The sequence below is a fragment of the Wenjunlia vitaminophila DSM 41686 genome (genome assembly GCF_000380165.1).
GTDB classification, from domain to species: Bacteria; Actinomycetota; Actinomycetes; order Streptomycetales; family Streptomycetaceae; genus Wenjunlia; species Wenjunlia vitaminophila.
Genome location: NZ_KB904635.1, coordinates 57173 through 114843, shown reverse-complemented (window position 1 = coordinate 114843; position 57671 = coordinate 57173). Strand labels below are relative to the sequence as shown.

The 57671-nt window shown below is 71.1% G+C and carries 47 protein-coding genes (1 of these 47 cut by a window edge); 29 read left to right on the top strand and 18 right to left on the bottom strand.

Translation table 11 applies throughout. The features are described 5' to 3' along the window. From A3IG_RS34035 to A3IG_RS0101805, 4 genes are all read left to right on the top strand, one after another. A protein-coding gene (locus A3IG_RS34035) for a polysaccharide lyase family 8 super-sandwich domain-containing protein (RefSeq protein ID WP_018381836.1) crosses the window boundary here: on the top strand, positions 1-181 show its end. Its footprint begins 2738 nt before the window's first position; 181 of the gene's 2919 nt are visible here — the last part of the coding sequence; its start codon lies beyond the left edge, outside the window; the stop codon is at positions 179-181. A 62-nt stretch (positions 182-243) separates the two neighbouring features. Beyond that, positions 244-1332 (top strand): redox-regulated ATPase YchF, encoded by a 1089-nt coding sequence (gene ychF / locus A3IG_RS0101815; RefSeq protein WP_018381835.1) that lies wholly within the window; start codon positions 244-246, stop codon positions 1330-1332. A gap of 260 nt (positions 1333-1592) precedes the next feature. Continuing rightward, positions 1593-2141 carry an ArsR family transcriptional regulator gene (locus tag A3IG_RS0101810; protein WP_201787541.1) on the top strand — a complete coding sequence of 183 codons (549 nt, stop codon included), beginning with the start codon at positions 1593-1595 and terminating at the stop codon, positions 2139-2141. After that, positions 2141-2605, top strand: coding sequence for a hypothetical protein (locus A3IG_RS0101805; protein ID WP_018381833.1), 465 nt, complete (start codon positions 2141-2143; stop codon positions 2603-2605). The genes A3IG_RS0101810 and A3IG_RS0101805 overlap by 1 nt, the downstream gene beginning before the upstream one ends. 372 nt (positions 2606-2977) lie before the next feature. Here A3IG_RS0101805 and A3IG_RS0101800 read toward each other — a convergent pair whose 3' ends face one another. After that, on the bottom strand, positions 2978-3532 hold the full coding sequence (locus A3IG_RS0101800) for a TIGR03086 family metal-binding protein (protein WP_018381832.1): 555 nt from the start codon (positions 3530-3532) through the stop codon (positions 2978-2980). Positions 3533-4348: 816 nt separating this feature from the next. Between A3IG_RS0101800 and A3IG_RS0101795 the strand changes: the two genes are divergently transcribed. The 3 genes from A3IG_RS0101795 to A3IG_RS0101785 all read left to right on the top strand — a co-directional run bounded on the left by A3IG_RS0101795 (position 4349) and on the right by A3IG_RS0101785 (position 11142). Then, complete coding sequence (locus A3IG_RS0101795; protein ID WP_026219796.1) at positions 4349-5101, top strand: GntR family transcriptional regulator; 753 nt, start codon at positions 4349-4351, stop codon at positions 5099-5101. Positions 5102-5615: 514 nt separating this feature from the next. After that, positions 5616-8321 carry a SpoIIE family protein phosphatase gene (locus A3IG_RS28220; protein WP_078499914.1) on the top strand — a complete coding sequence of 902 codons (2706 nt, stop codon included), beginning with the start codon at positions 5616-5618 and terminating at the stop codon, positions 8319-8321. A gap of 220 nt (positions 8322-8541) precedes the next feature. Further along, a complete protein-coding gene (locus A3IG_RS0101785; RefSeq protein WP_018381829.1) occupies positions 8542-11142 on the top strand; it encodes a SpoIIE family protein phosphatase in 2601 nt (866 codons plus the stop codon). Here the strand turns inward: A3IG_RS0101785 and A3IG_RS0101780 are convergent. The 6 genes from A3IG_RS0101780 to A3IG_RS0101755 all read right to left on the bottom strand — a co-directional run bounded on the left by A3IG_RS0101780 (position 11129) and on the right by A3IG_RS0101755 (position 17031). Then, positions 11129-11821, bottom strand: a complete 693-nt coding sequence (locus A3IG_RS0101780; RefSeq protein ID WP_018381828.1) for a DJ-1/PfpI family protein — start codon at positions 11819-11821, stop codon at positions 11129-11131. The genes A3IG_RS0101785 and A3IG_RS0101780 overlap by 14 nt on opposite strands. An 11-nt stretch (positions 11822-11832) precedes the next feature. After that, positions 11833-12819, bottom strand: a complete 987-nt coding sequence (locus tag A3IG_RS0101775; RefSeq protein ID WP_018381827.1) for a GlxA family transcriptional regulator — start codon at positions 12817-12819, stop codon at positions 11833-11835. 102 nt (positions 12820-12921) lie between these two features. Further along, positions 12922-13695, bottom strand: a complete 774-nt coding sequence (locus A3IG_RS0101770; protein ID WP_018381826.1) for a succinate dehydrogenase/fumarate reductase iron-sulfur subunit — start codon at positions 13693-13695, stop codon at positions 12922-12924. A gap of 34 nt (positions 13696-13729) precedes the next feature. Beyond that, positions 13730-15631 (bottom strand): fumarate reductase/succinate dehydrogenase flavoprotein subunit, encoded by a 1902-nt coding sequence (locus A3IG_RS0101765; RefSeq protein ID WP_018381825.1) that lies wholly within the window; start codon positions 15629-15631, stop codon positions 13730-13732. Between the two features lie 72 nt (positions 15632-15703). Then, on the bottom strand, positions 15704-16459 hold the full coding sequence (locus A3IG_RS0101760; RefSeq protein WP_018381824.1) for a hypothetical protein: 756 nt from the start codon (positions 16457-16459) through the stop codon (positions 15704-15706). 278 nt (positions 16460-16737) lie between these two features. Continuing rightward, entirely contained in the window at positions 16738-17031 is a 294-nt protein-coding gene (locus A3IG_RS0101755; protein ID WP_018381823.1) for a hypothetical protein, read from the bottom strand. 282 nt (positions 17032-17313) lie between these two features. Here A3IG_RS0101755 and A3IG_RS28215 point away from each other — a divergent pair, with 282 nt between their 5' ends. The 10 genes from A3IG_RS28215 (at position 17314) to A3IG_RS0101705 (ending at position 31540) form a co-directional block, all read left to right on the top strand. Then, positions 17314-19296, top strand: coding sequence for an ABC transporter family substrate-binding protein (locus tag A3IG_RS28215; protein WP_018381822.1), 1983 nt, complete (start codon positions 17314-17316; stop codon positions 19294-19296). Between the two features lie 183 nt (positions 19297-19479). After that, the gene (typA, locus tag A3IG_RS0101745) at positions 19480-21342 is read left to right on the top strand and encodes a translational GTPase TypA (protein WP_018381821.1); all 1863 of its coding nucleotides are present in this window, start codon (positions 19480-19482) and stop codon (positions 21340-21342) included. A 458-nt stretch (positions 21343-21800) separates the two neighbouring features. After that, entirely contained in the window at positions 21801-23471 is a 1671-nt protein-coding gene (locus A3IG_RS0101740; RefSeq protein ID WP_040910678.1) for a peptide ABC transporter substrate-binding protein, read from the top strand. 131 nt (positions 23472-23602) lie between these two features. Further along, a complete protein-coding gene (locus tag A3IG_RS0101735) occupies positions 23603-24526 on the top strand; it encodes an ABC transporter permease (RefSeq protein WP_018381819.1) in 924 nt (307 codons plus the stop codon). Continuing rightward, positions 24519-25469: an ABC transporter permease gene (locus A3IG_RS0101730; protein WP_018381818.1), complete on the top strand. Its 951-nt coding sequence runs from the start codon at positions 24519-24521 to the stop codon at positions 25467-25469. Before A3IG_RS0101735 ends, A3IG_RS0101730 begins: the two co-directional genes overlap by 8 nt. Positions 25470-25488: 19 nt before the next feature. Continuing rightward, complete coding sequence (locus A3IG_RS0101725) at positions 25489-26544, top strand: ABC transporter ATP-binding protein (RefSeq protein WP_018381817.1); 1056 nt, start codon at positions 25489-25491, stop codon at positions 26542-26544. 70 nt (positions 26545-26614) lie between these two features. Then, positions 26615-27658 carry an ABC transporter ATP-binding protein gene (locus A3IG_RS0101720; RefSeq protein WP_201787548.1) on the top strand — a complete coding sequence of 348 codons (1044 nt, stop codon included), beginning with the start codon at positions 26615-26617 and terminating at the stop codon, positions 27656-27658. A gap of 227 nt (positions 27659-27885) precedes the next feature. Next, entirely contained in the window at positions 27886-29532 is a 1647-nt protein-coding gene (locus A3IG_RS0101715) for a peptide ABC transporter substrate-binding protein (RefSeq protein WP_018381815.1), read from the top strand. A gap of 12 nt (positions 29533-29544) precedes the next feature. Beyond that, entirely contained in the window at positions 29545-30468 is a 924-nt protein-coding gene (locus A3IG_RS0101710; RefSeq protein ID WP_018381814.1) for an ABC transporter permease, read from the top strand. Further along, the gene (locus tag A3IG_RS0101705) at positions 30461-31540 is read left to right on the top strand and encodes an ABC transporter permease (protein WP_018381813.1); all 1080 of its coding nucleotides are present in this window, start codon (positions 30461-30463) and stop codon (positions 31538-31540) included. Before A3IG_RS0101710 ends, A3IG_RS0101705 begins: the two co-directional genes overlap by 8 nt. A gap of 19 nt (positions 31541-31559) precedes the next feature. On the opposite strand, the gene A3IG_RS0101700 is transcribed toward A3IG_RS0101705, so the two are convergent. The 5 genes from A3IG_RS0101700 to A3IG_RS0101680 all read right to left on the bottom strand — a co-directional run bounded on the left by A3IG_RS0101700 (position 31560) and on the right by A3IG_RS0101680 (position 37994). After that, positions 31560-32771 carry an ABC transporter ATP-binding protein gene (locus A3IG_RS0101700; RefSeq protein WP_018381812.1) on the bottom strand — a complete coding sequence of 404 codons (1212 nt, stop codon included), beginning with the start codon at positions 32769-32771 and terminating at the stop codon, positions 31560-31562. 23 nt (positions 32772-32794) lie between these two features. Further along, entirely contained in the window at positions 32795-33856 is a 1062-nt protein-coding gene (locus tag A3IG_RS0101695; RefSeq protein WP_018381811.1) for an ABC transporter ATP-binding protein, read from the bottom strand. An 11-nt stretch (positions 33857-33867) separates the two neighbouring features. Further along, the gene (locus A3IG_RS0101690; protein ID WP_018381810.1) at positions 33868-34845 is read right to left on the bottom strand and encodes an ABC transporter permease; all 978 of its coding nucleotides are present in this window, start codon (positions 34843-34845) and stop codon (positions 33868-33870) included. Positions 34846-34937: 92 nt separating this feature from the next. Next, positions 34938-36740 (bottom strand): ABC transporter substrate-binding protein, encoded by a 1803-nt coding sequence (locus A3IG_RS0101685; protein ID WP_104530637.1) that lies wholly within the window; start codon positions 36738-36740, stop codon positions 34938-34940. Positions 36741-36947: 207 nt separating this feature from the next. Next, the gene (locus A3IG_RS0101680) at positions 36948-37994 is read right to left on the bottom strand and encodes an ABC transporter permease (RefSeq protein WP_169366202.1); all 1047 of its coding nucleotides are present in this window, start codon (positions 37992-37994) and stop codon (positions 36948-36950) included. 415 nt (positions 37995-38409) lie between these two features. On the opposite strand from A3IG_RS0101680, the gene A3IG_RS28210 reads away from it, so the two are divergent. Beyond that, a complete protein-coding gene (locus A3IG_RS28210) occupies positions 38410-39591 on the top strand; it encodes a hypothetical protein (protein WP_018381807.1) in 1182 nt (393 codons plus the stop codon). Between the two features lie 68 nt (positions 39592-39659). Here the strand turns inward: A3IG_RS28210 and A3IG_RS0101670 are convergent, their stop codons facing one another. Beyond that, positions 39660-42008 (bottom strand): S9 family peptidase, encoded by a 2349-nt coding sequence (locus tag A3IG_RS0101670; RefSeq protein ID WP_018381806.1) that lies wholly within the window; start codon positions 42006-42008, stop codon positions 39660-39662. Positions 42009-42173: 165 nt separating this feature from the next. Here A3IG_RS0101670 and A3IG_RS0101665 point away from each other — a divergent pair, with 165 nt between their 5' ends. The 5 genes from A3IG_RS0101665 (at position 42174) to A3IG_RS0101645 (ending at position 47856) form a co-directional block, all read left to right on the top strand. After that, the gene (locus A3IG_RS0101665; RefSeq protein ID WP_026219792.1) at positions 42174-42368 is read left to right on the top strand and encodes a hypothetical protein; all 195 of its coding nucleotides are present in this window, start codon (positions 42174-42176) and stop codon (positions 42366-42368) included. A gap of 29 nt (positions 42369-42397) precedes the next feature. Beyond that, complete coding sequence (mshB, locus tag A3IG_RS0101660) at positions 42398-43294, top strand: N-acetyl-1-D-myo-inositol-2-amino-2-deoxy-alpha-D-glucopyranoside deacetylase (protein ID WP_018381804.1); 897 nt, start codon at positions 42398-42400, stop codon at positions 43292-43294. A 5-nt stretch (positions 43295-43299) separates the two neighbouring features. After that, positions 43300-43707 carry a DUF6113 family protein gene (locus A3IG_RS0101655; RefSeq protein WP_236719276.1) on the top strand — a complete coding sequence of 136 codons (408 nt, stop codon included), beginning with the start codon at positions 43300-43302 and terminating at the stop codon, positions 43705-43707. A 260-nt stretch (positions 43708-43967) separates the two neighbouring features. Beyond that, positions 43968-46115 carry a peptidoglycan binding domain-containing protein gene (locus A3IG_RS0101650; RefSeq protein WP_026219791.1) on the top strand — a complete coding sequence of 716 codons (2148 nt, stop codon included), beginning with the start codon at positions 43968-43970 and terminating at the stop codon, positions 46113-46115. 505 nt (positions 46116-46620) lie between these two features. Beyond that, on the top strand, positions 46621-47856 hold the full coding sequence (locus A3IG_RS0101645) for a sensor histidine kinase (protein WP_018381800.1): 1236 nt from the start codon (positions 46621-46623) through the stop codon (positions 47854-47856). Between the two features lie 109 nt (positions 47857-47965). Here the strand turns inward: A3IG_RS0101645 and A3IG_RS0101640 are convergent, their stop codons facing one another. Then, positions 47966-49000 (bottom strand): GNAT family N-acetyltransferase, encoded by a 1035-nt coding sequence (locus A3IG_RS0101640; RefSeq protein ID WP_026219789.1) that lies wholly within the window; start codon positions 48998-49000, stop codon positions 47966-47968. Between the two features lie 108 nt (positions 49001-49108). Here A3IG_RS0101640 and fdxA point away from each other — a divergent pair, with 108 nt between their 5' ends. Both fdxA and dapC read left to right on the top strand, forming a co-directional pair. After that, positions 49109-49429 carry a ferredoxin gene (gene fdxA, locus A3IG_RS0101635; protein ID WP_018381798.1) on the top strand — a complete coding sequence of 107 codons (321 nt, stop codon included), beginning with the start codon at positions 49109-49111 and terminating at the stop codon, positions 49427-49429. 153 nt (positions 49430-49582) lie between these two features. Continuing rightward, positions 49583-50677 carry a succinyldiaminopimelate transaminase gene (gene dapC / locus A3IG_RS0101630; RefSeq protein ID WP_018381797.1) on the top strand — a complete coding sequence of 365 codons (1095 nt, stop codon included), beginning with the start codon at positions 49583-49585 and terminating at the stop codon, positions 50675-50677. A gap of 97 nt (positions 50678-50774) precedes the next feature. Here dapC and A3IG_RS34890 read toward each other — a convergent pair whose 3' ends face one another. Then, positions 50775-51308, bottom strand: coding sequence for a hypothetical protein (locus A3IG_RS34890; RefSeq protein ID WP_018381796.1), 534 nt, complete (start codon positions 51306-51308; stop codon positions 50775-50777). 288 nt (positions 51309-51596) lie between these two features. Continuing rightward, a complete protein-coding gene (locus tag A3IG_RS0101620; RefSeq protein WP_018381795.1) occupies positions 51597-52511 on the bottom strand; it encodes a hypothetical protein in 915 nt (304 codons plus the stop codon). Between the two features lie 258 nt (positions 52512-52769). On the opposite strand from A3IG_RS0101620, the gene dapE reads away from it, so the two are divergent. Continuing rightward, positions 52770-53837, top strand: coding sequence for a succinyl-diaminopimelate desuccinylase (dapE, locus tag A3IG_RS0101615; protein WP_018381794.1), 1068 nt, complete (start codon positions 52770-52772; stop codon positions 53835-53837). A 35-nt stretch (positions 53838-53872) separates the two neighbouring features. Beyond that, on the top strand, positions 53873-54661 hold the full coding sequence (locus A3IG_RS0101610) for an LOG family protein (RefSeq protein WP_018381793.1): 789 nt from the start codon (positions 53873-53875) through the stop codon (positions 54659-54661). A 19-nt stretch (positions 54662-54680) separates the two neighbouring features. On the opposite strand, the gene folP is transcribed toward A3IG_RS0101610, so the two are convergent. Next, positions 54681-55565, bottom strand: a complete 885-nt coding sequence (gene folP, locus A3IG_RS0101605; RefSeq protein WP_040910676.1) for a dihydropteroate synthase — start codon at positions 55563-55565, stop codon at positions 54681-54683. A gap of 56 nt (positions 55566-55621) precedes the next feature. On the opposite strand from folP, the gene A3IG_RS31665 reads away from it, so the two are divergent. Together A3IG_RS31665 and A3IG_RS0101595 are read left to right on the top strand one after the other, a co-directional pair. After that, a complete protein-coding gene (locus A3IG_RS31665; RefSeq protein ID WP_051087341.1) occupies positions 55622-56206 on the top strand; it encodes a DivIVA domain-containing protein in 585 nt (194 codons plus the stop codon). Next, positions 56203-56859: a DNA-3-methyladenine glycosylase I gene (locus A3IG_RS0101595; protein ID WP_018381790.1), complete on the top strand. Its 657-nt coding sequence runs from the start codon at positions 56203-56205 to the stop codon at positions 56857-56859. Before A3IG_RS31665 ends, A3IG_RS0101595 begins: the two co-directional genes overlap by 4 nt. Here the strand turns inward: A3IG_RS0101595 and A3IG_RS0101590 are convergent. Continuing rightward, on the bottom strand, positions 56844-57647 hold the full coding sequence (locus A3IG_RS0101590) for an enoyl-CoA hydratase/isomerase family protein (protein ID WP_018381789.1): 804 nt from the start codon (positions 57645-57647) through the stop codon (positions 56844-56846). The genes A3IG_RS0101595 and A3IG_RS0101590 overlap by 16 nt on opposite strands. Between the last annotated feature and the right edge of the window lie 24 nt (positions 57648-57671).

The following is a 57671-nucleotide window of genomic DNA, read 5'->3' as shown; positions in this document are numbered from 1 at the left end:
CACCGGGCAGGCCACCGTCTACCCGGACTGGATCGCCCTGGAGGTGACCGGGGCCGTCACCGCCCGGCCCGGGGACCGCCTGGACCTGGCCCTGGCCCAGCAGGACCCGGGCCACCGGGTGCTCCTGCACGGCCGGGAGAACCCCGTTCACCCCCCGCTGCTGGAACTGATCACCGACTGACCCGCTCCCGCCAAGCCGTAGACTCGCAAGGTCGTCCCCAGCACCGTGAGGTTACGTCTCCCATGTCGCTCAGCATCGGAATCGTCGGCCTGCCCAACGTCGGCAAGTCGACCCTGTTCAACGCCCTGACCAAGAACGAGGTGCTCGCGGCGAACTACCCGTTCGCCACCATCGAGCCCAACGTCGGGGTCGTGGGCGTGCCCGATCCGCGGCTGGACACCCTGGCCGAGATCTTCGGCTCCCAGCGCAAGATCCCGGCGACGGTGGACTTCGTGGACATCGCGGGCATCGTCCGGGGAGCGTCAGAGGGCCAGGGCCTGGGCAACAAGTTCCTGGCGAACATCCGCGAGTCCGACGCCATCTGCCAGGTCATCCGCGTCTTCACGGACCCCGACGTGGTCCATGTGGACGGCAAGGTCTCCCCGGGCGACGACATCGAGACGATCAACACCGAGCTGATCCTGGCCGACCTCCAGACCATCGACAGGGCCCTGCCCCGGCTCCAGAAGGAAGCCCGGCTCCAGAAGGAGAAGCAGGCGACCGTCGCCGCGGTGGAGGAGGCCAAGCAGGCGCTCGACCAGGGCACCACCCTCTTCGCCGCGGGCCTCACCGCCACCTCCGAGCGCGGTGCCCCGCTCCGGGAACTGCACCTGCTCACCGCGAAGCCGTTCCTGTACGTCTTCAACGTGGACGAGGACGAACTGCTCAACGAGGACCTGCGGAACGAACTGCGGGCACTGGTCGCCCCCGCTGAGGCGATCTTCCTCGACGCCAAGATCGAGTCGGAGCTGATCGAGCTGGACGACGCCGAGGCGCTGGAACTCCTCCAGTCCATGGGGCAGGACGAACCCGGCCTGGTCACCCTCAGCCGCGTCGGCTTCCAGACCCTGGGCCTGCAGACCTACCTCACCGCCGGCCCCAAGGAGGCCCGCGCCTGGACCATCAAGAGGGGCGCCACCGCCCCGGAGGCGGCCGGCGTCATCCACACCGACTTCCAGAAGGGCTTCATCAAGGCCGAGGTCATCTCCTTCGACGACCTCGTGGCCGCCGGCTCCGTCACCGAGGCCCGCGCCCAGGGCAAGGCCCGGATGGAGGGCAAGGACTACGTGATGCAGGACGGGGACGTGGTGGAGTTCCGCTTCAACGTGTGAAGTGCCACCACGTCGCTCAGGGCGGCGGACACGCACGTCAAAGGGGCCGGACGCTGACGAGTCCGGTCCCTTCGCCCATCCCGTGCCGGTTCTGTCGTTTCGGTGCCGACTTGGTCTGACCCTGGGCGTGGCTCGCGGGGAAGACCCATGTCGTCGCGGATGGTGAGCGATTGGATGTGCATTGTTACTTTCATTCGACGCTTGATATCCTGCGCCCAATGAAAGTGTCTCCGAGTCTGCTCCCCATCCTCCGATCCCGCATGCAAGGCGAACTCCTCGCGCTTGTACTCCTGCACCCGGAACGTGAGTACGGCATCACCGAGCTGGCCAATGACATCGGAGTGACGCCGACGACTGTCCTGCGTGAGGTTGACCGGTTGACCCGCGGCGGCATCCTGGCCGATCGCAGAGTGGGGCGCAGCCGCCTCGTCAAGGCGCGTACCGATACCCCGCTGTACCGTCCCCTGAGCGACCTCATGTCCGTCTCCTTTGGCCCCGTGCCCGTGCTCGCCGAGGCGTTGGCGAAACTCGAGGGGGTGCGGCGGGCCTATGTCTACGGCTCTTGGGCCGCCCGGTACAGCGGCGAGCCGGGGCCGCCGCCCGCTGATGTCGACGTCCTCGTTGTGGGTGATCCCGATGCCGACGCTCTTTTTGACCTTGCCGAGGTTGCGTCCCGCCGGCTCCGCCGCGAGGTCAACGTCCATAGGATCTCCGTCGAGGCGTGGGAGGCCCGGACGGACGATCCGTTCCTTACCAGCGTTCGCGAACGTCCACTGGTCGAGTTGCACCTTGGCCTGGGGACGATGTGATGCGCTGGAACCAAGGGCGGCCGACGGTCGACTCGCTTATCGGTAGCGGTGAGCTTGAGCGCGTACCCGCTTCCCAACAGGTCGCTGAAGCGGAACTGGTCCGGGCCCGTACGCATGTGGGCTCCGCACGGCAACTGTTGGCCACGGACCCTGAGGGTGCGTACACGCTCGCCTATGACGCCGCCCGCAGAGCGTTGGCCGCGGTGCTGCAGAACCAGGGGCTGCGCGCCACCAGCCGTGGTGGCCACACCGTCATCTACGAGGCCGTGCGAGCGCAGCTCGACCCACCGCTGGGGTCCATACTGCGCCCTTTCAACCGCATGCGAGTGCGGCGAAACGAGATTGAGTACCGGTCTTCGGAGGCTCCGGCCGTGACGCCGGAGGAGGTCGGGGCTGACTTGACGAAGGTTGAGGCGCTCATCGCGCTCGCAGAGAAGGCGATCCCCAACATGCCGCGCTATTGAGGCCGCTCCCGAGGGCTGCCGTGGACACATGGGCACGACACCCGGGCGGTCAGGTCGAGCTCGGCGAAGCTAGCGCCCAGGTCCCGACAGTAGGGAAAGCTGGCGATCAGCGCACCGGTGTCGTACGGGTGGGGTGTTCACGCGGCGGATGTCCCCGTGCTGCTGAGGTACTCGGCGTCGGCCATGTCGGCACGGGCGGCGGCGCGCTCCTCCGGGTGAAGGTTCCGGCCTCGCCCTGCTACTCCCGGATCACGGCCCGACCGGCCTGAAGCCGCAGCTCCAGCTCGGCCGCTCCGGCGACGAGTCGGGAGAGCGGTTCCTCTCCCCGGGAGCGGTGGCCGGGGGCGCCGGCCCGGACCGCGGGGCGGGGGCTCAGGACGGCTGGCGACCGGTGAGCTGGAGGACGCGGTGGAAGGGATCGGCGGCCGGCCCCGGGTCGGAGGACGACGCGAACGCGCCGGCCGAAGCGAACATGGGTGCGAGTGGTATCAGCCAGCCGAGAGCCGCCTCGCTGAGCTCCGGGTCGGGGCTGAACGTCGTGCCGGTGGCCACGGCCAGGTCCCAGGCGTGGACGGTGACGTCACCGAGGCGGACCAGTACCAGGGTGGAGCCCGGCAGCTCGCCGAGCTGCCTGTGGGTCACCGTGCGCTCCAGGGCGCCCGGCCGGGCCGTCGACTCCTCGACCGCAGCGGTCCAGCGGCGGTAGGCGGCGTCGAGGGCCTCGCCCGGCTCGACGGCCGGTCCGGTGGTGGCCGTCGGGTCGAACGCGGCGACCAGGGCGGCGTGGCCGCGGACGACGTGCTCCACCACGTCGCGCACCGACCACTGCTCGCAGGGCGTGGGGCGGTCCCAGTCCGCCTCGGTCAACCGGTCAAGGGCGGCGCTGAAGTAGCCGTTGGCGAGCTGAAGTGCCTGGAGGTGGTCCATTCGGCTCCTGACGGTCACGCGGCCGGAGTACCGCGGCACGGTGGGTTCACCGCGGATCGTATCCCTGTGCGGATGGCCTGGTGGGGCGAGGAGTCGGGGCCGACGGGGGAGCCGGTGGCACGGGCTCGACGCCGAAGCCAAAGCACGGGCGAGCACGCGGTGCGCCGGCGCCCGGTGCCCGCGTCGATATGCGGGAAACGCGCCGGCCCTGCTCCGGGGGGCGGGTATTCGTGTCGGCTTGTCCGACGATAGGTTCAATGGTTGTCCACAATTGGAGAAAGTGTGGTGGGCGGGTCCACTCCGCTTGACCAGGCGTTTCCGCGGGTGATTTTTCGGCCGTTCCGCCGCTCTTCAATTGCGTGGGGTTTCCCGGAATTTCGGGGTGTCCTCGGTTCCACGGGGTGGTTGCCCGCCGTGTCGGTGGGGCGTTCGCCGTCCCTCGTCCCGGTGGGCTGTGGGGGCACCCGGGCCCCCGGTGGGCCGATGGCCCGGGCGGGGCTGGCGCGTTGCCGCTCGGGCCCGGCGGGCTCTTGCGGCGTCGCGCCTTGGGGGCGGCTGTGAGCTGGGAGTTCGCCGCGTATCCCGGGAACGGGCAGGCGGATGGCGTCGGCCGGGAGAGGCCGCGGAAGGGGGTGGTCGTCGCCCCCGGTGCTGGTTCGAGTGGAGATCACTCGATGTGATGGGGACGGCCGAAAGCCGCTCTTGATTGCGGAACGAATCTGAGATCATACTCTCCGTAATCGCCCAGGGCTGGACCTCGCCGGGTTCGGTCTGGTGGCCAAGCGAAAAGCGCCGGTCAATTGTTGGAGGGGCCACGTGCCATTCGGCGAGCAGCCCGCGTACCTTCGGGTCGCGGCGGATCTGCGCAAGAAGATCCTTGACGGACATCTCGTTCCGGGGGCCCGACTTCCCTCGCAGAAGCAGATTCGTGAGGACTACGACGTCTCCGACACCGTGGCTCTCGAGGCCCGCAAAGTCCTCATTGTCGAAGGGTACGTTGAGGGCCGTTCGGGTTCGGGGACCTATGTGCGGGAGCGGGCGCGCCCGCGTCGGCTGGCGCGTTCCGGGTACCGGCCCTCCGGGCGCTCGTCGCTCTTCCGGCAGGAACAGGCGGATGAGAAGAGCTCGGGCGGATGGGAGGCCAAGAGCGCGGTCGAGGAGGCGTCCGAGGACGTCGCGCGGCGGTTGCGCATCCCTCTCGGGGACCGGGTGATGCGCACCCGCTACCTGTTCCACAGCGAGAACGAGCCACTGATGGTCTCCACCTCCTGGGAGCCGCTCACCATCACCGGGCGCACGCCGGTGATGTTGCCGGAGGAGGGCCCCCTCGGTGGTCGGGGGGTGGTCGAACGGATGGCGGCGCTGGACATCGTCGTGGACAACGTTCAGGAAGAGGTGATCGCTCGTCCCTGTCTGGCAGAGGAGGCAGCGGCCCTCGGGGGGGTGCCCGGCCATGTGGTCCTGCTGGTCAACCGCACCTTCTTCGCCTCCGACCGCCCGGTGGAAACGGCCGACCTGGTGGTGCCGGCGGATCGGTACCGACTGGCCTACCACCTCCCGGTGCGCTGAGGCGCCCGGCGGCCCTCCCGGCGGCCCGCCGCCGGTGTCAGCCGGCAGGGCGCGCGGGCGAGGGTGTACGGGTGAGGGGTGTACGGGTGAGGGTGCCCGTGCGGGAGCGGTGCCCGAGCGTGTCAGGGTCCCAGGGGCGGGCGTGCGTGGGAGCCACCCTCCTGGCCCCCACACACGCCCTTTTCCCCGGCGCCACCCGGTGGTCCCGTCAACGAGAGCGCGCCTCGTGACCCGGTGCGCCCGTGGCGTCGGCCGGACGTCTCCGACCGACCCAGGAAGTCCACGGTGGGTCGAGCCCACCATGCGTTCCGCGCCCTGAAGTCCGCTCGAGGACCGGCGGAGGCATGGCCAGAGCTCCGGTTCCACCCCCGGCCCGGGTCCGGGGGTGCCTGGCTGACCGGCAACGACGTCTGGGTGCGGCGCCGTTCGGGGGACGTGAGCCGGTGCCCGCGTGACGGGACTCGCGGCACCGATATGCCCGTGGAATATGGGGTAAGAGTGATCAGTCTTATTTGTGGCTGATCGTGGTCTGGGGGATGTGGTGGCCGATGCCGTCGGCGGACCCGGCGCGACCGGCGCGTCACCCGGGCCTGCCCGCCGCGACGAGTTGACGCCGGTCCACGGTGAGGCCTGGGCCGAGGCGACTCCGAGCACCCTGCTGGACGCCCTGCGACTGGCGTTCGTGGTGCTGGACACCGCCGGCAGGATCGTGATGTGGAGCGACCCCGCCGAAGAGATGCTGGGCTGGACGGGCGAGCACATCGTCGGTCGGCGGATCGGCTCCATCCGGGGTCAGGAGGTGTCATCGGGGGCGGTGGCCGACACCGCGTCCGAACGGGCCAGGGACACGCGGTCCTCGTCCCGCCCGCAGGACGGGACGGGCCAGGGAGGCCAACCGCCCGAGCCCCGCCGGCCGCCACCGCCGGCCGTCACGTCCTGGACCGACCAAAGGATCACGGACCATGTGCTCAGGCGCGGCTGGTGGAAGGGCATCCTGCCGCTGCGCCACCGCGACGGCCACCTGGTCCAGGTCGAGGTCCGGGCCAATCTGCTGACGGACGGGGACGGCAGGCCGTTCGTGCTCGCCTCGCTCGTGGAGACCCGGCGGGTGCGCGCCCTCGAACAGGACCTCGCCGTGCTGGACTCGCTGTTCCAGTCCTCCCCCCTGGGCATCGCCGTCTTCACCCGGGACCTGCGGCACGTGCGCGCCAACGAGGCGCTGGCCCGGATGAACAACCGTTCCGTCCAGGACCTCGTCGGCCGCACCATCGCCGAGGCCCTCGCCCCCTCCCAGGAGATCCCCCCGGACATCGAGGCGCTGATGGACCTGCAGCGACAGGTCCTGGACACGGGCACCCCGGTGGTCGACCTCACCCTGCGGGCGCCGATGGGCACCGGCTACCACTCGTTCTCCTGCAACCGGCTCCAGGACCGGGCCGGCCGGGTGCTCGGCATCAGCGCCACCGTCATCGACGTCACCGAACGGCAACTCGCCGCGACCCGGGTCGAGCACGCCAGGCAGCGCCTGGACCTGCTGAACAACATCGGCCGCTGCCTCGGTGAGCTGCTCGACGTGGAGCGGATCGGCCAGGAGCTGGCCCAGGCGGTGGTCCCCGAGTTCGGCCAGTTCTCCCTCGTCATGCTGCTGTCCGAGATCACCACGAGCGACGAGCTGCCCCGTCCCCCGTACCCCGGACGGGCCCGGCTGGTGTACTGCGGCCACGCGGCGGCCGAGATCGCGCCCGAGGTGGAACGGATGCTGCGGGTGGACCAACCGGTGGAGCTGGTCGAGGACTCGCCCTACGCGAAGGTGCTGCGCTCCGGGGTGTCCCAGTTGATCGACACCCCGCAGGACCTGCTGGTGACCGACCCGGCGAACCGGTGGCGCGCCGAGACCGCCCTGGCGGCAGGCGTGCACTCGGTGCTGGTGCTGCCGCTGCGCGCCCACGGCGCGGTGCTGGGGCTGCTCGTGGTCGGCCGGGCGGGTGAGCACGGCCCGTTCGACCGGGACGACCTGATGCTGGGCACGGAGATCGCCGACCGGGCCGGGGGCTTCCTGGACAACGCCCGGCTCTACGCCAGGGAGCGCGAGGGGGCCGTGATGCTCCAGCGCAGCCTGCTGCCGCAGCACGTGCCCGCCCCGCCCGGGGTGCGGGTGGCCTACCGTTACGTCCCGGCAAGCACCGGCACCGAGGTGGGCGGTGACTGGTTCGACGTCATCCCGCTCACCGGGGGGCGGGTGGCGCTCGTGGTCGGCGACGTGACCGGGCACGGGCTCCAGGCCGCCGCCACCATGGGCCGGCTGCGCACGGCCGTGCGCACGCTGTCCCAGCTCGAACTGCCCCCCGGCACCCTGCTGCGGCACATCAACGAGCTCACCGACGACTTCGGGCGGGGGCCGGAGGACTCGCTCCTGGCCACCTGCGTCTACGCGGTCTACGACCCGCTCGGGGGGAAGCTCTGCATGGCCACGGCCGGGCACCTGCCACCGCTGTTGCTGGTCCCGGGCGACCCGGGGAGCGGCGGGGGCTGCCAGGTCCGCAGGCTCGACCTGCCCAGCGGCGCCCCGCTCGGGGTGGTCGGGGTGGACGGGGAGGCCACCGCGGAGTTCGACTGCTTCGAGTTCGAGGTCCCCGAGGGGGCGGTGCTGGTCCTCTACACCGACGGCCTGGTCGAGACGCGCGACGAGGACATCACCGCGGGGATCGAACGGCTCGCCGGGCTCCTCCGACAGTGCCACGACGACCTCGAGCAGGCCTGCGACACGATCCTCGCCGCGCACAAGCCCGGGCCCGGGCCGGACGACATCGCGCTGCTGATGGCGAGTCTGCAGCCGTTGCCCGCGGACTCCACCGCCTCGTGGGTCTTCGCCGCGGAGCCCGGGTCGGCGAGGGCGGCGCGCGGGGAGGTGCGGGAGACGCTGAGGAGGTGGCAGCTCACCGGCCTCGAGGAGTCAGCCGTGCTGCTCGTCAGCGAGCTCGTCACCAACAGCCTTCGCCACGCGGGCGGTCCGATTGGCGTACGGTTGGTCCGCGGCCCCGCCCTGCTGGTGGAGGTCTCTGACCCGCTGCCCGACCCGCCCCGGGAGCGTCATGTCGATGACACCTCCGAGAGTGGCCGCGGCCTCCACCTGGTGGCCCGCACCGCCCGTCGCTGGGGCACCCGGTACAGCGCCGAAGGAAAGGTCGTGTGGTTCGAACTTCCCTTGCCGGGTAACTGATTTCGCAGCAATCGCAGTGGTTCGTCCGTTGGGGCGTGCGGAGAAATGATGCTGTGATCGTCAACATCGTGTGCCGTGCGTAGGAAATGCTGAATACTCGGATGCGGCCGGTCCGGGTGGTGAGGCTGGAGGGGTCGGGTACGTGAGCGACAAGCGGGCGAGGGCGGAATCCCGCAACCCAGGTGCGGACCGTCGGGGTGGCCCCCCCGGCGGCTCACAGGTGCGACATGCCGCTGCCGACCGAGACGAGTACGACGTCCGCCCCCGCGCCCAGGAGGAGGTCGTCTCCCCTCCGGTCTGGTCCGCGAGTCCGTCCGGAACCCTCTACGACTACCTGCGCTTCGCCTCGTTCTCCCTGGGGCCCGACGGTCGCATCGAACAGTGGAGCGATCGGGCCGCCGCGCTGCTCGGCACCTCGGCGCGGGACGCGATCGGCAAGGACCCGATCACCGCGTTCGTCCCCCGGGACCTGTGGCAGCAGGGCAGGGAACGACTCGAGGAGATCCTCGACGGCCGGGAGTGGATCGGCCTGGTCCCCTACCGGGACACGGCCGGGCAGGAGGGGCTGGCCGAGGTCTACGTGATGCCGTCCGACCTCGGCGGTGGGCGTCGCGGGGCCGTCTGCGCCGCTGTCGACCTGCGGATGCTCCGTGGCATCGAAACCGACCTCGCGGCCTCCCAGGCGGTGTTCGGCGAGTCCCCGATGGGGTTCTTCCTGTTCGACTCCGGGCTGCGGATGCTGCGGGTCAACGAGCGCTTCGCCGCCACGTTCGGCCGCACGGTCGGGGAGCTGCGCGGGACCACCGTGCACGACCTGCTGCCGAGAGTGGAGGCCGACCGGCTGTCCGCCTCGCTGCGCCAGGTGCTCGACTCCGGTGAGCCGGTGCTGGACATGCACGTCATCGGCACCGTGCCGACCGCGCCGGGACGGCGCCGCTGGGCGGTGTCGCTGTACCGGTTGCACAGCGGCAGCGGGCGGCCCATCGGCGTCGCCGGCCTCGCCGTGGACATCACCGGACGGCAGCGCGCCGAACGGGAGGCGGCCAACGCCCGCCGCAACCTGGCCCTGCTCAACGACGCCGGCGCGCGCATCGGCAACAGCCTGGACCTGGAGACCACCGCCAGGGAACTGCTCGACGTCACCGTCCCGCACTTCTGCGACCTGGCCTCGGTCGACCTCTACCAGGTGCTGCTCAGCGGCGACGACCTGCTGGAGACGGTGGGCGGCCACAGCACCGCGGACGGCAGCGGGGTGCTGCGCCGGGTGGCGTTCGCCAGCGCCGTGTCCGACGGACCGGTGCCGCTCGGCGACGCCGGCGGAGTGGACGGCACGGGACCGGTGGAGGTCGGCGGCACCCACCGCTACCCGTTCGCGTCCCCCTGCGCCCAGGCGCTGCGGACCGCGCAGACCCAGGCGCTCGGCGGAGACGCGGGAGGGCCCGAGCTGGGGAACATGGTGCACTCCACCCTGGTGGTGCCGATGGTGGCCCGGGACACCGTGCTCGGACTCGTGCAGTTCTCCCGGGCCAAGGGCAGCGAGCCGTTCGGCGAGCGGGACACCGCGCTGGCCGAGGAGCTGGCGGCCAGGGCGGCGGTCTGCATCGACAACGCCCGCCTCTACCGCAGGGAACACGAACGGGCCCTGATCCTCCAGCGCAGCCTGCTGCCGCCGGGGAACCCCGAGGCCGCCGGCCTGGACATCGCCTGCCGCTACCTGCCCGGCACCACCGAGGCCGAGGTCGGCGGCGACTGGTTCGACGTCATCGACCTGCCAGGACACCGCACCGCGCTGGTCGTCGGCGACGTGATGGGCCGCGGGTTGCGCGCCGCGGTGGCGATGGGCGAGCTGCGCACGGCGGTGCGCACCCTGGCGCTGCTCGACCTGGAGCCCGCCGAGGTGCTCTCCGCGCTGGACGAGACCGTCCGGGGCCTGGGCGAGCCCACCGGAGGCCGGAGCCGGCGCACCAAGGCCAAGGAGCGCAACGACACCGACCTGACCGAGGTGTACCTGGCGACCTGCGTGTACGCGGTTTACGACGCGGTCACCCGGCGCTGCACCTTCGCCAACGCCGGCCACCTCCCGCCGCTGCTGGTGCAGCCGGGACAGCGCCCGGTGATGCTCGACGTGCCCAGCGGGATGCCGTTGGGGGTGGGCGAGGACCCGTTCGAGGAGATGGAGGTCGAGCTGCCCGACGGCGCTCTCCTCGGTCTCTACACCGACGGCCTCGTGGAGACCAGGCACCAGCCGTTGGACGACGGGCTCACGGCCCTGCGCCACGCGCTCGGCGACCCCACCCGCCCGCTGGAGGACGTCTGCGACCACATCCTGACCACCATGGACACCCATCACGGCGAAGACGACATCGCGCTGCTGATGGCCAGGATTCGGGCGCTGCCCGACGACGCGGTCGGCGACTGGACGCTGCCGCCCGACCCCACGTCGGTGTCCCGCGCCCGGGAGCTGGCGTGCGCCCGACTGGGGCAGTGGGACCTCGACCCCCTGGTGGACACCACGGAGTTGCTGGTCAGCGAGTTGGTGACGAACGCGCTGCGCCACGGTGAGGGCGACATCAGGCTGCGTCTGCTGCGGGACCGCACCCTGGTCTGCGAGGTGTGGGACTCCGGCCTGGTCCAGCCCAGGCGGCGCCGGGCCAGGGACACCGACGAGGGGGGCCGTGGCCTGCAACTGGTGAGCCTGCTGGCCGACAGTTGGGGCAGCCGCAGGACCCCGCACGGCAAGACGGTCTGGTTCGAGTTGTCCCTGCCCAACGGGGACAGCACGGTTCAGGACCCGGTGGACGCCCTGCTCAGCATGTTCTGACGCTCCTCATGCTGGGTCCCCGGCGCGGGGGAGGCGGGGCGGGGGAGGCGGGGCGGCGGGGGCGGGCCGCGAGGTAGTCCTTCGCCTCCTGGGAGGCCCTGGCGTACGAGCCGGAGTCGAAGGGCGGCTGCGGGTCGTACTCGATGGCGAGCTGGAACGCCTCGGCGGCGACCCGTCCGGCGATGAGTTCGGCGAGCCGCAGGGCCATGTCGATGCCCGAGGAGACCCCGGCGGCGGTGATGACGCCTCCGGGTTGTTCCACGACGCGCCGCCCCGTGTACCTGGCGCCGTACGACTCCAGCGTGTCCACGGCTCCCCAGTGGGTGGTGGCCTCGAGGCCGTCGAGCAGCCCCGCGGCGCCGAGCAGCAGTGACCCGGTGCAGACCGAGGTGGTCCACCGGGTGGTGGAGTGGACGCGGCGTATCCAGTCCGGCAAGGGCCCGTCGGTGAGCTCCCGGCGCGCACCGGGGCCGCCGGGCACCAGCAGCACGTCGGCGTCCGCGACCTCGTGCAGGGCGGCCGTCGCGACGAGGGAGAGCGTTCCGTCGCCGTCGGGGCACGGGCCGGTGGTCGTGGCGGCGAAGACGACGTCGGACTCCGGCAGCATCCGGAGGACCTCGTAGGGGCCGACGGCGTCGAGCGCGGTGAATCCGTCGAAGAGGGGGATGACGATGCGCACGGGTGGGCCTTTCAGTGGGGGTGGCCGTTCTGGACGGCCGCGGAGTGGGTGCTGAAGTGCCTGCGGTACTCGCCCGGGGTGGTCCGCAGGGCCCGCCTGAAGCTGCGGTGCAGCGTCTCCACGGTGCCGAAGCCGCAGGTCCGTGCCACCGAGTCCAGGGGAGCGGCGGTGGTCTCGAGCAGGCGCCGCGCGGCCTCGATGCGAACGCTCTCGACGTAGGCGGCCGGGGTGCGGCCGGTCTCGGCACGGAAGACCCGGGTGAAGTTCCGTTGGCTCATCGAGGCCCGGGCGGCGAGGGCGGGCACGGTGAGGTCGTCCTCGAGGTGGTCGGCGACCCAGCCGAGGAGGTCACGCAGGGGTGCCCGGGTCGGCCGCTGGGCGGTGAGCTGGGTGCTGAACTGGGCCTGGCCCCCGGGGCGTTGGACGAACATCACGAGCTGCCGAGCGATGGCGCGGGAGACCTCGGGACCGTGGTCGTCCTCGACCATCGCCAGCGCCAGGTCCATGCCCGCGGTGATGCCGGCGGAGGTCCACAGGTCGCCGTCCCGGACGAAGACCGGGTCGGGGTGGACCGTCGCCCCCGGGTAGCGCTCGGCCAGTTCACCACAGCGCGCCCAGTGGGTGACCACCTGCCGTCCGTCGAGCAGTCCCGCCGCACCCAGCAGGAAGGCGCCGCTGCACACCGACGCGGTGCGCCGGGAACCGCGGGCCGTGCGGGCGAACCACTCCACGAGACGGTCGTCCCGGCACGCCTGGTGGACGCCGGGGCCGCCCACGGCGACGAGGGTGTCCACCGGCCCCGCCGCCTCGTCGGTCGTCAGGGTGGGGGAGACCGCGAGACCGCCGCTCGACGGCACCGGGCCGGGCTCCGGGGCCACGGTCTCGACGACGATGCCACCGGTCAGGCGTCCCGCCTGGGTGAACACCTCGTGCGGGCCGGTGAGATCGAGGATCTGGAAACCGGGGAAGACGGCGAACAGGATGCGCTGGCTGACCACCCCACCAGTGTGGTCACGTCCGCGTGATGGCGGCAAAGACAAGGGTGTGACGATCTGGGCCACGCCTCCCGGGGAACGACCCCCGGGAGGCGGGGGCCCCGGTCAGTCCCTGCGGCGGCGGATCTTGGAACCCAGCCAGACCAGGGGGTCGTACCTGCGGTCCACCACCCGTTCCTTGAGCGGGATCAGCGCGTTGTCGGTGATCTTGATGTGTTCCGGGCAGACCTCGGTGCAGCACTTGGTGATGTTGCAGTAGCCGAGGCCGTGGGTCTCCTGAGCGGTGCGCTGGCGGTCCAGGCCCTGCTCCGCGGCGGCGTCCAGCGGGTGCATGTCGAGCTCGGCGATCCGCATCAGGAAGCGCGGACCGGCGAAGACCGGCTTGTTCTCCTCGTGGTCCCGGATCACGTGGCAGACGTTCTGACACAGGAAGCACTCAATGCACTTGCGGAACTCCTGGGAGCGCTCCACGTCCTGCTGCCGCATCCGGTACTCGCCGGCGGCGAGCCCGGCCGGCGGTACGAACGCGGGGACGTCCCGAGCGGTGGCGTAGTTGAACGAGACGTCGGTGACCAGGTCCCGCACCACGGGGAAGGCCCGCATGGGGGTGACCGTGACGGTCTCGGCCTCGGTGAAGACCGACATCCGGGTCATGCACATCAGCCGGGGCCTGCCGTTCACCTCGGCGCTGCACGATCCGCACTTGCCGGCCTTGCAGTTCCAGCGGACCGCCAGGTCGGGGGCGGTGGTCGCCTGGAGCCGGTGGATGACGTCCAGGACGACCTCGCCCTCGTTGACCTCCACGTCGTAGTCGCGGAGCTCGCCGCCGGCCGCGTTGCCGCGCCAGACCCTGAAGTGCGCCTTGTAGCTCACGACCACGACTCCTGCTCCAGATCGGCGTTCTCAACGGGGTTCACGGCGCCAGCTCCTCGTCGGTGTAGTACTTGCCCAGCTCCTCCCGCTCGAACAGGGCGAGCAGGTCGGACCGCATCGGCGGGTTCTGGCGCCGGGTGAGCCGGATGCCCGGCTCCGGCTCCTGCGCGACGTCGTCGAGCGTGCACAGCAGGTTGACGCCCCGCCAGGAACGTGCCATCTCCGGGTGGTCGTCCCGGGTGTGACCGCCGCGGCTCTCGGTGCGCTCGAGCGCGGCGCGGGCCACGCACTCCGAGACCAGCAGCATGTTCCGCAGGTCGAGCGCCAGGTGCCAACCCGGGTTGAACTGGCGGTGCCCCTCCACCCCGGCCCGCCCCGCCCGGCACCGCAGGGCGGACAGCCGCTCCAGCGCCTGGCGCATCTCCTCCTCCCTGCGGATGATGCCCACCAGGTCGTTCATGGTCTGCTGCAACTCCTGGTGCACCCCGTACGGGTTCTCCCCCGGGGAGTCCTCGGCGCTGAACGGGCGCAGCGCCTCCGCCGCCGCCGTCTCCACCTGCTGCGCCGGCACCGCCGGGCGGTCCGGGCCCAGCGCCGCCGCGTACCGCGCGGCGTGCAGACCGGCCCTCCGCCCGAAGACCAGCAGGTCGGACAGGGAGTTGCCGCCGAGCCGGTTGGAGCCGTGCATCCCGCCGGCGACCTCCCCGGCCGCGTAGAGACCGGGCACCCCGACGGCCGCCGCGGTGTCGGGGTCGACGTCCACCCCGCCCATCACGTAGTGGCAGGTCGGCCCCACCTCCATCGGCTCCGCCGTGATGTCCACGTCCGCCAGTTCCTTGAACTGGTGGTGCATCGACGGCAGCCGCCGGACGATCTCCTGCGCGGACATCCGGGTCGAGACGTCGAGGAACACCCCGCCGTGCGGACTTCCCCGGCCCGCCTTCACCTCGGCGTTGATGGCCCGGGCGACCTCGTCGCGGGGCAGCAGCTCGGGGGGTCGGCGGTGCCGGTCGGGATCGGTGTACCAGCCGTCCGCCTCCTGTTCGGTCTGCGCGTAGTGCTTCCGGAACACGTCGGGGACGTAGTCGAACATGAAGCGCCTGTTCTCACTGTTGCGCAGCACCCCGCCGTCGCCCCGCACGGACTCGGTGACCAGGATGCCCTTGACCGACGGTGGCCAGACCATGCCGGTCGGGTGGAACTGCACGAACTCCATGTTGACCAGCGCGGCCCCGGCGAGCAGCGCCAGTGCGTGCCCGTCCCCGGTGTACTCCCAGGAGTTGGAGGTCACCCGGTACGACTTGCCGATGCCACCGGTCGCCAGCACCACCGCGGGGGCGGAGACCACGAAGAACCGTCCGCTCTCCCGGGCGTACCCGAACACCCCGCCCACCCGTTGCCCGTCCTTGAGCACGCGGGTGACGGTGCACTCCTGGAACACCCTCAGCCGGGCCTCGGGGTCGCCGTACTCCTCCGCGTCCTGCTGTTGCAGGGCCACCACGCGCTGTTGCAGGGTGCGGATCAGCTCGAGGCCGGTCCGGTCACCGACGTGGGCGAGACGCGGGTACTCGTGGCCGCCGAAGTTGCGCTGGGAGATCCGTCCGTCCTTGGTGCGGTCGAACAGCGCACCCCAGGTCTCCAGCTCCCACACCCGGTCCGGGGCCTCCCTGGCGTGCAGTTCGGCCATCCGCCAGTGGTTGAGGAACTTGCCGCCCCGCATGGTGTCCCGGAAGTGCACCTGCCAGTTGTCGCCGGCGTTGACGTTGCCCATGCTCGCGGCGATGCCGCCCTCCGCCATCACCGTGTGCGCCTTGCCGAACAGCGACTTGCAGATCACCGCGGTGCGCATGCCCTGGGACCTGGCCTCGATCGCGGCCCGCAGCCCCGCGCCGCCCGCGCCCACCACGACCACGTCGTAGGTGTGGTGTTCCGCCTCGGTCATAGCTGTCCATCCCTTTCCCACGCTTCGGAGCATCGGAGTTCGGCCGTACCGACCGGTTCGCCACCGCGGCGACTAGAAGAACCGGGGGTCGTCGAACGCACCGTTGGCCACCAGGTACACGTAGAGGTCCGCCAGGGCCACGGTGGTCAGTGAGCACCACGCCAGCAGCATGTGCCGGCGGTTGAGCCGACTGACCCAGCCCCACATCCGGTAGCGCACGGGGTGCCGGGAGAAGTGCCTCAGCCGCCCGCCGACCAGGTGCCGGCACGAGTGGCAGGACAGGGTGTACGCCCAGATCAGCAGGACGTTGGTGCACAGCACCAGGGTGCCCACGCCCATGTGGCCCCAGTCGCCCTCGGCGTCGCGGAAACCGAGCACCGCGTCCCAGGTGAGGACCGCGGCGACCAGCACCGCGAAGTACAGGAAGTACCGGTGGACGTTCTGCAGGACCAGCGGCAACCGCGTCTCGCCGGTGTACTTCGCGTGCGGCTCGGCCACCCCGCAGGCCGGGGGCGCCGCCCAGAAGCCCCGGTAGTAGGCCTTGCGGTAGTAGTAACAGGTCAGCCGGAATCCCAGCGGGAAGACCAGGACGAGCAGGGCGGGGGACAGCGTCCACCAGTCGCCGACCAGGTGCCAGTCCGCGCTGCCCGACTGCATCTCGGTGCAGTTCGAGGCCAGGCACGGGGAGTAGAACGGGGAGACGTAGGGCCCGGCGTAGTAGTCGGTGTCGGCGAACGCGCGCCAGGTCGAGTAGACCACGAACGCCGTCAGCCCCAGCACGGTCGCCAGGGGCGGGAGCCACCAGCGGTCCGTCCGCAGGTGGCGCACGGGTACCGCGGCGCGCCCCGGTGCGTTGACGCCGCCCGGACCGCTGGCGGCCCGGGGCGGGCGGCTCGGGGCGGGGGCGGGGTCGTGGGGACCGCCGGGGGAGCTGTCGGGGTCGGGTGGGGTGTGGATTTCGGTTGCCAAGGGGGTCTCCGAATAGGCGGGTCACCGCCCGTGCCGCCGTGCGGGGAGGCGGGGCCTGCCCGCGGGCGGGGCGGTGACGGCCGCAGCGGGGGGACGCGGGGTCGGGTGCCACGCGCGGAGTACGGGGGAGCGGTCGGCTACGGCCGGGCCTGCCCGTGCGGCGAGCCGATGCCCTCGTCCTCGGCGCCCCGCCACAGGGTCGGGTCGTAGGGGGCGTCGGGGATGATCACCATCGTGTCCGCCGCCGACCCCGTGCCGCTGTCGCGTGTCGCGTCCCTGAGCAACGCCACGCTCTCGCGCAGGTGGTCGGCGTCCGTGCGCACCCTGCGTATGTCGAGGCCGTGGCCGAGCAGGTGCTCCAAGCGGCCCACCGAGCGGACCAGGTCGTCCACGGTGCGTTGGACGCGGGTCAGGTCGTCGTGCAGGGACATGGCGTTCCCTCACCTCCGACGAGTGCGGTGTGGTGCACATCACGCGCAAGCGAGTGTCGCGCGGTTTGCCCGTGCTTGTGAAGGGGCAGGACCGGCACTTGTCCCCCGCACGGGTGGGATTGGCCGAAGAGCCGCCCTACCGGGGACGGACGCTGCTCCGGTCGGGTGACCTTGCCGGGGGGTGCGCAGTGTTGCCGCGACGGTCGGGCAGTCATCGCCTTCAGTGATCCCCAGACCCTGTGACCACGGTGCCGCCCCGCGCGGCCCCGAGGAGGAGCGCCCATGTCCCCGCAGGGACGCCCTGCCCGCGTCGGTGCCGCCCTGCTCACCGTCGTGCTGTCGCCCGCCCTGGCCTGCTGCTCGAGACCGACCCCGGTTCCGTTCGCCTCGGACATCGGTGCCGTCCCGCGCCACGTGGTCCAGGAAGGGGGGACCCTGCGCTGGGCGGTTGACGCGGTGCCCGCCACCCTGAACGCGTACCAGGTGGACGCCACCGCGGAGACGGCGAGGGTGACGGGCGCCGTGCTGCCGGCGCTGTTCACCCTGGACGAGCGTGGTCGCCCGCGACCCAACCACGACTACCTCCGGGGAGTCGAGCTCCGTACCGGGGGTCCACGGCAGGTCGTGGTCTACCGGCTCGACCCCCGGGCGCGGTGGACCAGCGGTCGGCGGATCAGCGCCGAGGACTTCGCGGCGCAGTGGCGGGCGCTGTCCGGGATGCACTCCGGTTACCGCCCGGCGAGGAACGACGGCTACCAGCAGATCAGGAAGGTCGAGCAGGGCGAGTCGCCGCAGGAGGTCGAGGTCACCTTCGACCGGCCCTACGCGGACTGGCGCTCGCTGTTCACCCCCCTGTACCCGCGCTCGGTCACCGCGAGCCCCCGCGCGTTCAACGGGGAATCGCGGGACCACCTGGAGGAGACCGCCGGCCCGTTCCGGGTGCGGGAGATCGACCGCACCGGCGACCGCAGGGCCGTGACCCTGGCGCGGAACGGCCGGTGGTGGGGCAAGCCGGCGAAGCTCGACCGGCTGGTGTTGGTGCAGGTCGAACGGGACCGCAGGGTCGCCGCGCTGCGCCGCAACGAGGTGGACCTCGCCGAGCTCGAGCCGGTGACGGCGACCGCCGCCGCGCCCGCGACCTCGGCGCGGCCCGCGCGCAGCGCCCCCGGCGACCCCGGGCCCGGTGCGACGGGGGGTTCCGTCGCCGCCGGCCGGGTGGACCCGGTGGCCGGGGCCGCCGCGCTGCCCGGGGTCACCGTGCGACGGTCCACCGGCGCCGCGTCCACCCAGCTCACCCTGAACGGGCAGGCAGGACCGCTCGCCGACGAGCGGGTGCGCCGCGCGGTCGCCCGGGCCATCGACCGCAGGGCCATCGCCGACTCGGTGCTCAGGCCGCTGCGGCTGCCGGTGCGGACCCTGGACAACCACCTGTTCCTGCCCCACCAGGACGGGTACCAGGACAACAGCGCGGTCCTGGGCGGACACAGCCGTGAACACGCCATGGCCCTGCTGAACGCCTCCGGCTGGCGCACGGCCCCCGCCGGCACCCGGCAGACGCGGGCCCCGGCGGCCGGTCCGCCGAGGCGGGGCGTCCCGGACGGCAGGCCCCGGCACACCCCGCACAGCGGACGCGTGGCCGGGGGCGACGCCCCCGCTGAGTCCGGCCTGCGGCACCCGGTGACCGTGGTGGAACCGGCTGCGGTCCGGACCAAGCAGGGCAGGCCGCTGACCCTGCGGCTGCTGCTCCCCGACGGCGCCTCGCTGCTCGGCGGCGTCGCCGACCAGATCGCCAGGATGCTCTCCAGGGTCGGGGTGCGCACCGAGATCACCCAGGTGGCGAGCGACGAGTTCGTCCCGCTGCACCTCGCCACGGGCGCGTTCGACCTGGCGCTGTTCTCCTGGCCCGGCACCGCCTACCCGGCCACCGACGCGCGGTCGATCTACGCCAAGCCGCTGCCCGCGGCGGACGGGTCGCTGGTCATCGAGCAGAACTACGCCCGGGTCGGCACCGACGAGATCGACCAGCTCTTCGAGCACGCGGTGACGGAACTGGACGCCAAGGAGGCCCGCGGCCTGGCCGTGCGGACGGACGCGCGCATCTGGGCCGCCGCCCACTCGGTGCCCCTGTACCAGCGACCCGAGCTGGTCGCGGTCCGTGGGACCGTCGCCAACGCCGGCGCCTTCGGTCTCGTCACGCCCCGTTACCAGGACATCGGTTTCCGCGCGGCCGACGAGGAGCGTGCGGCCCGCGGGAAGGGCTCCTGAGCCCGGCCCCCGGCCCGCCCCGCGGGGCGTGGGCGGCGCGCCGCACGCCCGTGCTCCCCCGTACCATGGAACGCAGCCGAGGCGGTGCCCGCCCGTCCGGGCGGCAGTGCGACAGGTCAGCAGTGCGGCAGATCACCAGGGCACCAGCCGAGACCCCGACTCTCGAGAGAAGTTTCAGCGAGCATGCCCACGCGCAACGACATCCGCAACGTCGCCATCGTCGCCCACGTCGACCATGGCAAGACCACCCTGGTGGACGCCATGCTCAAACAGGCGGGTGCGTTCGCCGCGCACCAGCACGTGGACGACCGGGTGATGGATTCCAACGACCTGGAGCGCGAGAAGGGCATCACCATTCTCGCCAAGAACACCGCGGTGAAGTACCACCCCAAGGACGGTGGTGACCCCATCACCATCAACATCATCGACACCCCCGGTCACGCCGACTTCGGTGGCGAGGTGGAGCGCGGCCTGTCGATGGTGGACGGCGTGGTCCTGCTGGTGGACGCGTCCGAGGGGCCGCTGCCGCAGACCCGGTTCGTGTTGCGCAAGGCGCTCACCGCCAAGCTCCCGGTGATCCTGTGCATCAACAAGGTGGACCGCCCCGACGCCCGGATCGCCGAGGTCGTGGACGAGACCTACGAGCTGTTCATGGACCTGGACGCCACCGAGGAACAGATCGAGTTCCCCATCGTCTACGCCTGCGCCCGGGAGGGCCACGCCTCGCTGCACAGGCCCCAGGACGGCTCCCTGCCGGACAACGACACCCTGGAGCCGTTCTTCCAGACGGTGCTGGACACCATTCCCGCCCCCAGTTACGAGTCCGGCCACCCGCTGCAGGCGCACGTCACCAACCTGGACGCGTCCAACTTCCTGGGCCGGATCGCCCTGTGCCGCATCCACAACGGCACGATCCGCAAGGGCCAGCAGGTGGCCTGGTGCCGCCACGACGGCTCGGTGGAGCGGGTGAAGATCACCGAACTGCTGGTCACCGAGGCGCTGGAGCGCAAGCCCGCGACCGAGGCCGGTCCTGGGGACATCATCGCCATCGCCGGCATCCCGGAGATCATGATCGGCGACACGCTGGCCGACCCGGAGGACCCGCGTCCGCTGCCGTTGATCACGGTGGACGAGCCGGCCATCTCCATGACCATCGGCACCAACACCTCCCCCCTGGTGGGGCGGGGCGGCAAGGGTCACAAGGTGACCGCGCGGCTGGTCAAGGACCGGCTCGACCGGGAACTCGTCGGCAACGTCTCGCTGCGGGTGCTGCCCACCGACCGCCCGGACGCCTGGGAGGTGCAGGGCCGGGGCGAGCTGGCGCTGGCGATCCTGGTGGAGACGATGCGCCGGGAGGGCTACGAGCTCACCGTGGGCAAGCCCCAGGTCGTCACCAGGACCATCGACGGCCGCAGGCACGAACCGACCGAGCGGCTGACCATCGACGCCCCCGAGGAGTACCTGGGGGCCATCACCCAGCTCCTCGCGGTCCGCAAGGGCCGGATGGAGACGATGACCAACCACGGCACCGGCTGGATCCGGATGGAGTTCGTCGTCCCGTCCCGCGGCCTGATCGGCTTCCGCACCGAGTTCCTCACCGACACCCGGGGCACCGGAATCGCGCATCACGTCTTCGAGTCCTACGAGCCCTGGTTCGGCGAGTTGCGCACCCGCAGCAGCGGCTCCCTGGTGGCGGACCGGGCCGGTTCCGTCACCGCGTTCGCCATGATGAACCTCCAGGAGCGCGGGGTGCTCTTCGTGGAGCCGTCCACCGAGGTGTACGAGGGAATGATCGTTGGTGAGAATTCTCGTTCCGACGATATGGACGTGAACATCACCAAGGAGAAGAAACTCACTAACATGCGTTCCTCGACCGCGGAGGAGACGGAGAAGCTCATTCCGCCGCGGAAGCTGTCCCTGGAACAGGCCCTGGAGTTCTGCCGAGAGGACGAGTGCGTCGAGGTGACTCCGGAGACGGTGCGCATCCGCAAGGTGGTGCTGGACCAGAAGGAGCGCGGCCGGGCCCTGGCCAGGTCCAAGCGCTGAGAATCGTCCCAGGTCCCCGCCCCCACAGTGACTCGTCACTGTGGGGGCGGACCCATGTGACACCCCGCAGTCTCTGCGCGTAGACTGCCGACTCGCCACCCCTCTCGAGGTAGAGCATGTGCTCCCTCGGAGCGACGGAGCGTGATGAAGCGTGTTCGATAATCGAACCGCCACGTCCGGCAATTACGTTATCGGACCGATTCGTACCTGTCTGTCAATGTTCCGTATGCCCGAATTTCGGGATCAATGCATGCGGCGTGTGATCAAAACGAGACCTTAAGGAGATACACAGTCGGCTCCCCGTGCCTGATAGTTGAACGCGTTGAGCTCGGGTCAATGGGTCACGCGCAGGGGAGCGCCGACTCACGAGCAGGAGAAGCCGCGTTTCGCTGTCAGGGGTGTCAGCGAAGAGATGGCCTCTCACCTGTCCCTAACTGAATTTCTTGAGGAGGCAACCCATGCGCGGATCGACGCGTGCTAAGTGGGTCGTGAGTGCTGCTGTCATCGCCTTGGCTGCCACCGCCTGTGGTGGCGGCGGGGACGACGACGGTGACAACGAGTCCAAGGGCGGTAGCGAGGGCAAGAACGCCAACTCCGCCGGCGTCGTCCGCGCGTACTGGACCGACCCGCAGAACCCGCTGGAGCCGGCCAACACCAACGAGGTGCAGGGCGGCAAGGTCATGGACATGATCTTCACCAAGCTGATGGAGTACGACCCGAAGACCGGGGAGGCCTTCGAGGCGAACGCGGAGAAGATCACCTCGACCGACTCCCAGACCTTCACCGTCAAGCTGAAGTCCGGCTGGACCTTCGCGGACGGGACCCCGGTCACCGCGAAGAACTACGTGGACGCCTGGAACTACGGCGCTCTCCTGGACAACGCGCAGGCCAACGCGTACTTCTTCTCCGACATCGAGGGCTACGACGCGGTCCACCCGGAGGAGGAAGGCGCCAAGGCGACCGCGAAGACCATGTCCGGTCTGAAGGTCGTGGACGAGAGCACCTTCACGGTCAAGCTGAAGCAGAAGTTCTCGACCTGGCCGAAGCGCCTGGGCTACACGGCCTACGCCCCGCTGCCGGACGCCTTCTTCAAGGACAAGGCCAACTACCTGAAGAAGCCCTTCGGTAACGGTCCGTACAAGGTGGACTCGTACACCAAGGGCCAGGGCATGAAGCTCAGCGTCAACGACAAGTACGCGCTGGAGAAGCCGAAGAACGGCGGTGTGGAGCTCAAGGTCTACACCGACAACACCACCGCCTACAGCGACCTGCTCGCCGGCAACCTGGACATCCTGGACGGCCTGCCGGCCTCCTCGCTCCAGAACGTCGAGACGGACCTCAACGGCCGGTACATCAACCAGCCCGCGGGCATCCTGCAGACCGTCTCCTTCCCCTTCTACGACAAGAAGTGGGACCAGAAGAAGACCCTCAAGGTCCGCCAGGGCCTGTCCATGGCGATCGACCGCAAGGCGATCACCGAGAACATCTTCTCCAACACCCGCACCCCCGCCAAGGACTGGACCTCCCCGGTGCTCGGTGAGTCCGGTGGCTTCTCCCAGGACATGTGCGGCGAGTACTGCGAGTACAACCCGGAGAAGGCCAAGCAGCTCATCGAGGAGGGCGGCGGCATCCCGGGCGGCACCGTCACCCTGACCTCCAACGTGGACACCGGCTCCCACAAGGACTGGATGGACGCGGTCTGCAACAGCATCAACAAGGTGATGGGCAGCGAGAAGGCCTGCCTGGTCAAGTCCGTCGGCACCTTCGGGGACTTCCGGAACCAGGCCGCCGGTCACGAGATGTCCGGCATGTTCCGCAGCGGTTGGCAGATGGACTACCCGCTGATCGACAACTTCCTGACCCCGCTGTACAAGACCAACGCCAGCTCCAACGACGGTCTCTACAGCAACAAGGAGTTCGACAAGCTGATCGACCAGGCGAACGCCGAGCCGGACTACGCGAAGGCCATCAAGCTCTACCAGGACGCCGAGAAGATCGTCGCGCAGGAGATCCCCGCCATCACGCTGTGGTACCAGAACGGCGACGCGGGCTACTCGGACAAGGTTGACAACGTCACCCTCGACCCGTTCAGCGTCCCGGTCTTCACCGACATCACGGTCAAGAGCTAAGGGACGGCAGCATTCTCCCGGCCCACCCTGAGCCGGGAGATCCGCCGACCGAATGACGGCACGCGGCGGCAGCCGGAGGCCCCACACAGTGGCCCCGGCTGCCGCCGTGCCGGAGCCTCGAAGGAGTCCCCATGGGGCGCTACGTCATACGACGACTGCTCCAGATGGTCCCCGTGTTCCTCGGGACCACTTTTTTGATCTTCATCATGGTCTACGCGCTCGGTGATCCGGTGCTCGCCTTCTTCGGCGACCGGACCCCCGACGACGCCACTCTCGCTGCGAAGCGACACGAACTGGGCCTCGACAAGCCCATGTGGGAGCAGTACGTCACCTACATGGGGAACGTCTTCACCGGCGACTTCGGCACCGCGTTCAACGGGCAGAAGGTGACCGAGCTGATGGGGCACGCCTTCCCCATCACGATCCGCCTCACCCTGGTCGCCATCACCATCGAGATCGTCTTCGGTGTGGGCCTCGGCCTCCTCGCCGGCCTGCGCCGCGGCCGGATCGCCGACAGCAGCACCCTGATCTTCACGCTGATCGTGATCTCGATCCCGACGTTCGTCACCGGCTACCTGCTCCAGTACTTCCTGGCAGTGGAGTGGAAGGTGATCGACCCCGCGGTGTCCGCGGACGCCAACTTCTCGGAGTTGATCGTCCCCGGCTTCGTGCTCGCCGGTGTGTCGCTGGCCTACGTCACCCGACTGACCAGGACCTCGATCGTGGAGAACCTGCGCGCGGACTACCTGCGCACCGCGGTGGCCAAGGGCCTGCCCAGACGCCGGGTGATCACGGTGCACCTGCTGCGCAACTCGCTGATCCCCGTCGTCACCCACCTCGGTACGGACCTCGGCCTGCTGATGGGCGGTGCCCTCGTCACCGAGCGCATCTTCAACATCCAGGGCGTCGGCTTCCAACTGTGGAACGGCGTGCTGCGGCAGAACTCACAGACGGTGGTCGGCTTCGTCACCATCCTGGTGCTCATCTTCCTGCTGGCCAACCTGCTCGTCGACCTGCTCTACGCCGTGCTCGACCCGAGGATCCGCTATGCCTGACCAGATCGAGAAGACCACGCCGGACCCGGTGGGCGCGGCCGGAGCGATCACGGACGCGGCCGTCACCGGAGCGGCGACCGCGGCCCCGAAGCGCGAGAAGGCCCGCAGCCTGGGTAGCGACGCCTGGTACGACCTGCGCCGGAACCCGGTGTTCGTCATCTCCGCCCTGCTCATCCTGTTCCTCGTCGTGGTCTCCATATGGCCTGGTCTTTTCTCCTCGACCAGCCCCAACGACTGTGACATCACCAAGTCCCGGCACACGGCCGAGTCCGGCCACCCGTTCGGCTACAACCTCCAGGGTTGTGACGTGTACGCCCGCACCGTCTACGGCGCCCGGGCGTCGGTGACCGTGGGTGTCTGCGTGACGGTCGGTGTCGCCCTCCTCGGCGGCATCCTCGGCGGGCTCGCCGGCTTCTTCGGCGGTTGGTGGGACAGCATCCTGTCCCGGATCACCGACATCTTCTTCGGCATCCCGATCCTCCTGGGCGGCCTGGTGTTCCTGTCGGTCATCAACAGCCGGTCCATCTGGGTCGTCATGGGCTTCATGATCGCGTTGGCCTGGCCACAGATATCCCGGATCGCCCGGGGATCGGTGATCAGCGCCAAACAGCAGGACTACGTCCAGGCGGCACGGGCGCTCGGAGCGGGCACCGGCCGGATCATGCTGCGGCACATCCTGCCGAACGCCGTCGCCCCGGTGATCGTGGTCGCCACCATCGCCCTGGGCACGTTCGTCTCCCTGGAGGCAACGCTGTCGTTCCTCGGGGTCGGTCTCGAGGCGCCGACGGTATCGTGGGGAATGGACATCTCCACGGCCGCGGTGCAGTACCGCAACGCTCCGCATATGCTGCTGTACCCGGCCGGTGCGCTGAGCATCACGGTGCTCGCGTTCATCATGCTCGGCGACGCGGTGCGCGACGCCCTCGACCCCAAGCTGCGCTGAGAGGAGCGTTCGCGTGTCAATGCTCACCAAGACCGGCGACGCGTCGTCCCGTGGCGGAGCGGGGGAGTCCTCCACCGCCCCGCTGCTGGAGGTCAGGGACCTCCATGTGGAGTTCCACACCCGGGACGGGGTCGCCAAGGCCGTCAACGGCGTCACCTACGACGTCAGTGCCGGTGAGACGCTCGCCGTGCTGGGCGAGTCCGGTTCCGGCAAGTCGGTGACCGCCCAGGCGATCATGGGCATCCTGGACATGCCCCCGGGGAAGATCTCGCAGGGCGAGATCCTCTTCCGGGGTCGGGACATGCTCCGCATGTCGGGCGAGGAGCGCCGGAAGATCCGTGGCCAGAAGATCGCCATGATCTTCCAGGACGCGCTGTCCGCGTTGAACCCGGTGCTCAGCGTCGGGTACCAGCTCGGTGAGATGTTCCGGGTGCACCAGGGCGCCTCCCGCAAGGAAGCCAAGGCCAAGGCCATCGAGCTGATGGACAGGGTCCGCATCCCGGCGGCGCGGCAGCGGGTGGGGGACTTCCCGCACCAGTTCTCCGGCGGTATGCGCCAGCGCATCATGATCGCCATGGCGCTGGCCCTCGAGCCCGATCTGATCATCGCCGACGAGCCGACCACGGCCCTGGACGTCACCGTCCAGGCGCAGGTCATGGAGTTGCTGGCGGAGCTCCAGAACGAGTACCAGATGGGGCTGATCCTGATCACCCACGACCTGGGTGTGGTCGCGGACGTCGCCGACAAGATCGCGGTGATGTACGCGGGACGGATCGTGGAGACGGCGCCGGTGCAGGACATCTACCGGCGGCCGGCGCACCCCTACACCAAGGGGCTGCTGGAGTCCATCCCGCGGCTGGACCGGAAGGGGCAGGAGCTCTACGCCATCAAGGGCCTGCCTCCCAACCTGCTGCACATCCCGCCGGGCTGCGCCTTCAACCCGCGTTGCCCCAGGGCGCAGGACGTCTGCCGCGCGGACGTGCCCCCGCTGCACCCGGTGACCGAGCAGGACGGCACCGAGCTGCCGGGTCGTGGCAGTGCCTGCCACTTCTGGAAGGAGACCCTCGATGCCTGAGAACCCCCAGCCCACCGCGGCCGACTCGGGCGCGGGCGCCCCCGACGACGTGGCCCGGGTCGAGGCGGTCATGGCGGAACCGGTGTCCCGGGGCGAGCCCATCCTCAGCGTGCGGAACCTGGTGAAGCACTTCCCGCTGACCCAGGGGATCGTCTTCAGGCGCCAGGTGGGCGCGGTCCGTGCCGTGGACGGGGTCTCCTTCGACCTGCACCAGGGCGAGACGCTGGGCATCGTGGGCGAGTCCGGGTGTGGCAAGTCGACCGTGGCCAAGCTGCTGATGAACCTCGAGCGGCCGACCGCGGGCGAGGTGCTGTACAAGGGCGAGGACATCACCCGGTTGTCCGGGCGGGCGCTGAAGGCCGTCCGGCGCAACATCCAGATGGTGTTCCAGGACCCGTACACCTCGCTCAACCCGCGGATGACCGTCGGCGACATCATCGGGGAGCCGTTCGACATCCACCCGGACGTGGCCCCCAGGGGCGACCGCCGGCGCAAGGTCCAGGAGCTGCTGGACGTGGTGGGTCTCAACCCCGAGTACATCAACCGTTACCCGCACCAGTTCTCCGGCGGGCAGCGGCAGCGGATCGGGATCGCCCGGGGGCTCGCGCTCAACCCGGAGATCATCATCTGTGACGAGCCGGTGTCCGCGCTCGACGTGTCGGTGCAGGCCCAGGTGATCAACCTGATGGAGAAGCTCCAGGACGAGTTCAACCTCTCCTACATGTTCATCGCCCACGACCTGTCCGTGGTCCGGCACATCTCGGACCGGGTCGCGGTGATGTACCTGGGCAAGGTCGTCGAGGTCGGCACCGACCAGGAGATCTACGAGCACCCGACCCACCCGTACACCCAGGCGCTGCTCTCCGCGGTTCCGGTGCCGGACCCGAGCGGCCGGGACCAGCGGGAGCGCATCGTGCTCACCGGTGACGTGCCCTCCCCGGCCAACCCGCCGTCCGGGTGCCGCTTCCGCACCCGCTGCTGGAAGGCCGAGGAGCGCTGCGCGGCGGAGATCCCCCTGCTGGCCGTCCCCGAGCGGTTCAAGGACTCGGACACCCCCGCGGCGCACGAGTCCGCCTGCCACTTCGCGGAGGAGAAGGACGTCGTGCACGCCTGAACCTCCGACGTGCCCACACCTGCGGGGTGGGTCCGGTGCCCCAGGGCCCGGACCCACCCCGCGGGCGTTGGGGCCGGCGGGGTGGGTGCGCCCGTTCGGGTGCGGGTGGTGGGCCGCTCGGGTGGGTCGGGGCCGGTGGCCGGCTGGGCAGGGGCAGATCTCGGTATGTATGTCGGACAACTGGTCCGCTCCAGTGGATGTGCCCACCCGCGGTAGGAGGAGGCCCCATGCCGGGAGTCGCACGCGTGCGGTGGGGGGCGGGGGTGGTCGCCGTGGGGCTGGTGGTGAGCGCCTGCACTCCCGGGGGCGGCAGCGGGGGAACGGGCGCGGCGGGGTCGTCGCAGGTGGTGCGGGCGTCGTGGGGGGACCCCCAGAACCCGTTGGAGCCGGCCAACACCAACGAGGTGCAGGGCGGCAAGGTGCTGGGAATGATCTTCCGCGGACTCAAGCACTACGACCCGGTGTCCGGGAAGGCCGAGAACATGGTGGCCGACTCGATCACCAGCAGTGACCAGCGGAGCTTCACCGTCAAGCTCAAGCACGGCTGGACGTTCAGCGACGGCAGTCCGGTCACCGCCCGGTCGTTCGTGGACGCCTGGAACTACGGCGCACTGGTGACCAACAACCAGGTCAACGCGCACTTCTTCGCCTACATCGAGGGCTACGACCAGGTGCACCCCGCGGCGGAGAACGCCAGGCCCACCGCGCGGACCATGTCCGGGCTCGAGGTGGTGGACGAGCACACCTTCACCATCCGACTGACCCAGGCGTTCTCCAGCTTCCCGGACACCCTGGGCTACACGGCCTTCTACCCCCTGCCCCGCTCGTTCTACCGGGACCACGCCGCCTGGCTGGCCAAACCGGTGGGCAACGGGCCGTACCAGGTCGCCTCCTACACCCGCGGCCAGGTGATGGAGCTGCGCAGGTCGCCGTCGTACTCCGGGCCGGACAAGGCCAGGAACGAGGGGGTGGACCTGAAGGTCTACACGGACAACAACACCGCCTACACCGACCTGCAGGCCGGCAACCTCGACATCGCCGACGACATCCCCGCCGCGCAGCTCCCCAACGTCAAGTCCGACCTGGGGAACCGTTACATCAACCAGCCCGCCGGAATCCTCCAGACCCTCGCGTTCCCCATGTACCGCCAGGCCTGGGGCTCGGATCGGGCGCGGTCACTGCGACGCGGACTGTCCATGGCGATCGACCGGGAGCGGATCACCAGCACGATCTACCGCGACACCCGGATGCCCGCCAAGGACTGGACCTCCCCGGTGCTCGGCAAGGACGGCGGCTACCGCACCGACGTCTGCGGGGAAGCCTGCACCTACGACCCCCAGCAGGCCAAACGCCTGATCGACGAGGCCGGGGGCCTGCCCGGCGGGCGGGTCACGCTGACCTCGAACGTGGACAGCGGATCGCACCGCGAGTGGATGGACGCGGTCTGCAACAGCATCAACCGGGCACTGGACAACGACCGTGCCTGCACCGTGGAGCCGGTCGGCACCTTCGCCGACTACCGCAAGAGGGTCACCAACCGGCAGATGAACGGCATGTTCCGCAGCGGCTGGCAGATGGACTACCCGCTGATCCAGAACTTCCTGGAGCCCCTGTACTACACCGGGGCCTCCTCCAACGAGTCGGGCTACCACAACCCCGAGTTCGACGACCGGGTGGATCGGGCCAACGCCGCGGGCAGCCGGTCGGACACGGTGCAGGAGTTCGTCAGCGCCGAACGCCTCGTGGCCCGGGACCTGCCGACGATCCCGCTGTGGTACCAGAACGGCACGGCGGGCCACTCCGAGCGGGTCAGCAACGTCCGGCTCGACCCGTTCAGCGTCCCGGTGTTCACCGACGTCAAGGTCACGAGCTAGGTCCGGGCTGCCATGGGGCGCTATGTCTTGCGGCGACTGCTCCAGATGGTCCCGGTGTTCCTCGGCACCACCCTCCTGATCTTCGTCATGGTCTACGCCCTCGGCGACCCGGTCGCGGCGTTCTTCGGCGACCGGGCACCCGACCCGGCCACCGCCGCCCGGATCAGGGCCGAACTCGGACTCGACCAGCCGCTGTGGCGGCAGTACGTGGACTACCTCGGCCGCATCCTCACCGGCGACTTCGGCACGGCGTTCAACGGACGGCAGGTCACCGAGCTGATGACGTCCGCCTTCCCGGTCACCCTGCGGCTCACCCTGGTGGCGTTCGTCATCGAGATGGGGTTCGGCGTCGTGCTCGGGGTGGTGTCCGGGCTCCGCCGCGGCCGGCTCGTGGACACCTCCGTGCTGGCGTTCACCCTGCTGGTCATCTCGGTGCCCACCTTCGTCACCGGCTACCTCCTGCAGTACCTGCTCGGCGTGCGGTGGAACCTGGTCCCGCCCGCCGTCTCCCCGCAGGCGCCGCTGCGCGAGCTGCTCCTGCCCGGTGTGGTGCTCGCGCTGGTCTCCCTGGCCTACGTCACCCGGCTCACCCGAACGTCGGTGGCGGAGAACGCCCGTGCCGACTACCTGCGCACCGCGGTGGCCAAGGGGCTGCCGAGGCGCCGCGTGGTGGTGCGGCACCTGCTGCGCAACTCGCTGGTCCCGGTGGTCACCTTCCTCGGAGTGGACATCGGCACGCTGATGGCCGGCGCGATCGTCACCGAGCGCATCTTCAACATCCAGGGCGTGGGCTACCACCTCTGGCAGGGCATCCTGCGGCAGAACTCACCGACCGTGGTCGGCTTCGTCACCGTCCTCGTCCTGGTGTTCCTCTTCGCCAACCTCCTCGTTGACCTGCTCTACGCCGCGCTCGACCCGAGGATCCGCTATGCCTGAGCCGTACGAGACGCCCTCCGACGCCCTCACCCCCTCCACGGTCGGCAAGGCGGCGGAGGCGGACCTGGTCGGCGTGCCGGGAACGGTGGCGGGCCCGGACCCGACGCTCGCGTTCGAGGGCACGACGGGGCTGGGCACGGGCACCGCACCGGACAGCCGGGCGGCGGCGGACGGGGAGGTGGCGACGCCGGGCCCACCGGTCGCGGAACCGGGGCCGGGTCTCGGGCCGGCCCGCGGGCTCTGGCAGGACGCGTGGTGCGACCTGCGGCGGAACCCCGTGTTCGTGGTCTCCGCGGTGCTGATCCTGTTCCTGGTGCTGATCTCGGCCTGGCCGACCCTGATCGCCCCCGGCAGCCCCCTCCAGTGCGACCTGGCCGACTCCCGCCGGGGCAGCGCCCCCGGGCACCCCTTCGGGTTCGACTCCCAGGGGTGCGACGTCTACACCCGCACCGTGCACGGGGCCAGGGCCTCGGTCACCGTCGGGATCTGCGCGACCGCCGGCGTGGCGCTGCTCGGCAGCGTGGTCGGTGGGCTCGCCGGGTTCTTCGGTGGCTGGGGCGACGCCCTGCTGTCCCGGCTCACCGACGTCTTCTTCGGCATCCCCATGCTCCTGGGCGGCCTGGTGTTCCTCTCCGTGGTGCGCAGCGGCTCGGTGTGGCCGGTGGTGGGGTTCCTCGTGCTGCTCGGCTGGCCCCAGGTGGCCAGGATCGCCCGGGGCGCGGTGATCGGCGCCATACAGCAGGACTACGTGCTGGCCGCCCGGGCCCTGGGCGCGGGCAACGCGCGGCTCCTGCTGCGGCACATCCTGCCCAACGCGGTCGCCCCGGTGATCGTCGTCGCCACCATCGCCCTGGGCACGTTCGTGTCGTTGGAGGCCACGCTGTCCTACCTCGGCGTCGGCCTCAAGCCGCCCACGGTCTCCTGGGGCATCGACATCTCCGCGGCGTCCACCCTGGTCCGCAACGCGCCGCACATGCTGCTGTACCCGGCTGGTGCGCTCAGTCTCACGGTGCTGGCGTTCATCATGCTCGGTGACGCGGTCCGCGACGCGCTCGACCCCAAGCTGCGCTGACGGTGGCCCGGCGGGAACGTCAGCGGGCCTTCCGCGTCGCGTCGGGCGCTGCCTCCGCCCCCGGCCCGGGTCCGGTCCCCGGCCCCGTGACCCCCTCCGCCGCGGCCAGCGCCGGGTCCAGGATGACGTCCCGTCCCAGGGTCGTGGGCGGCTCGGGGAAGTGGCACGCCGTCAGGTGGTTCGGGTCGCTGCCGTCGCGGACCACCAGCGGCGGCTCCTGGCGGGCGCACAGCTCCTCCGCCTTCCAGCACCGGGTGCGGAACCGGCAGCCGGACGGCGGGTCGATGGGCGACGGCACGTCCCCGGCGAGCCTGATCCGCTCCCGGCGCGGGTGCTCGGCGTCGGCCAGCGCGTCGGCCTGCGGGACCGCGGAGAGCAGGGCGTGGGTGTACGGGTGCCGGGGCCTGCGGTACAGCGCGTCCCGGTCCGCCACCTCCACGATCTTCCCCAGGTACATCACCGCGACCCGCTGGGAGAAGTGCCGCACCACGGCCAGGTCGTGCGCGATGAACAGGAAGGCGATCCCGAGTTCGCGCTGGAGCCGTTGGAGCAGGTTGACCACCTGGGCCTGGATCGACACGTCCAGCGCCGAGACCGGCTCGTCGGCGACGATCAGCCGCGGGTCGAGGGCCAGCGCCCGGGCCACGCCGATGCGCTGCCGCTGCCCTCCGGAGAACTCGTGTGGAAAACGGTTGTAGTGCTCGGGGCTGAGTCCCACGGTCTCCAGGAGTTCGCGGACCCGGCGCTCCCGGCCGCCCGGGGGGTTGATCCCGTTGATCTCCATGGGGCCCCCGACGATGGTGCCGACCGTCTGCCGCGGGTTCAGCGAGGAGTAGGGGTCCTGGAAGATCATCTGGATCTGCGACCTGATCGGCGCCAGCTCCCTGCGGCTGGCGTGGGTGATGTCCGTGCCGCGGTAGTGGATGCTGCCCCCGGTCGGCTCGAGCAGCCTGGTGACCAGCCGGCCGGTGGTGGACTTGCCGCACCCCGACTCCCCGACCAGACCGAAGCTGGTCCCAGCGGCGATGCTCAGGTCGACGCCGTCCACCGCCCTGACCGCGCCCATCCGGCGGCGGATCGGGAAACCGCCGTGGATCGGGAAGTGCTTGACCAGCCCCCGCACCTCGAGCAGCGGCTCGCCGGGCGAGCCGCCGCCCCCCAGCGGAGCGTCGGCGTCGGCGGCCGCGGAGTCGGCGGGGAGCGCGGCGCCGGTGGTCGGCTCGTTGCCCATGGTGGTGGACCCCCTGGTGCCGGTCAGCCCAACCCGGGCTGACGGTGTTCGATGACATGGGTGCGTCGTTGCTCGAGGGACAGGTGGCAGGCGGCGCCACGCCCCACCGGGAGCTCGGGGCGCTCGGTGGCGCAGGCGTCGCCCGGGACCCGCTGGCGGTGGGCGCAGCGGGGGTGGAACGGGCAGCCGGGCGGCGGGTCGAGGAGGCTCGGCGGGGCCCCGGGGATCGGGGCGAGGGGCTGGTCCACGTCTCCGGTCAGCCGCGGCACCGACTCCAGCAGGCCCCAGGTGTAGGGGTGTTGCGGGGAACGCAGCACCTCGGCTGCCGGGCCGCGTTCCACCGCACGACCCGCGTACATCACCAGCAGGTCGTCGGCGACGTCGGCCACCACCCCCAGGTCGTGGGTGATCAGCACGATCGCCGACCCGAACTCCTGTTGCAGATCGGCGAGCAGGTCCAGGATCTGCGCCTGCACGGTGACGTCGAGCGCGGTGGTGGGTTCGTCCGCGATGAGCAGGTCCGGGTTGCAGACCAGGGCCATGGCGATCACCGCGCGCTGACGCATCCCGCCGGAGAACTGGTGCGGGTAGTCGTCCACCCGGGTCCCGGCCCGGGGGATGCCGACCTTGTCCAGCATCTCGATGGCGCGGGCCCTGGCCTGGCGCCGGCTGGCCCCGGTGTGCTTGATGTACGGCTCGGCGATCTGCCGTCCCACGGTGTGGTACGGCGAGAGGGAGGTCAGCGGGTCCTGGAAGATCATCGCCATGGTGTTGCCGCGCAGCCGCTGGAGGGTGCGTTCGCCGGCTCCCACCAGTTCCTGCCCGTCCAACCGGATCTGCCCGGTGACCTCGGTGGTCCGCGGTTCGTGCAGCCCCAGCACGGTGAGCATGGTCACCGACTTGCCGGAGCCGGACTCGCCGACGATCCCCAGCGTCTGGCCCCGCCGCAGCTCGAAGGAGAGCCCGTCCACGGCCCTGACCACGCCGTCCTCGGTGGAGAACCGCACGCCGAGGTCGCGTACGGACAAGAAGGGGTCGCCCGGGTCCGTCTCGGCCGGCGACGTGGGGGGGCGTGAGGTGGTCACGGCGGTCACTCCTAGGACAGGCGCACGCGCGGGTCGATCAGCGCGTAGGTGGCGTCCACGATGATGTTGAAGATGACGATCATGGTGGCGGCGAACAGCATCACGCCCATGGTCATGGGCAGGTCCAGCTCCTGGACCGAGTCCACGGCCAGGGTCCCCAGGCCGGGCAGGGCGAAGGTGGCCTCGGTGATGATCGCGCCGCCGAAGAGCGAGCCCATGTCCACCCCGAAGATGGTGACGATGGGGATGAGCGAGCCCCGCCAGGCATAGCGGAAGAACACGGTGCGGCCGGACATGCCCTTCGCCCTGGCCATTCGGACGTGCTCCTCCTGGAGTTGCTCGATCATGGTGGCCCTGGCCATCCGGGTGTAGTTGGCAGTGAAGATCACCGAGAGCACGCACCAGGGGATGAGCAGCCCGGAGAACCACTCCACGGGGTTCTCGGTGAACGGGACGTAACTGGGCTGCCCCAGGATCTCGTTGTTGTAGACCAGCAGGGCGAGCACGAGCGGACCCACGAAGTAGATCTGCATCGAGCTGAGCACCAGGGACAGGGAGCTGAAGGTCTTGTCCACCCAGGTGCCGCGCTTCCAGGCGGCGATCAGACCCGCGCCCAGCCCCACGGTCAGGAAGACCGCGCCGCCGCCGAGGGCCAGGGACAGCGTGGTCGGGAACCGGTCGACCAGGGTGTCCCACACCGGGGCCGAGTCGTCGAAGGAGTAACCGAGGCACGGGGCCGGGCAGGAGCCCGCGGCGAAGTCCCGCCCGGTGACGATGCCCGACATGTACTCCCAGTACTGGACCGGGATCGGGTCGTCCAGCCCCATGTTGTGGCGGATCAGTGCGACCGACTCGGAGTCACAGTTCTTGCCGCAGGCCAGCAGCGCCGGATCGCGCGGCACCGCGTAGAAGAGGAAGAAGGTGAAGGCGCTGATCAGCAGCAGGATGACGATGGCACCGAGGGTCCGGCGCACCAGGAATCGAAGCATGGCGGCTCGCTGCTCTCACGGCTCGGGAAGGGGCGGCGGGGAGCCCGGTGCCCGCCGGGTGGGACCCGGCGGGCACCGCACGGCTTGAGGCGTCACCTGACCACGTAGAGCCTGGTCGGATCGACCCCGTTGACCACGTCGCTGAACACCACGCCCCCGACCTTGGAGCCGTGCAGTTGGACGTGCTTGAAGTAGTACGTGGGGACCGCGGGCAGCACGTCCTCGAGGATGTACTTGTTCAGCTCGAACCAGGCGTCCGCGGCCTTCTTCTGGTCGGTGATCTTCTTGATCCGGTCGATCTCAGAATTGATCTTCGGGTCGTTGACGTGCGAGTAGTTCTTGGCGCCGTCGGCGATCGCCCGCCCGTCGAAGAGCGGCGGGATCACGGTGGAGGCACTGGGCCAGTCGGCGCCCCACGAGTGGTGGTAGATGTCGTAGCCGTTGTCCACGGTGCCGATCCGGTCGTAGTACGTGTCCGCGGGCAGGTCCTTGCGCTGGACGTCGAACCCGGCCTTCTCCAGCGCGGACGCCACCGACACCGAGTACTGCTGGCCCTCGGGGGTGTTGACGTAGGCGAAGGTGAGCTTGGTGCCGACCTTGCCGGCCTCCTCCAGCACCTTCTTCGCCCGCGCCGGGTCACCCTCCGGCTTCTTCAACTTGTCGTAGGGGTCGTAGTCCTTCTGGTAGCCCGCCTGGGTGGGGCTGATCAGTCCGCCCGCCAACTGGCCGGAGGGCGGACCTCCGTAGGGCTGGAGCACGGACTTGATGGGCAGGGCGTAGGCGATGGCCTCGCGGACCCGCTTGTCCTTGAGCCGGTCCATGTTCATCGCGAACTGACCGACGTACGGCTGGAACCCGGAGACGGTCCGCTTCTTCGCCTCGGCGTCGCCCAGCACCTTGGGGAGGCTGGCGGCGTCCACCGAGTTGTTGAAGCTGATCGCCGTCTTGTTCTCACCGGAGTCCGAGAGCAGCCGCTTGCTGGAGTCCTCGTACTGGTGGTTGAACGTGATGGCGAACTTGTCCACGTACTGGTGGCGGATGACGTCGGTCTTCGGGTCCCACTCCGGGTTCTTGACCAGGGTCATCGACTTGTTGGCCTTGAAATCCGCGATCTTGTAGGGGCCGGAGGCCACCGGGGCGCGGTCGTACTTCTGCTTGGTGTCCTTGGCCTTGGGCACCACCGAGTAGCCGGCCATGGCCAGGGCGAAGGGCAGGTCGGGCTGTGGGTCCTTGAAGTGGAAGACGACCGTGGAGTCGTTCGGCGTCTCCAGGACGTCGTTCCCGAGGTGCTTCCCCTGGTACGGCCCGTCCTTGAGCAGGTTGCGGAACTCCGCGCCGTTGACCCCGGCCAACCACTGCTGGACGAAGGTGGGGCCGCTGGTGAGGAACGGCGCGAACTGCCGCTCGAAGGTGTGCCGGACGTCCTGCGCCGTGATGGGGGTGCCGTCCTGCCACTTGATGCCGTCCTTGAGCCGGTAGGTCCACGTCCGGCCGCCGTCGGAGACCTGACCGCTGTCCGTCGCCAGGTCGCCGACCACCGCGTAGGTCCCGTCCTCGTTCATCCGGTAGCCGGTCAGTCCCCGGTGGATCAGCGTGGCCAGGGACATCTCGTCGGACACGTAGATCTGCGCCGGGTCCAGGTGGGAGTAGGAGTCACGTTGCAGCACCCGGATGGTGCCGCCCGGCGTGGCGCCGGGGACCTCGGGTGCCGGCCCGGTGGACGCCTTGGCGTCGGCGAAGGCGATCTGCGCCTGCTCCGGCGCGCTCTCGCTCGGGCTGTCCTCACTGGCCTCCGGTCCACCGCCCCCGCCGCTGCTACAGCCGGTGAGGACGAGCGCTCCGACGGATAGGCCCACTGCGGCGGCCCGGAGTCTGCGCGTGTAGATGAGGCTCAACACTGTGACTGCACCTGCCTGTCCCTGAGTTTGTGTCCGGCTGGGTCGCCGCCGGGCGTCCTTCCCGCCCGTCGCCCGACGCTGGTGGTGCGCGGTGCTGCTGGCGTGAACGCTGGCACGCGGTCACGCGGGTGGTTCAGGTGGAACGGTGACGCCGTGACGGGTCGCGGGAGCTGAACCCCCGCCCACCGGCGTGGGCCGCCCCGGTCAACGGGTGGTCCTGGGGTCGAAGGCGTCCCGGATCGAGTCCCCGAGGAGGTTGAAGGCGACGATGAAGACCACCATCGCGACGCCGGGGAAGAACATGTAGGTCAGGTCGTTCTGGTAGACCTTCGCGCCGATGGCGAACATCCGCCCCCAGTCCGGGGTGGGCTCGACCATGCCGACCCCGAGGAACGACAGGCCGGCCTCCGCGGTGACGAAGTTGGGCAGCATCAGGGTGGCCTGCACCAGGATCGGCGTCACCAGGTTGGGCAGCAGTTCCTTGTGGATGATCCGCCACGGGGAGGCGCCGCTCAGCTTGGCGGCCTCGATGAACTCCCGTTCACGCAGGCTGAGCACCTGCGCCCGGAGGATCCGGGCCAACCCCATCCAGCCGAGGAACCACTGGACCGCGATCAACGCCAGCACCCGGACGTAGGTGGGCGTCTCGTCCTGGGGGTCCACGAACAGGGCCACCACGACCGGGAGGAACGCGATGAAGAAGAGCTGCGCGGGGAAGGCGAGCAGCAGGTCGATGGTGCGCCCGATCAGGTAGTCGGTGCGGCCCCCCAGGTAGCCGGCGGCAACGCCGAGCACGATCGCCGTCACCACCGTGGCCACGGTCACCGCGAGGGCGATCAGCAGCGAGGTGCGGATGCCGTAGAGGAGCTGGGTGAGCACGTCGCGGCCGAGGATGGGTTCGATGCCGAACCAGAACTCACCGTCGATGCCGCCGTTGGGTTTGATCGGGTAGCCGTACTCGTTGAGCAGGCCCGGCCGATCCTGCCCGTACAGGGTGTACGGGTCCTTGCCGTAGAGCCGGGAGATCACCGGGGCGAGGAGGCCCAGGGCGAAGAAGAACAGCACGACGCCGGCGCAGACCATGCCGGTCCTGTCCCGCCGGAAGCGCCGCCACATGAGCTGTCCCGGCGAACGTCCTGCCGGACCACCCCCGCTGGACGGCGACGCGGTCGGGTGCGGCAGGATGGCGGTGGTACCTGCCGCGGCGGCGTCGGCGTCGCCCGCGGAGGCGGACCGAGGAGATAAGGCCATCGCGATGTCCCCCCGTCGATGCGGTTGACCCCGCGGTCGGCGCTGCGGGCTGAGCGGGACTCTCGCAACCGATTTGTTATGACGTCAAGAGGCCAGTGCACGGCTCCGCCGTAAACTGATGTTTCTTGATCGAACAGAGTGCAGATCGACGTCTCTTCGTGCTGGACATTGATCGTTTGCCGCCTCCCTGGCCGGGGCAGACTCGCACCGGGCCCACTGATCCACCGCCAGCCGGGCCCTTGCGTCACCGATATGCGAACACCGCGCTGCGATCGCCACCCTGCCGGGCGGGCGTCGCCGGCCGGCTCGGGCCCACCGGTTCGACTGGCCGGGGATCGTGGTGCCTATCCCCCTGTGCGGACGGGTATGCCACCGGTTAGCGTTGCGTCGTGATCGATGCGGGGGCGGTGGAGCCATGAGTCAGATACATCCGGCGAACTTCACGCACCAGAGACTGGTGCTGACGCGCGACGCCAGGGGGTTCGCGGGTGTTCTGTGCGCGCTGCTCGCGCTGTACACCCTCGTTGCGATCATCAGGGACATCGCCGAGGTCGGCCTGCACGACATGTTCTGGTCCTGGGTGTACGGGGCGGGATTCACCGCCGACTACAAGGTCACCACCCAGCTCGACCTCCAGTTCCTGGTGCTGTTCCTGGCCGGAGTGGCGTTCTGCCGCACCGCCGCGGCGCTGCCCGGACTCGTCACCGTCGGCGTGCTCACCGTGGTCCTGCGGGCCGCCCCCCTCCTGGCCCTGGTGAGCATCGACGCCTACGACGGGTTCGAGACGGTCTCCTACGGCAAGTGGGCCCTGGCCACCCTGATCACCGAACTCGTCCTGGGGCTCGTCCTGCTGCTGGTGGTCCTCGTCGGACGCCGACCCGCGAACGCCCCGACCGGCCCCGGCGGCCCGCCCCCCGAGCCCGCGCTGCCGCCGGTGGCGCCCAAGCCGGCCGGTGCCGTCGCCTCCCTGCTGCTGCTCGGTGGGGCCGCGCTGGCGGGGGCCGCCTGGCAGATCTACCTGCTCGTTGATCTCGAGTGGGACGGTTACAAGTATCTCCTCACTGGTGAAACCCCGGACCGGGCGCTCACCGAGGTCCAGCCCGCGGTGTACGCCTGGGCCGCTGTCGTCTTCTTCGGGGTGGCGGCCCTGGCCGGGGCCGCCCGCTCCGCGGCGAGCCGGCCGGCCGGCCTGATCGCCGGCTGGATGCTGCTGGTCGTCGGCGTGCTCGACGTCACCAGCTACATCGACAGCGACTGGTTCCTGGACACCGACATCCTGGGAACCGACGACGTCCTGTGGCAGTTGACCAGCATCTACTACATCGTGGCCGGCCTGGCGGTGCTGCTCGCGCTGCTGCCCACCGAGCCCGCGGACCACTCCGGCCAGCCGGCGCCGGCCTGGCAGCCCACGGGCCCGGGGTGGGGCCAGCCCGGGCCGATGGGTGGGCCGGGTGCGCCGGCCCCCGGCTGGGGGCCGGGTGCTCCCGGCGCCGCCCCGCAACAGCCCCACTGGGGACCGGCGATGCCGCCGGGGCCCCCGCCCCCGCCCCAGGGCGGATACGGTCCGCCGCCCCAGGACGGACGGCAGGGCTGGTAGCCATGCGGTCGTTACTCACCCGGCGGGATCGCGGGGGGCCGTTCACCGACGGCCCTGCCTCCGGCCCGTCAAGAACCCTCGCCGGCCCCGGGGACGTCCGGGGCCGGGAGTCGGCTGATGCCCAGGGACCGCCGCAGGAAGTCCACCTGGAGCAGCAGCAGGTTCTCCGCCACCTCCTCCTGGCTCGCCATGTGGGTGACCCCGGTGAGCGGCAGCACCTCGTGCGGCCGGCCGGCCGCGAGCAGCGCGGAGGACAGCCGCAGGGCGTGGGCCATCACCACGTTGTCGTCGGCGAACCCGTGGACGATCATCAGCGGCCTGGCCACCTGGGCGGCCCCCAACAGGCCGGCGTCACCGACCAGCGAGGTGGCCTCGTAGACCGCGGCTGCCTGGTCCGGCAGGCCGAGGTAGCGCTCGGTGTAGTGGGTGTCGTACAGCCGCCAGTCGGTCACCGGGGCCCCGGCCACCGCGGCGTGGAACACGTCGGGGCGGCGCAGCACCGCGAGTGCCGCCAGGTAGCCGCCGTACGACCAGCCGCGGATGCCCACCCGGTCGAGGTCGAGCGGGAACTCCTCGGCCAACGCGTGCAGGGCCGCCACCTGGTCGTCCAACGTCACCCCCGCGAGGTCACCGGCGACCGCCTTCTCCCAGCCGGGGGACCGGCCGGGGGTGCCCCGACCGTCGGCGACGACCACCGCGAACCCCTGGTCCGCGAACCACTGCGACGTCAGGTGGGCGTTGTGCGTGGGGACCACGCGTGCTCCGTGCGGCCCCCCGTAGGGGTCCATCAGCACCGGCAGGGGGCCGTCGCCCTCGCGGTAGCCGGTGGGCAGCAGGACCGCGGCGGGGATGCCCAGGGTGCCCGCGCGCCGCAGCACCGGCCTGGCGACCAGCACCGGGGTGGCGGCGTGGGAGGCGATCGAGGCCACCACCCGGCGGCCCTCGTCCAGCCGGACCACCTGTGTCCTGCTCCCCGGCCGGTCCAGGCCCGCCGTGGTCAGCACGGTGACGTCACCGCCGCGGGCGGCGGAGGCCAGCCCCGCGTCCGGGTCGCTGACCGCCTCCACGGTCCACGCCCGCGGCCCGCGGTACCACCCCCGGTACACCGCGACCCGGCAGTGTCCCAGCGCCCCCTCGTCCCCGGCGGGGCCTCCCGGACCGGCCGCGGCGCCCCGGGCGTCGGCGTCCGGGGCGTCCTCGGTGTCCTGTGCGCCGGCGACCCCCTCCCCCTGGGAGGCGGCGAACAGCACGTCCTGCGCGCCGATGTCGAGCACGGCGCGAACGTGCAGCGAGCGGGTTGTCAGAACCTTGTCCCCGACGGCCAGAACCCGGGCGCCGGCCTCGTCGGCGACCCGGACCAGACGGCCGTCCGGCGTCCACGCGGGGACACCGGGGAACAGCTCCAGCCAGACCGGATCCTGCTCCGCGTGCAGGGGGAGGGTCCGGCCCGTCTCGGTGTCCACGGAGAGGACGAGTTGACTGTGCTGGTCGCGTGCCTGGACGAGGAGGATCGGCGGGCTGCCCGCGCTCCAGTGGACCCGGGCCAGGTACGGGTAACGCTTGCGGTCCCAGCTCACCGCGGTGTGCGAGCCGTCGAGGCCCACCAGGGCCAGCGTCACCTCCGCGTTGGGGGTGCCGGCGGCCGGGTAGGGAATCTGGGTGGGGGCGGCGTCCGGGTTGGCCGGGTCGCTGATCCACCAGCGGCGCACCGGGGAGTCGTCCACGTGCGCGGCGAGCAGGCGGTCGCTCTCCGGCGACCACCAGAAACCACGGTTGCGGTCCATCTCCTCGGCCGCGATGAACTCCGCGAGGCCCCAGGTCCTGCCCGCTCCGGCGGGTTCGGCCAGGGCCACGTCACCGCTGCCGTCGGCACCGACCACCCGCAGCGCGCCGTTGGCCACGTAGGCGACGTGGCGGCCGTCGGGGGAGGGACGGGGGTCGATCACCGGCCCCGGCACCGGCAGTTCCCTGGGGGTGCCGGACCGCAACTCCACGCAGAACAGCCGTCCGGAGAGCGTGAAGGCCGCGCGTTCGACGGCGCCGTCCGTGGCGTAGCCGACGATGCCGGCGGAGCCCTCACGGCTCCGCTCGCGCCGGGCCCGCTCCTGGGCGGACAAGGTCTCGGCGGTGCCGCCGAGCAGGGCTTCCGCGTCCGCGACCACACGTTCGGAGGCGGAGGGTTCGGTACCCGAGGGTTCAGCGCGACCGGGTCCACCGGCGCCGTGTTCCGGGGCGCCGTCGGTGCCCGCGGCGTCGAGGTCGAGGACCCAGAGCAGGTTCGCCCGGTCCGTTCCGGATCGGGAACGCAGGAAGACCACTCGCGAGCCGTCAGGTGCGACGGTGAACGAGCGGGGTGCACCGAGGGTGAACCGCTGGGTCCTGGCGAGCTGCCTGGGATACGAGGTTTCCGAGGTCATTCCCCGAGCCTACGCATGGGGCTCGACCGATTACGAAAGCATGTGCGCCCCCCGGTGCTTCCGTGCACCGGCATATTCCGGCGCACGCTGAGCGACCGCCCGCTTACGATCAGGGGTATGACCGCGATGCCCCGTGCCGACCATGAAACCAGGAGGTGAGCCGCTGTGGCACTGACAGTTTCTGTGGTGGTGCTGCTGTTGGTCATCGTGTACTTGTTGATCAAGAAGTCGGGGCTGAACACGGGGCATGCGATCGTCTGTGTACTCCTGGGGTTCTATCTCGCCAGCTCGTCAGCGGCGCCGACCATCGATGACCTCAACACCAGTGTCGCCGAAATGATCGAGGACATCGACTTCTGACCGGTGGGGGGCGCCTTTAGGCTGGGCGCATGAGCGAACTGCCTGATCGGCGTCTGCTGCTGGTGCACGCGCATCCCGACGACGAGTCCATCGGCAACGGTGCCACGATGGCCAGGTACGTTGCCGAGGGAGCACATGTCACCCTGGTGACCTGCACCCTCGGCGAGGAGGGCGAGATCATCCCGCCCGAACTCGCGCACCTGGCAGCCGACCGTGAGGATCGGCTTGGTCAGCACCGGATCGGTGAACTCGCTGCCGCCATGCGCGAGCTCGGTGTGGTGGATCACCGGTTCCTGGGTGGGGCAGGACGCTACCGCGACTCGGGGATGATGGGAACCCCGCAGAACGAGCGTCCCGACTGCCTGTGGCGCACCCCGGTGGACGACGCGGCCCCGCACCTGGTGGCCGTCATCCGCGAGGTGCGTCCCCAGGTGCTGGTCACCTACGACCCGAACGGCGGTTACGGTCACCCGGATCACATCCGGGCGCACCAGATCGCCATGCGGGCGGTGGACCTCTCCGAGGACGCCGCGTTCCGGCCCGACCTCGGTCAGCCGCACTCCGTGGCCAAGGTCTACTGGAACTGTCTGCCCCGCTCGTTCGTGGAGACGGCGCTGGAACGGCTGCGTGCGGCCCACAAACCGGTGCCGTTCCCCGGGATCGCCTCGGTCGACGACGTTCCGGGGCTGGTGGCGGACGACGTGGTCTCCGCCGCGGTGGACGGCTCGCCGTACGCGGACCGCAAGGCCGCGGCGATGCGGGCGCACGCCACCCAGATCGCTGTGGACGGGCCGTTCTTCGCCCTCTCCAACGACCTGGGACAGCCGCTGCCGGCCCGCGAGTTCTACCGGCTGGTGCGCGGCACACCGGGCGAGCCGGGCACCTCGGGACGCGAAGAGGACCTCTTCGCCGGGCTCGGGGTGTGAGCGCCGTGCGGAGCACGCCCCCGGCGCCGGGCGCCGCCCCGACGTCCACTCCGGTGCGCGCGGTCAGCTACGCGGTGCTGGCGCTGCTCGGCATCGCGGTGGCCGCCGCGGGCTCGCTGGTGCAGGACGGCTGGTTCCCGTTCGGGCTGCTGCTCGCCCTGGCGGGGTGCGTCGGGCTGTTCTACGGCGGCACCGTGCTCACCGGCACCCGCGCCGGTGCCTGGGTGCCCTCCGGAGCCTGGCTGTTCACGGTGCTCGCCCTCACCATGAGCCGCCCGGAGGGGGACGCGGTCTTCCCCGCCACCATCGGTTTCTACCTCTTCCTGCTGCTCGGCGCCATGTCAGGAGTGATGTGCGCCACGTTGCCGAGGCTGCCGGGAGACGGAGGAACCCCTGGCCGGCTTGGTGGTTGACGAGCAGTATCACCCGATCCGGTGATGCGGTTCCGTCGACGGTGAAGCCGGACAAAGCGCCGGCAACAGGGAGCGAACCAGTCCTATGGGTTGGGGGTGAGGACCCGCCGCTGCCCAGTATGGTGGTGCGCGCAACCCGGCCGGGCGCCGCCCACGCCGTACGCGTCCGCCCCGGATGCACCCGTGAGGCCGCCGGGATGCGACCGGCGAGCCGCCCGCAGTTTGCCGAGGGCCCCAGTAGCGAACCTGGAGAACGTGCCTTGAGTCGTGAAACTGACAAAGCGCCATTTCCGCAGGACGGTGGGCGCGGCGGCGGTACCTCGTACCCGTCGGGCACACCGCCCTACGGCACCCAGAACCCCCCGGCTGCTCCCGGCACCCAGACGGACCCCGCCGCCCGGGAGCCCAAGACCGAGACGACCCTGACCACCCGGGTGCGCATCAACATCCCCGGTTCCCGCCCCATCCCACCGGTCGTGGTGCGCAAGACGGTGAACGAGGGAGAGGAGGGCGGCGAGTCCAACGCCGCCGGTGACGGAGCGCTCCCACCAGGCTGGGACTTCCCCGGTGCCGCCACGGAGGGCAGGAGCGGGGCCCCGGCCGCGTCGTCAGCAGCCCCCGGGACCAAGGGGGCGGCCCGGACCGGGGCGCCGACGGACCCCACCGGCTCCACCGGACAGGCGGGTCGGACCACCAGTGACTGGTTCTCGCCGCGGCGGAACCGGCCGGCGTCCGGTGCCAACCCCGGTGCGCAGGACCCGGCGCGGAACCCCGGGACGGCCAACGCCGCTCCGACGCCCACCAGGTCCGCCACCGCAACCACCCCGCCGCCCACCGCCCCCGGGGTGGACGAACCCACCGCACAACACCGGGTGCCACCCCCGCCGGCCCCGCCGGCGCGGCCCGCCGGTGACCCCGGCGGCAAGACCCGGCTCCCGTACCAGTCCGGGCCCACCGCGTCCGGCGGCCAGGAGCCCAACGGGCCACCGGGCGCCGGCGGTCCCGCCTGGCGGCCGGACGGGGGGTCCCCCGAGCACGGTGGCCGGGGCGACCAGACGCCGATGTTCCCGGGCTACCGTTCGGCCAGTGGTGACCAGGGGCCGGGCCTGCCGCCGCCGCCCGGCCCCTCGGGTCCCAGGGGAACCGGCCCGGGACTCCCCCCGATCCCCAACGCCCCCGGGGCCGGCGCGCCGCAGGGGAGGCCCGCCCGGCATGCGGGACCAACCACCGGCCCGGCGACCGGGGACATGCTGCCGCTGCCTCCGCTGCCCCCCCGGCCCAGCGAGGGAGAACCCCCGCTGACCACCGCGCCGCCCGGGTCCACCGCGGGCTACGGCCGCAGGACCCCGGACCTGACCAGCGACACCCTGGTCAGCGGCATCCCGGCGGCTCCGCAACGGGACGCCGACACCGCCGGACCCGACGACGCGGGCAGCCGCCCGGCCGGGCCCCAGCCAGCCCGCCGCGGGCGTTCCAAGCTGGTGCTCGCCGGTGTCGCGCTGGTGGGCGCGGTTGCCCTGGCCTACGGCGCCGGCCTGGTCCTCGACCACGCACAGGTCCCCAACGGGACCACCGTGCTGGGCGTGGACATCGGTGGCAAGAGCAAGCAGGACGCGGTGGACACCCTGGACGAGGCGCTGGCCAAGCGGGCCACCGCGCCGCTCACCGTGCAGATCGGCGACGGCAAGACCCAGCTCAAGCCGAGCGTGGTGGGCCTCGGGCTGGACACCGAGGCCACCGTGCGCGGGGTGGCGCACCGTGACTACAACCCGGTCTCCGTCATCGGTTCGCTGTTCGGCAGCGAGCGCACCACGGAGCCGGAGTTCACCTACGACGAGGAGAAGCTGCGCGCCTCGTTGGAGGCCCTGGCCGCCAAGCAGGGCAGCGAGGTCCGTGAGGGCATGGTGAAGTTCGTCGACGGCGAGCCCGTCGGCGTTCCCGGCAAGGCCGGTCTCACCCTCGATGTCGACAAGGCGGTGCGGCAGGTCCACGACGCCTACCTCAAGCGCGCCGAGACCGGGAAGGACGTCCCGGTGGTGCTGGACCGTGTCCGGCAGGAGCCCAAGGTGACCCAGGCCGAGATCGACCGGGCCATCAAGGAGTTCGGTGAGCCCGCGATGTCCGGCATGGTCACCGTCCAGGTCCCCGGCTACGCGCCGGTCCCGTTCAGCCCCGAGGGATCGTTGAGCCAGGTGCTGACCATGACCGCGGTCAACGGCAAGCTGGAGCCGCACTTCGACCTGGAGACGCTGGAGGAGCTCTACGGCGGGGCCTTCGCCGGCATCCAGGTGGACCACGGAGGCAGCGTGGGACCGGTCACCCCGCGGGATGTGGCCAGCACGATGCTGCCGCTGCTGACCGAGACCGACCCCGCCAAGCGGATCGGGCAGATGGAGGCGGCGCAGTAGCGCCGCGATGCCCGCAACACACCCCCCCATCGGATATCGGATGATACGTCCCGATTGGGGGGTGTGGGGCACCTGTGTGCGATGTCCACGACAGTTCCCCTGTGTGGGCGCTGTCGACGTGTGGGTATTCAGCCAAAGATGACTGCATCCGGCACGGATGCGGGCACGTTGAGTGAGCGTACGGCAGTGTTATCCGGCCACAACTCGAGTCGCAGTCGCATACGCCTGCACCTCTGCTTGAATCCTGGTAGAGGTGATTGGTTGAGGTCTCCGTGAGCGCCGGACTCCTTCTCGTGCAGCGCCAGGTCATCGGCGGTGACGCGCGGCAGGTACGCAGAATCGTGGCCGAATGGCGGCCAACACGCGTTGCTCCGTGGTTCCTTGGGCAGAAGGCATGAGGGTGTATCAGGCTCCGCGCGACATGATGGGTCTGTCGGAGCGCCTGGTACGGCAACAACGGGGACCACCAGCCGGGCTCACGGGGGACGCGCGGAAGGGTTGGGGAGTGATACGGGGAAGGGGCGGCGAGCGCGGTGAGGTCCGCAAGGCCGGACCGGCGTTGCCATCACCGTTCGAGCGAACGGCGAGGATCGGCCCGCGGCTGTGGCTGGTCCGACTGTGCTGGTCCCTGGTCTACCTGCCGTACCTGGGTGTGGTCATCAACGACCTGGTACGGGGCGACCACACCTGGCGCGCCGCTGCCTTCGGCTGGGTGGGCCTGGCTGTCTTCGTCGCCTCCTACCTGGCCCTGATCCTGATGCCGCGGCCCGGCGGACGGGCCAAACGCCGCCACGTGGTGGCGTTCCTGCTCGTCTTCGCGCTCTCCGCCGGGTTAACCGCCGTGATCGGCGAGTCCGGTCTGGTGCTCTTGGTCTACGTCTCGGTCTGCTGCGGGGTGCTGCTGCCGGTGCGTTGGGCGGCCTTCGCCGTTCCCACGGTCACCCTGTCGCTCATCGGCATCGGGCTGCTCACCGACGTCGAGAGGGAGACCCTGGCGGTGCTCTCCCTGCCGGCCGCCCTGGGCGGGATGACCATGATGGGCGTGGGGGTCACGATGCGCACCATGCGGGAGCTGCGCGAGGCCCGGGAGACCATCGCCCATCTTGCGGCGAGTGACGAGCGACTCAGGCTCGCCCGTGACCTGCACGACCTGCTCGGGCACTCCCTCTCCCTGGTGACGCTGAAGAGCGAACTGGCCAGGAGACTGCTCCCGGAACGGCCGGAGGACGCAGCCAAGCAGGTCAACGACATCGAAAGGGTCAGCAGGCAGGCGCTGGTGGACGTGCGTGCCGCGGTCAGTGGTTTCCGCAGGCCGCGCCTGGTGGTGGAGATCGCCGGGGCCAGGACGGCCCTGCGGGCCGCCCAGATCGACGCCTACGTGGACACCTCACTGCTCGGGCAACCCACAGGACTGGGCCCGGACGAGGAGAGCGCGCTGGCCTGGGCGCTGCGCGAGGCGGTCACCAACGTGGTGCGGCACAGCGGGGCGGGCCGTTGCGAGGTCACCCTGGGCGAGGTGCGCGAGGGGTCGGCGCACTTCGTCTACCTCGAGGTCAGCGACAACGGACGCGGTGCCCCGGCCGGGCACGCCGGCAGCGGCAACGGGCTAACCGGGCTCGAGGAGCGGCTGATCCTGTCCGGCGGACGGCTGGAGATCGGCCCCGGCGCCCGGGGTAAGGGCTTCCGGCTGCGGGCTCTGGTGCCGGTGCGGGCCAGCGTTCCCGCCGAAGTCGCCGAATGACCCGTGCGCCCGCACCGGCCCGGCCGTGCCGTCGCCCTCGGCGGCCACCGCCCCGCCCGGCCCGCGCCGGCGTGCGCGCGGACCGCACACGGCGCTGGCTGAGGAGGGCTCAGCCAACCGTCCCGGGCGCGAGGCAGCGGTAGTGGTAGGTGTGGTGCGGGGTGAAGCCCAGCTTCAGGTACAGCGCGTTGGCCGCGGTGTTGTCCGCCTCGACCTGGAGGTAGGCCAGGTCCGCGCCCTCCCGCGCCGCCTGGTCGGCCAGCGCCCCGAGCACGGCGGTGGCCAGTCCGCGCCGCCGGTGCTCATGCGCCACCTCGACGGCCGCGAACCCGGCCCAGCGCCCGTCCACCACGCACCGGCCGATCGCCACCGGGTGGCCCCCGGCGTCCGGCGCCTGTCCCGGGTCGGGTTCCGCGCCCCCGGTGTGGTGTGCCTCGGCGAACCACACCGAGGGGCCCGCGGCCAGTACCCTCGCCGCGTCGGCCCCCGTCCTGCGGTAGCGGGTCAGCCAGCCCTCGGTCAGCCGTCGGGTGAGCCGCACCGCACTGCCGTCGTCCCGCAGGGCGGTCAGCGGCAGCAGGGGTGCGGTCAGGACCCGGGTCTCGGCCTCCGCGGTCCAGCCGCGCCGTTCCAGCTCGGCGTCCAGGTCCGATCCGGTGGTGAGTTGCACGCACGGACGCTGCCCGCGTTCGGCGTACCAGGCGGTCACCAGGGACAACGCCTCGTGCAGCGGCACCGCGGGTCCACCGGTGGCCAGCACCGAGTTCGCCCTGCGGGTGAAGCCCCCGGCGGCGCGGAGCGTCCACTCGCCGAGCTGCTCCGACTCCCACGCGGGCCAGCCCCGGGCGGCGACGACCTGGAGTTCGGCTGGAGTGGACGTGGAAGCTCCGCGCCTTCGAGGCGGAGTACGAGGAACAGTCTTGCCGGCGACGAGTGACTCCTCACAGACTCGTACGGTCTCCCCGGAGCGCCGGGCGATGACCAGTGTGCCGTCCTCCCACGATATGAGATCGCCGATGACGTCTCCGAGCACCGGACGACCACCGGTGATCTCGAGCACACGCCGCACAGACACCCGTAGTCCCACGTCAGAGGGGGTAATCCGGACGTCGAGTTGTCCCCCCAGAGCGAAATTCCCGTCCATGGGTGCCCCTCCTGTTCGTATGCCGCTCCGGAACCGCGATACTAGGGGCGGGCATCGACGACGCCGCGCTCCCGCGCGAGATGAGCCCTAACGAGGAGGAACGACAGCGTGACCTACGTCATCGCGCAGCCTTGTGTCGACGTCAAGGACAAGGCATGCATCGAGGAGTGCCCCGTCGACTGCATCTACGAGGGCGCCCGGGCCTTGTACATCCACCCGGACGAGTGTGTCGACTGTGGAGCCTGTGAGCCGGTCTGCCCGGTGGAGGCGATCTTCTACGAGGACGACACGCCGGAGGAGTGGAAGGACTACTACAAGGCGAACGTCGAGTTCTTCGACGAGCTCGGTTCGCCCGGTGGCGCCTCGAAGCTCGGACTCATCGAGCGTGACCACCCGCTGATCGCCGCACTGCCGCCGCAGAACGGCTAGGTCCCGGCCCCCGGGACACGCGAGACACCTGGATATCGAGTCCTTGTCGTGCCGGTCCGCACGGCCGTGCGTGCACGGCCGTGGGGCTGGCCTTCACTGTCTCCGGCCCCGCCGACCTCGCACCAGACCCGCGCACGTCGAAAGCAGCACACCGTGGTACCACTGTCCCAGCGGCTCCCGGACTTCCCCTGGGACCGTCTCGAGCCCTACAAGACCACGGCCTCCGGTCACCCGGACGGCATCGTCGACCTGTCGGTGGGCACGCCCGTCGACCCGGTGCCCGCAGTGGTCCAGCGGGCGCTGGCCGAGGCCGCGAACAGTCCCGGTTACCCGACCACCCACGGCACCGCCCGGCTGCGGGAGGCGGTGGCCGGCTGGCTGGGCGAACGCTTGGGGGTGGCCGCGGACCCAGCCGCGGTCCTGCCCACCATCGGCTCCAAGGAACTCGTCGCCTGGCTGCCCACCCTCCTCGGCATCGGTCCCGGTGACCAGGTCGCCCACCCGCGGCTGGCCTACCCCACCTACGAGGTGGGCGCCCGGCTCGCCGGGGCGGAGACGGTCACCTACCGCGACCCCCGGGAGCTCGACCCCACGTCGCTGAGGTTGCTGTGGCTGAACAGCCCCGCCAACCCGACGGGGCAGGTGCTGGACGCGACCACGCTCCGGGACGTCGTGGGATGGGCCAGGTCGCACGGGGTCCTCGTCGTCTCTGACGAGTGCTACGTGGAACTCGGCTGGGAGGTCGAACCGGTCTCGGTGCTGCACCCGGACGTGTGCCGGGGCTCGCACGAGGGGGTGCTCGCGGTGCACTCGCTGTCCAAGCGGTCCAACCTCGCCGGGTACCGGGCGGCCTTCGTGACCGGCGACCCGAGGTGGGTCCGGGAGCTGCTCCAGGTGCGCAAGCACGCCGGGATGATGGTGCCGGGGCCGGTACAGGCCGCGCTGACGGCGGCGTTCGGGGACACGGCGCACGTGGCGGTGCAGCGGGAGCGCTACGCCCGGCGCAGGGCGGCGCTGCGCGCCGCGTTCGAGGGGGCGGGCTTCCGGATCGAGCACTCCGAGGCGAGCCTGTACCTCTGGGCCACCAGGGAGGAGCCCTGCTGGGACACCGTCGCCGACCTCGCCAAGCAGGGCGTCCTGGTGACGCCGGGCGACTTCTACGGCCCCGCCGGGGCGCGGTTCGTCCGGATCGCCTTCACCGTCGACGACGAGCGGGCGGCCGCCGCGGTGCGGCGACTCGGCGGCTGACGGGCACGAACGACGGGGCTCCGGGAGGGTGTCCTCCCGGAGCCCCGTCGGCTGTTCTGCTGTGGTGCCGATCGGTCGGTCCGTGCCGGGGCGGTGGTCAGCGGCCGAGCACGGAGGGCCCACCGGCCTGGCCGGGCAGCCTGTTGCGCAGGTCGTTGACGGTGTCGGCCACGGCCTTGGGCGGGGTGGCGCCGGCCGTGCCCGGCAGGCTGGCGTCGAGCGGGGTGCGGCGCAGCGACGCGGCGCCACGGTTGACCAGGGCGCCGGTCGCACGGGTGCTGCGGTCGATCGTGTTGGCGGCCTTCCCGGTCGTGCGGTGCGTCGCCCGTTGGACGTCCGCGGCGGAGGGCGCGGCCTTGCTGGTGACCGCGCCCACGACCTCGCCGGTGGTGGGGACGGTGGTGCCCACCGTCCTGGAGCCGGTCTCGCCGACGGCGGCGGTGGCCTTCCGGGAGGCGGCGTCCACCTGGCCGCTGACGCGGGAGGTGTCGGCCTGGGTCAGCCCGGCCAGGTCCTTCGTGGTGGGCAGCTCGGCGGCGGAGGCGGACGCCGCCATTCCGACCACCGGGGTGGCGGTCGCGGCGACCAGCAGTGCGACGCGGGCGATCCGACGCGTGAGCGGGAGGGACATGGTGCTCCTTTTACGGAGAGAGGACATGACGCGTCCGTCGGGCGGACGTCGTGACTACCGCATGACGCCGGAGAAGGTTGCGGCCACACAAGGTAAAGTTTTGGCAATGTGCCGCATTGTTGAATTTCTGGAATCTGGGGATATTTCGAATTCTGGCAAATTGCGCGAAGAAGCGTTTACTCGCAGGTGGGTCCTGATGAACTCGCAGGTCAGCGAGGAGAACGGGAGCGCCAAGGAAGGCTGCGACTTAGCCGTGGACCCGGCCCCGAGTGGGCCACGGGCCTGGCGCTATTTCTTCGAGACCGTGATCAGTACACGGTCGGTGGAATGGTCGGCCGAGCCATTTCCGCCGCCGCGCCACCCGTCGTCGGACTTGTCCGCGGACCACTCGCGGTCCGCATAGGCAACGCGTTCGATCTTCAGCTCCTTGGCGTGGGTGATCGCCCACTGGGCGAGCGCCCACCCGTGGCGCCCACCCTCCACCCCGTCCGCCTCCGGCCGGTACCGCAGGGTGCGCCCAGACCGCTCGACGGACCCCGCCACGTCCACGAACTCCCGCTCCACCCGGTCGGCCACCCGTCCCGCGCTCCCACCGGGCTCACTGTCGGCGTTTATCGTGCAGGTCAGAGCCCCGCCCTCACGACCAGTCAGCGCCGCGGCCACCACCGCCGCCTCCGGCTCGTGCTTGGCGTACGCCTGCGGGTAGCCGCTGCGCTGCACCTTCTGCGCCGCCACGGTCAGCGGGAGCCGGGAGTACCCCGGCACGTCCTCCAGCGCCTCGAAGAACGCGTTGGAGGAGTAGACCGGGTCCAGGACCTGCTCCCTGGTGCCCCAGCCCTGCGACGGACGCTGCTGGAACAGCCCCAGCGAGTCCCGGTCGCCATAACGGATGTTCTCAAGACCGGACTCCTGCATCGCGGTGGCGAGCGCGATGGTCACCGCCCGCTCCGGCAGGCCCCGTACCGAGGCGACGGCCGTGATGGTGGCGGCGTTGGCGGCCTGGGTGACGTCCAACTCCACCCGTTGCTCGCCGATCCGCACCGTGCAGCCCTCAGGCGACGGCCCGGTCAGGTAGTGGAACAGGAGGTAGCCGGCCACCCCGAGCAGGGCGAGCAGGCCCATCGACCCCCGCAGCCAGCGTGCGGAGGAACGGGGGCCGCGGGGCCGGTCGGCCGAGGACTTGGGCAGAGCTTGGAGCACCACAACACCGTACTGTTCCACGGCGGCGGACGTTTCGAACTGGGCGCGGCGACATCGGCCTTGACGGGGCGGACCACCACCCCCGAGCCGTCCCGCCCCCCGGAACGTCCGCCCGCACCTTCGGACGTGGCGCGGTGACGCAGGTAGTCTGCGACGCATGGAACACCGAAGCACGCACGTCCCCGGCGGCCCCACCGCGGGTGTGCCCCGCCAGGGCCCACCGCCGCGCCGGACGTTCGGGCGACCCGAGACGAGGCGTGGATGAACAGCCCGGTGCTCGACCTCTCCGAGGACGTCGGCACCCTCACCGCCCGGCTGGTCGACATCCCCTCGGTGAGCGGGAACGAACGCGCGCTGGCCGACGCGGTGGAGGCGGCGCTGCGCGCCCTGCCGCACCTCACCGTGGACCGGCTCGGGAACAACGTCGTGGCCAGGACGCGGCTGGGCCACTCCGAGCGGGTCCTGCTCGCCGGGCACCTCGACACCGTGCCGGTCGCCGACAACCTGCCGTCGCGGCGGGAGGGTGAGGTGCTGTACGGCTGCGGCACCTCGGACATGAAGGCCGGCGTCGCCGTCCAACTGCGCATCGCCGCCACCGTTCCCGCGCCCAACCGGGACCTGACGTTCGTCTTCTACGACAACGAGGAGGTGGCGGCGCACCTCAACGGGCTGCGCCACCTGGTCAGGGACCACCCCGAGTGGCTGGCGGCGGACTTCGCCGTGCTGCTCGAAGGGTCCAACGCCCGGGTGGAGGGCGGCTGCCAGGGCACCCTGCGGGTCCTGGTGCGCACCCGTGGGACCCGTGCCCACTCGGCCAGGAGCTGGCTCGGCGAGAACGCCATCCACGGCGCCGCACCGATCCTGGACCGGCTCGCCGCCTACCAGCCGCGGCGGGTGGTCATCGACGGCCTGGAGTACCGCGAGGGGCTGAACGCGGTGCGGATCGAGGGCGGGATCGCCGGCAACGTCATCCCGGACGAGTGCGTGGTCACCGTCAACTACCGGTTCGCCCCCGACCGGAGCGTGGACGAGGCCCTGGCCCACGTCCGTGAGGTCCTCGACGGGCACGAGGTCGAGGTGGACGACGCCGCCCCCGGGGCCCTGCCCGGCCTGACCCACCCGGCAGCCGCCGCGTTCCTCGCCGCCACCGGCGGCGAGGCCCGTCCCAAGTACGGCTGGACCGACGTGTCGCGCTTCTCCGAACTCGGCGTGCCGGCGGTCAACTACGGCCCCGGCGACCCCAACCTCGCCCACACGAAGGACGAATCCGTGTGGCTGCCCGCGGTCCACGAGACCGAGGAACGGCTGAGGCGGTGGCTCACCACCTGATCGGCCCCGGATGCGTACCCTGCATGCATGAACGCATGGAGGAGCAGGTGAGCAGCGGCAACGACGACGCGGTGACGGAGCCTGACCGCCCGGAGCGGGGCGCCTGGCCCGAGCGCAGGCTCGGCCCGGTGGTCAAGCGGCGGGCGCAGGTCGAGTCCAGCACCACGGACCAGCGGCTGTTGGACACCCAGGGCCCGGTGGACTGGCTGCACGAGGACCCGTGGCGGGTGATGCGGATCCAGTCCGAGTTCGTTGAGGGCTTCGGGGCCCTCGCCGAACTCGGACCGGCGATCAGCGTGTTCGGTTCCGCACGGACACCCAGGGACTCGCTCGAGTACGAGGCCGGGATGCGGATCGGGCGCGGTCTCGTGGAGGCCGGCTACGCGGTGATCACCGGAGGTGGCCCCGGGGCCATGGAGGCGGCCAACCGCGGCGCCTGCGAGGCCCACGGAGTCTCGGTCGGCCTGGGCATCGAGCTGCCCTTCGAGCAGGGCCTCAACGAGTACGTGGACGTGGGGGTCAACTTCCGTTACTTCTTCGTTCGCAAGACCATGTTCGTCAAGTACTCCCAGGGTTTCGTGGTGCTGCCCGGTGGGTTCGGCACCATGGACGAGCTCTTCGAGGCCCTGACGCTGGTGCAGACCAGAAAGGTCACCAGGTTCCCCATCGTGCTGTTCGGCACCGCCTACTGGCAGGGGCTGCGGGACTGGCTGCTCGACTCGGTGGTGGCCCAGGGCAAGGCGACCACCCGGGACCTCGGGCTGCTGCACATCACCGACGACGTGGACGAGGCGATCGCCCTGGTCTGCAAGGGAACCCCGTAGGCGGGTGGGCGCGACCGCGCTAGGCGAGGCCGCGCCGGGAGACCGCGGGCGGTCGGGTGCCCTGGATGGCCGTGACCATGTCCAGCACCTGCCTGGTCTCGGCGACCTCGTGCACCCGGTACACGCGGGCCCCCAGCCAGCAGGAGACCGCGGTGGTGGCGAGGGTGCCGAGCAGGCGGTCCCGGACCGGGCGGTCCAACGTCTCGCCGACGAAGTCCTTGTTGGACAGTGACACCAGCACCGGCCAGCCGGTCGCGGTCATCTCCGGCAGCCGGCGGGTGGCCTCGAGCGAGTGCCGGGTGTTCTTGCCGAAGTCGTGCCCCGGGTCGATGATCACGGACTCCCGGGGCACCCCGAGTGCCACCGCCCGCTCGGCGAGGCCCGTGGTCACCCCCAGGATGTCCGCCATCACGTCGTCGTAGCGCACCCGGTGCGGCCGGGTGCGCGGCTGGCTCCCGCCCGCGTGGGTACAGACCAGACCCACCCCGTGGCGTGCGGCCACCACGGCCAGCTCCGGGTCCACCCCGCCCCAGGCGTCGTTGAGCAGGTCGGCCCCCGCGGCACAGACCGCCTCGCCCACCTCGTGGCGCCAGGTGTCCACGCTGATCACCAGGTCGGGGAACCGCCGGCGCACCTCGGCCACGAAGTCGGCGGTGCGCCGGATCTCCTCCTCGACGGTCACCTCCTCGCCGGGACCGGCCTTGACCCCGCCGATGTCGATGATGTCCGCCCCCTCGGACACCGCCCGCTCCACCGCGGCGAAGGCGTCGGCCGCGGCGAAGGTCGCGCCCTTGTCGTAGAACGAGTCCGGCGTCCGGTTCACGATCGCCATGATCACTTGTTGGTGCTCGCCGAACTCGCGCCGGCCCAGCCGCAGTGCCACGCATCCTCCACTCGCCCACATCGTGTCCCGCAGATCGTGGCACGATCGTCGGTGAAGCCCTCAGGACGGTCCGCAGAGTGGGAGATCCGGTGTACTGGTTCATGCTCCTGGCCCTGGTCACGGTGGTCGCCTCCGTGGCGCTCTACGTGCTGGGTACCGGCGCCGCGCTCCCCGACGTCGAGCCGGACCGGCTCCGGTACCCGTTGCCGCCGCACCGTCCGGTGAACCGGACGGACATCGACACCCTCCGGCTACCGACGGCGGTCCGGGGCTACCGGATGGCGGACGTGGACGACGTGCTGGACCGAGTGGGCGCCGAGCTGGCCCTGCGGGACCAGCGCATCGCCGAGCTCGAGTCCCACCTGGCCGGGGTCACCACGGCACCCCCGTCCGCCACGACGGCCACCACGGTCCCGTTGGGCGCGACCCCCACCCTGCCCGACATGCCGCCCCCGTTCGCCCCTCCGGCGGAGGCGCCCCAGGCCCCCGAGGAGCAGTCCGGACCGGCCGCGGAGCGGCCAGCGGAGTCCCCCGGGGCGAACGACGAGGGCGGCGCGCCCCAGGACCAGGACCAGGACCAGGAGCAGGGCCCCGCCCAGGAGCAGGACCAGGAGCAGGAGCAGGACCAGGAGCAGGACCACCGAGAGGGGCAGCAGCGATGAGCGAGCCGGGCGAGGACGGAGTGACCGTGGGTGAGGACGGCCTGGCCCGCTGTCCCTGGGGCAACTCCGCCCCCGACTACGCGGTCTACCACGACACCGAGTGGGGCCACCCGGTGCACGGGGACGACGCCCTGTTCGAGCGGGTCTGCCTCGAGGCGTTCCAGTCCGGCCTGTCCTGGCTGACCATCCTGCGCAGGCGCGAGGGGTTCCGCAGCGCGTTCGCCTCCTTCTCGACAGCGCGGGTGGCCCGCTTCGGTGACCAGGACGTGGAACGACTCCTCGCCGACCGGGGGATCATCCGTAACCGGGCCAAGATCGAGGCGGCCATCTCCAACGCCCGGGCGGCGGAGCGACTGCCGAACGGGCTCTCCGCCCTGATCTGGTCCTTCGCCCCGGACGGGCACCGCACACCGCGCACCCTGGCGGACGTCCCCGCGACCACGGCCGAGTCCACCGCCCTGGCCAAGGAGCTCAGGCGCAACGGCTTCCGGTTCGTCGGCCCGACCACCGCATACGCCCTGATGCAGGCGTGCGGCCTGGTCAACGACCACCTTCTGCGCTGCCACGCGCGGACCCGGCCGGCCGAGCAGCCGGCCGGGGTGGCCTCCGGCCCCGGGGGCGAGCGTGTTCCGGCGGGTCAGCGGCCGAGGTAGGCCGGCTTCTGCTTGGCGAGGAAGGCGTCGACCGCGATCTGGTGGTCGGCCGACGAGCCGGCGCGGGTCTGCAGCTCGCTCTCCTTGGCCAGGGACTCGGGCAGGGAGTGGCTGGCCGCATAGGCGAGGGACTCCTTGATCGCCGCGTAGGCCACCGTGGGGCCGGCGGCCAGGGTGCGCGCCAGGTCCAGCGCCTCGGTCGCCAGGTCGGCGGCCGGCACCACCCGGTTGGCGAGTCCGAGCTCCAGTGCGCGGTCCGCGGTGATCTTCTGCGGGAACATCAACAGCTCGGTCGCCCTGGCGTGCCCGACGAGTCGGGGCAGGGTCCACGAGGCACCGGAGTCCGCGGTCAGCGCGATCCCGGCGAACGAGGTGTTGTAGGTCGCGGTGTCCGCGAGGATCCGCAGGTCACAGGCGAACGCCAGGGAGGCCCCGGCGCCGGCCGCGACCCCGTTCACCGCCGCGAGCACCGGCTTGGGCATGGTGGCGACCGCGGCGACGAGCGGGTTGTAGTGCTCGGCGACGGTGGCCCAGGTGTTGGCGGAGCCCGGGTTCTCCCGGTCGGCGGCCAGATTGCCGACGTGCTCCTTGAGGTCCTGGCCCACGCAGAACGCCCTGCCGGAGCCGGTCAGCAGCACCGCCCGCACGGACGGGTCCTCGGCGGCCCTGCGGACGGTGTCCCGCAGCGCGATCTTGATCTCGGTGTTGAGCGAGTTCATCGCCTCGGGCCGGTTCAGGGTGATCACGGCAAGCCCGTCGGCGGCCTCGTAGAGCACGGTGTCGGCCATGGAGAGTCCTCCAGCAGGGGTCGG

Bases quoted from the DNA above. Each gene is read 5' to 3' on its own strand.
- ychF (WP_018381835.1), top strand. From the start codon at position 244: ATGTCGCTCAGCATCGGAATCGTCGGCCTGCCCAACGTCGGCAAGTCG.
- A3IG_RS0101810 (WP_201787541.1), top strand. From the start codon at position 1,593: ATGCAAGGCGAACTCCTCGCGCTTGTACTCCTGCACCCGGAACGTGAG.
- A3IG_RS0101805 (WP_018381833.1), top strand. From the start codon at position 2,141: ATGCGCTGGAACCAAGGGCGGCCGACGGTCGACTCGCTTATCGGTAGC.
- A3IG_RS0101800 (WP_018381832.1), bottom strand. From the start codon at position 3,532: ATGGACCACCTCCAGGCACTTCAGCTCGCCAACGGCTACTTCAGCGCC.
- A3IG_RS0101765 (WP_018381825.1), bottom strand. From the start codon at position 15,631: ATGACCGAGGCGGAACACCACACCTACGACGTGGTCGTGGTGGGCGCG.
- A3IG_RS0101755 (WP_018381823.1), bottom strand. From the start codon at position 17,031: ATGTCCCTGCACGACGACCTGACCCGCGTCCAACGCACCGTGGACGAC.
- A3IG_RS28215 (WP_018381822.1), top strand. From the start codon at position 17,314: ATGTCCCCGCAGGGACGCCCTGCCCGCGTCGGTGCCGCCCTGCTCACC.
- typA (WP_018381821.1), top strand. From the start codon at position 19,480: ATGCCCACGCGCAACGACATCCGCAACGTCGCCATCGTCGCCCACGTC.
- A3IG_RS0101740 (WP_040910678.1), top strand. From the start codon at position 21,801: ATGCGCGGATCGACGCGTGCTAAGTGGGTCGTGAGTGCTGCTGTCATC.
- A3IG_RS0101735 (WP_018381819.1), top strand. From the start codon at position 23,603: ATGGGGCGCTACGTCATACGACGACTGCTCCAGATGGTCCCCGTGTTC.
- A3IG_RS0101730 (WP_018381818.1), top strand. From the start codon at position 24,519: ATGCCTGACCAGATCGAGAAGACCACGCCGGACCCGGTGGGCGCGGCC.
- A3IG_RS0101725 (WP_018381817.1), top strand. From the start codon at position 25,489: ATGCTCACCAAGACCGGCGACGCGTCGTCCCGTGGCGGAGCGGGGGAG.
- A3IG_RS0101720 (WP_201787548.1), top strand. From the start codon at position 26,615: ATGGCGGAACCGGTGTCCCGGGGCGAGCCCATCCTCAGCGTGCGGAAC.
- A3IG_RS0101715 (WP_018381815.1), top strand. From the start codon at position 27,886: ATGCCGGGAGTCGCACGCGTGCGGTGGGGGGCGGGGGTGGTCGCCGTG.
- A3IG_RS0101710 (WP_018381814.1), top strand. From the start codon at position 29,545: ATGGGGCGCTATGTCTTGCGGCGACTGCTCCAGATGGTCCCGGTGTTC.
- A3IG_RS0101705 (WP_018381813.1), top strand. From the start codon at position 30,461: ATGCCTGAGCCGTACGAGACGCCCTCCGACGCCCTCACCCCCTCCACG.
- A3IG_RS0101700 (WP_018381812.1), bottom strand. From the start codon at position 32,771: ATGGGCAACGAGCCGACCACCGGCGCCGCGCTCCCCGCCGACTCCGCG.
- A3IG_RS0101690 (WP_018381810.1), bottom strand. From the start codon at position 34,845: ATGCTTCGATTCCTGGTGCGCCGGACCCTCGGTGCCATCGTCATCCTG.
- A3IG_RS0101680 (WP_169366202.1), bottom strand. From the start codon at position 37,994: ATGGCCTTATCTCCTCGGTCCGCCTCCGCGGGCGACGCCGACGCCGCC.
- A3IG_RS28210 (WP_018381807.1), top strand. From the start codon at position 38,410: ATGAGTCAGATACATCCGGCGAACTTCACGCACCAGAGACTGGTGCTG.
- A3IG_RS0101670 (WP_018381806.1), bottom strand. From the start codon at position 42,008: ATGACCTCGGAAACCTCGTATCCCAGGCAGCTCGCCAGGACCCAGCGG.
- mshB (WP_018381804.1), top strand. From the start codon at position 42,398: ATGAGCGAACTGCCTGATCGGCGTCTGCTGCTGGTGCACGCGCATCCC.
- A3IG_RS0101640 (WP_026219789.1), bottom strand. From the start codon at position 49,000: ATGGACGGGAATTTCGCTCTGGGGGGACAACTCGACGTCCGGATTACC.
- A3IG_RS34890 (WP_018381796.1), bottom strand. From the start codon at position 51,308: ATGTCCCTCCCGCTCACGCGTCGGATCGCCCGCGTCGCACTGCTGGTC.
- dapE (WP_018381794.1), top strand. From the start codon at position 52,770: ATGAACAGCCCGGTGCTCGACCTCTCCGAGGACGTCGGCACCCTCACC.
- A3IG_RS0101610 (WP_018381793.1), top strand. From the start codon at position 53,873: ATGGAGGAGCAGGTGAGCAGCGGCAACGACGACGCGGTGACGGAGCCT.
- folP (WP_040910676.1), bottom strand. From the start codon at position 55,565: ATGTGGGCGAGTGGAGGATGCGTGGCACTGCGGCTGGGCCGGCGCGAG.
- A3IG_RS0101595 (WP_018381790.1), top strand. From the start codon at position 56,203: ATGAGCGAGCCGGGCGAGGACGGAGTGACCGTGGGTGAGGACGGCCTG.
- A3IG_RS0101590 (WP_018381789.1), bottom strand. From the start codon at position 57,647: ATGGCCGACACCGTGCTCTACGAGGCCGCCGACGGGCTTGCCGTGATC.